Here is a 55,258-nt window from a genome sequence, read left to right as displayed (position 1 = left end):
CCGACCCACACGACCTTGGTCTTGATCTTCGGGTTGACCGACTGCGCGCCCAGCGTGAAGCTGTTGATGTTGCGCACCACCTCGGGGATCGGGATCGAGCCGACCACGCCCAGCGTGTTGGTCTTGGTCATGGACCCGGCGATCACGCCGGCCATGTACGCGCCCTCGTACGTGCGGCTGTCGTAGGTGCGCATGTTCTCGGCCGTCTTGTAGCCGGTGGCATGCTCGAACTTCACGTCCTTGTTGTCCGCGGCCACCTTGAGCATCGGCTCCATGTAGCCGAAGGTGGTGCCGAAGATCAGCTTGTTGCCCTGGCCCACCATGTCGCGCATCACGCGCTCGGCGTCGGCCGACTCGGGCACCTTCTCGACGAAGCTGGTCTCGACCTTGTCGCCGAATTCCTTCTCCACCGCCTTGCGGCCGTTGTCGTGGGCGAAGGTCCAGCCACCGTCGCCCACCGGCCCGACGTAGGCGAAGGCGATCTTGAGCTTCTGCGCGGCAGGCGCAGGCGCGGAGGCCGGGGCGGCCGCCGTGGGAGCGGGCGCCGGCGCCGGTGCGGGGGTCTCCTGCTTGCTGCAGGCGGCCAGGCCCGCCACCGCCGCGGCCAGGGCCGCGACCTGGAGCAGGGAGCGTTTCTTGAGGTCGGTCATTCCAGTTCCTCTGAGGGACGGTTGGGAGAAAGGGGGATTCTATGTTCCCGGGTAGAAAGGCTTGCCGAGCGAGGCCGGCATGTTGACGCGGATCCAGGCGGGATTGCGCGAGATCAGCGCCAGCACCACGATGGTGGCCAGGTAGGGCAGCATGTTCAGGAATTCGCTGGCCACCTCGACGCCGGTGCCCTGAAGGTGGAACTGCAGCATGGTCACGCCGCCGAAGAGATAGGCCCCCAGCAACACGCGGGCCGGCCGCCAGGTGGCGAAGGTGGTGAGCGCCAGCGCGATCCAGCCCTTGCCCGCCACCATGCCCTCGACCCACAGGGGCGTGTAGATCACGGAGATGTAGGCGCCCGCGAGGCCGCACAGGGCGCCGCCGGCCACCACCGCCAGCAGGCGGATGCGGCGCACCGGATAGCCCAGCGCGTGCGCCGCCTCGGGCGACTCGCCCACCGAGCGCAGCACCAGGCCGGAGCGCGAGCGGTACAGGAACCACACCAGCCAGCCCACGAGGCCGATGGCCAGGTACACCATGGGGTGCTGGCGGAACAGCGCGGAGCCCAGCACCGGGATGTCGCCCAGCAGCGGCAGCGAGAAGTGCGGCCGCTCGGGCAGTTTCTCCTGCACGTACCCGATGCCGGCGAAAGCGGAGAAGCCGGCGCCGAACAGGCTCAGGGCCAGGCCGGTGGCGTACTGGTTGGTGTTCATCCAGATCACCAGCAGGCCGAAGGCCGCGGCCAGCAGCGCGCCCGCGCCCATGCCCGCCAGGAAGCCGAGCCAGTCGCTGCCCGTATGCACCACGGTGGCGAAGCCGGCGATGGCGGCGCACAGCATCATGCCCTCGGCGCCGAGGTTGACGATGCCGGCCTTCTCGTTGATCAACAGGCCCAGGGCCGCGATGGCGAGCACGGTGCCCGCGTTGAGCATGGAGGCGAAGAGGAGTGCGTAGCTTTCCATGTCAGGCCTTCGCGGGGGCGGCAGACGGCATGAAGCGGATGCGGTAGACCATCAGCGTGTCGCAGGCCAGCAGGGCGAACAGCAGCAGCCCCTGGAACACGCCGGTGAGCGACTTGGGCAGGCCCAGGCGCGACTGCGCCAGTTCGCCGCCGATGTAGAACATGCTCATGAGGAGGGCCGAGAAGACCATGCCCACCGGGTGCAGGCGGCCGACGAAGGCCACGATGATCGCGGCGAAGCCGTAGCCCGCCGGCACGTAGGGCGTGAGCTGCCCGATCGGGCCGGCGACTTCCAGCGCGCCGGCGAGGCCGGCCGCGCCGCCGGAGACCAGCAGCGCCGTCCACAGCGCCTTGCGCGAGGAAAAGCCGGCGTAGCGCGCCGCGGCCGGCGCCAGCCCGCCCACCTGCTGGGCGAAGCCGGCGCGGGTGCGGAACAGGAACACCCACAGCGCCGCCACGCCGGCCAGCGCCAGCAGCACGCCGATGTTCACGCGCGAACCCTGCATCAGGCGCGGGACCTGCGTCACCGCCTCGAAGGTCTTGGTCTGCGGGAAGTTGTAGCCCTGCGGGTCCTTCCAGGGCCCGAAGACCAGGTAGTTCAGGGTCAGCGTCGCCACGTAGACCAGCATCAGGCTGACGAGGATCTCGTTGGCGTTGAAGCGGTCGCGCAGCACGCCGGTGATGGCCGCCCAGGCCATGCCGCCCAGCACGCCGGCAAGCAGGATCGCCACCACGATGAAGCGGCTGGTCTCCTTGCCGGCGAGCAGCGCGACCCCGCCCGCCACCACCGCGCCGAGCACGAACTGGCCTTCGGCGCCGATGTTCCAGACGTTGGAGCGGAAGCACACGGCCAGCCCCAGCGCGATGATCAGCAGCGGCGTGGCCTTGACCATCAGCTCGCCGAGGCGGTAGCCGGAGTTGACCGGCTCCCAGAAGAACACCTGCAGTCCCCGCACCGGATCCTTGCCCAACGCGACGAACAGCAGGGTGCCGAGCAGCACGGTGACGACCAGCGCCAGCACCGGCGACGCGAGGCTCCAGAAGCGCGAGGCTTCCGGCCTGGGCTCCAGCTTAAACATTGCTGCCTTTCTCCCTCTCTCTCTGGGAGAGGGTCGGGGTGAGGGCACCGGGCGCCGTCTCGCGCAAGGGATGCACCACCCACAACCCACTCATCCACTCACCGATCTGCGTCACCGTCGCCCGGGCCCGCTCCACGCTCGGCGACAGGCGGCCCTTCGCGATCACGTGCAGCCGGTCGCTGATCTCGAACAGCTCCTCCAGCTCCTCGCTCAGCACCAGCACCGCGCAGCCGGCGTCGCGCAGCGCCAGGATCTCCGCGCGGATCTGCGCCGACGCGCCCACGTCCACGCCCCAGGTCGGCTGCGACACGATCAGCAGCTTCGGGTTGGCGTCGATCTCGCGGCCGACGATGAACTTCTGCAGGTTGCCGCCCGACAGCGACTTCGCCGCCGCCCCGGGCCCGCCGGCCTTCACGTTGAATTTCTGGATGATGCCGGCCGCCTGCCGCCGCAGCGCCTTGACGTCGATCCAGCCGCTGCCCTTGATGCTGTCGCTGCGCGTGAGCAGCAGGTTCTGCGCGAGGCTCAGGCCGGGCACGGCGCCGCGCCCGAGGCGTTCCTCCGGCACGAAATGCAGGCCCAGCTGGCGCCGTTGCGAGGGCCCGAGGCGGCCGGCGTTCTGGCCCGCGACCTGGATCATCTCGCGGGCGGCACGCCGGTCCTCGCCCGAGAGCGCGAACAGCAGCTCGCGCTGGCCGTTGCCCGAGACGCCGGCGATGCCCACCACCTCGCCCGCGCGCACCTCGAAGGACACGTCGTCGAGGTCGTGGCCGAACTGGTCCTCGCGCGGCAGGGTCAGCCCCTGCACCTTGAGCACCACCTCGCCCGGCTGGCGTTCGTGGTGTTCCAGCTCCGGCGGCTCGGCCCCGATCATCAGGCGCGACAGCGTGGCATTGGTCTCGCGCCGCGGGTCCGCGTCGCCGGTCACCTTGCCCCCGCGCATCACGGTGCAGGCCGTGCACAGCTCGCGGATCTCGTGCAGCTTGTGCGAGATGTAGAGGATGCTGCAGCCTTCGGAGGCGAGCTGCCTGAGCACCACGAACAGCTTCTCCACCGCCTGCGGCGTCAGCACCGAGGTCGGCTCGTCGAGGATCAGCAGCTTGGGGTTGGTGAGCAGCGCGCGGATGATCTCCACCCGCTGCATCTCGCCCACCGAGAGCGTGTGCACCGGGCGGGCGGGGTCGACCTCCAGGCCGTACTCGCGCGCCTTGGCGGTGATGCTGTGCGTCACCTGGTGCAGGGTCAGGCTCTTGTCCAGGCCCAGCCACACGTTCTCCGCCACCGTCAGCGTGTCGAACAGGCTGAAGTGCTGGAACACCATGCTGATGCCCAGCGCCCGTGCCTCCTGCGGGTTGCGGATGTGGACCGGCTGGCCGTCGAACATCACGCTGCCCTCGTCCGGCTTGACGGCGCCGTAGATGATCTTCATCAGCGTGGACTTGCCGGCCCCGTTCTCGCCGAGGACGGCGTGCGTCTCGCCCGCCTGGACCGTCAGCGAGACGTCGCTGTTGGCCACCACCGAGGGATAGCGCTTCGTGATGTGCGCGAGCTGCAGTCGAGGGATGCTCACTCGTCTCGTCTCCACGTCATTGCGATTTCAGCCCCGCGGCGACCTGCCGCACGCGCTCGCGCAGCCAGCGGGCGGCGGCGGACTGGTGCGTCCGCTCGTGCCACAGCTGGTAGTACACGAGCCCGGGGAAGGCCACGGGGCACTCCAGGATCTGCACCGGCAGCCGCTCGCAAAAGCGCTCGCAGAACTGCCGCCCGGTGGTGAGCACGAGCAAGCTCGATGCCACCATGCCGGGGATCAATCCGAAATGGGCGCAGCGCGCGGTGATGTTGCGCGCCAGGCCCTGTTCTTCCAGGTATTCGTCGATGACGCCGCGCGCGCCGGGGTGGGTGGCCGTCGGCGCGATGTGTTCCGCCTCCAGCCAGCTCTCGGCCGTCCAGCCGCGGCGCACCGCGGGGTGGTCGCGCGAGACCATGCAGACGATCTGGTCGTCGAACAGCTGGCCCTGGTGCAGGTCCTGCGGCGGCTTCAGCCAGTTGCCCACCACCACGTCGATCTCGCCCTGCGCCAGCCGGTCGTGGTAGTCGGAGGCGGCGGACAGGGGATGGATCTCGATGCGGCTCGCCGGTGCCTGCGCCTTCACGGCCGCCACCACCGTCGGCAGGAACACCGGGTCGAGGTAGTCGGCGGCGGCCACGCGGAAGGTGTGCACCGCCGTCTGCGGGTCGAAGCCGCGGGCCTCGGAGAACAGCGTTTCGGCGGCCCGCAGGATGCTTGCACTCGGCTCGATCATGCGCAGCCCGGCATCGGTGGGCACCATCGCGGCGCCCGAACGCACCAGCAGGGGGTCGCCGGCCAGCTCCCGCAGCCTTTTCAGGGCGGCCGACACCGCCGGCTGGTGCATTCCCAGCCGGAGCGCCGCACGCGAGACACTGCGTTCCGTCAACACGGTGTGCAACACCCTGATCAAGTGGAGGTCTATCCTGTCGAAAAGCGCCTGGTCCCTCATACCTCTGCCTGCATCTCACGCATAAGAGGTCCCGTATGCGAATCCCGGTGCAGCCCGCGTAAGCTCCCAGCATGGGGGCAATGGGCCCATACTCAGCGCATCCATGGAATCCAGGACGATCCGATTCATCCGCCGGGGCGAACTCGTCAGCTTGACCAATGTAGCACCCGAGCGCACGCTGCTGGAGGTACTCCGCGAGGACCTTTCGGCCACCGGCACGAAGGAAGGCTGCGGCGAGGGGGACTGCGGCGCGTGCACCGTGGTCCTCGCCGAACCGCACCAGGGAACCCTCAAGTATCGCGCAATCAACGCCTGCATCCGGCTGGCCCACTCCATCGACGGCATGGCGCTCTGGACGGTCGAGGACCTGGCGGGCGCCGACGGCAGCCTGCACCCGGCCCAGGAGGCCCTGGTGCAGTCCCACGGATCCCAGTGCGGTTTCTGCACGCCGGGTTTCGTGATGAGCCTGTTCGGCATGTACCAGAACCACGTCTGCCGCGGCGAGCCCGTCACCCGCGAGCTGGCGCAGGAGGAACTGTCCGGCAACCTGTGCCGCTGCACGGGCTACCGGCCGATCCTCGACGCGGCCCAGGCCATGGCCGGACTGCCGCGGGTCCAGCAGGACGAGCAGGCCATCCTGCGCCAACTGGAAGAGCTGGCCCTGCGGCAGGAGCAGTCCGGCGCCCCGGGCGGCAGCTCGTACATGGCGCCGCGCGCCCTGCCCGAGCTGCTGCGGCTGCGCGCGGAACATCCTCGGGCGCAGGTCGTCGCCGGCTGCACGGACGTCGGCCTCTGGGTCACCAAGATGCACCAGCAGTTCGCGCAGGTGCTGGACCTGACGCAGGTGCGGGAATTGCGGCAGGTCGAGCACTATGACCACCACATCGCGATCGGCGCCGCCGTCAGCCTGACCGAAGCTTTCGTGGCGCTGGCGGAACAGCGGCCGCAGCTGAAACCCTTCTTCGACCGCTTCGCCGGCCTGCCGGTGCGCAATGCGGGCACCCTGGGCGGCAACGTGGCCAACGGCTCGCCCATCGGCGATTCGATGCCGCTGCTGATCGCGCTCGGGGCGCATGTCGTGCTGCTGGGCGTGCGCGGCTACCGCGAAATGCCGCTGGAGGACTTCTACACCGGCTACCGGCAGACCGTGCTGGCGCCGGACGAGGTGGTCGGCTGGATCAAGGTGCCCCGCCCCGTCGAGGGCGAATTCCTGCGAGCCTACAAGATCTCCAAGCGCTACGACGACGACATCTCCGCCGTCTGCCTGGTGGTGGCGGCGCGGCTGGTGGGCGGCGTGGTCACGCAGGTCGGCATCGGCGCCGGCGGGGTCGCCGCGACCCCGGTCCGCGCCCTGCAGGCCGAGGCCGTGCTGCGCGGCCAGCCCTGGACCGCGGACGCCGCGCAAGCCGCCGCCGCGGCGCTGCGCGAGGAGTTCCGGCCGATCAGCGACATGCGCGCCTCGGCCGCCTACCGCGCCGAGGTGCTCGGCAACCTGATGCAGCGCTTCTGGCTCGAGACGCAGGGCCACGAGCGCATCAACCTGGAGAGCTTCCGCCTCGAGGAAGTCGCCCTGCCATGAATGCGCCCGAGAAGTTCGTGGCCGGCACGGCGGCGCAGCCCGCCGTCGGCCAGCCGCGCATCCACGAAAGCGCCCGCGCGCACGTCGCCGGCGCGGCCACGTACGTCGACGACGTGCCGGAGGTGAAGGGCACGCTGCATGCGGCGCCCATCCTGTCGAAGGTGGCACGCGGCCGGCTGCTCTCGGTCGATCCCGCCGAGGCGCTGGCGATGGAGGGCGTGAGGGAGGTCGTGCTGGCCGCCGACATCCCCGCCGATCCGCTCTTCGCCACCTTCGCGCACGACGAGCCGATCTTCGCCCGCGACACGGTCGAATACGCCGGCCAGGTGGTCGGCGTCGTGGTGGCCGAGACCGTGATGCAGGCGCGCCGCGCCGCGCGCAGGGTGAAGCTGGAGATCGAGCCGCTGCCCGCGGTGCTGGACGTGCGCGAGGCGGTGAAGCAGCAGAGCTTCGTGCTGCCGCCCGTCACGGTGCGCCGCGGCGAGCCGGAACAGGGCCTCGCGCGCGCGCCGCACCGGCTGGCGGGCAGCCTGGAGGTCGGCGGGCAGGAGCACTTCTACCTCGAAGGCCAGGTCGGCTACGCGCTGCCGCTGGAGCAGGACCAGTGGTGGATCTACTCCAGCACGCAGCATCCCGCCGAAGTGCAGCACTGGGTCGCGCACGCGCTGGGGCTGGACGCCAGCGCGGTGCGGGTGGACTGCCGCCGCATGGGCGGCGGCTTCGGCGGCAAGGAGACGCAGGCCGGCCACATCGCCGTGTGGGCGGCGCTGGCCGCGCGCAAGACCCGGCGGCCGGTGAAGCTGCGCCTGGACCGCGACGACGACTTCCTGGTCACGGGCAAGCGCCATCCCTTCGCCTACGACTACGAGGTCGGCTTCGACGACGAGGGCCGCATCCTCGGCCTGAAGCTCGTGCTGGCCGCGAACTGCGGCTGGAGCGCGGACCTCAGCGGCCCGGTGGCCGACCGCGCCGTCTTCCACGTCGACAACGCCTATTTCCTCTCCGACGTGGAGATCGTCTCCTATCGCTGCCGGACCAACGTGCAGAGCCACACCGCCTTCCGCGGTTTCGGCGGGCCGCAGGGGATGATCGTGACCGAGGCGATGCTCGGCGACATCGCCCGCGCCCTGGGCAAGGACCCGCTGGACGTGCGCAAGACCAACCTCTACGGCATCGAGGACCGCAACCTCACCCACTACCGCATGCCGGTGGAGGACAACATCCTCCACCCGCTGATCGCACGGCTGGAGCAGGACGCGGCCTACCGGCGCCGGCGCGCCGAGATCGCGCAGTGGAACGCGGCCAACCCGGTGCTGCGGCGCGGCCTCGCCCTCACCCCGGTGAAGTTCGGCATCTCCTTCACCGCGACGTTTTTCAACCAGGCCGGCGCCCTGGTGCACGTGTACACCGACGGCAGCGTGCAGGTGAACCACGGCGGCACCGAGATGGGCCAGGGCCTGCACACGAAGGTCTGCCAGCTCGTGGCGGACGAACTGGGCGTGCCCTTCGAGCGGGTGCGCATCAGCTCCACCGACACCGCCAAGGTGCCCAATGCCAGCGCCACGGCCGCCTCCAGCGGCACCGACCTCAACGGACGCGCCGCGCAGTTCGCCGCCCGCCAGATCCGCGAGAGGCTGGCCGGGTACGTGGCGGAAAAGCAGGGCTGCCGGCCCGAGCAGGTGATCTTCGCCCACGGCCAGGTGAGCGGGCCGGAGGCGGTCATGAGCTGGGAACAGCTGGTCGACGATGCCTGGCGCTCGCGCGTGCAGCTGTGGAGCGACGGCTTCTACCGCACGCCGAAGATCCACTACGACAAGGCCACGCTGAGCGGGCGGCCGTTCTACTACTTCGCCTACGGCGCGGCCTGCACGGAGGTGGCGATCGATACCCTCACCGGCGAAAACCGGGTGCTGAAGGTGGACATCCTCCACGACGTGGGCCACTCGATCAACCCGGCGCTCGACATCGGCCAGATCGAGGGCGGCTTCATCCAGGGCATGGGCTGGCTCACCACCGAGCAGCTGGTGTGGACCGGGCAGGGCGAACTCGCCACCCACGCCCCGAGCACCTACAAGATCCCCGCCACCGGCGACGTGCCGGGGCATTTCCGCATCGCGCTGTGGCCCGAGCCGAACCGGGAGGACAACGTCGGCGGCAGCAAGGCCGTCGGCGAGCCGCCCTTCATGCTGGCGATCAGCGTATGGGAGGCCCTGCGGGACGCGGTCGCCGCGGCGCGCGGGGACGGCCGGGCGAAGCTGGACGCCCCGGCGACGGCGGAGAACGTGCTGAAGGCGCTGCGGGCCTGAAGAGCCGGGCCGGCGGCAGCGGGATTGTTCCGCTTCGCGCAACAAGCCATCCCGCGGCCGCCGCTTTAAGCGGGGTCCCTCCTCCCCTAGATTCGGAGAGTGGCCGCAAGCCCGCGGCCGTTGAAGGATTCCCCGCAATGCAACGCACCCCCGTCCTCTTCGTCTCCCACGGCGCGCCGACCTTCGCGCTGCAGCCGGGCCGGCTGGGCCCGCAACTGGTCGCGGCCGGCGAAGCGCTGCCCCGGCCGAAGGCCGTGCTGGTGGTGTCGCCGCACTGGATGACCCACGGCGTGCGCGTGGCCACCACCGCCGCGCCGGCCACGGTGCACGACTTCGGCGGCTTCGACCGCGCCCTCTACCGCATCCAGTACCCCGCGCCCGGCCATCCGGAGCTCGCCGAACGCACGATCGACGTGCTGCGCGCCGCCGGCTGGCACGCCGAGCGCGACGACCGGCAGGGCCTGGACCACGGCGCCTGGGTGCCGGTGCGCTTCCTCTATCCCGGGGCCGACGTGCCGGTGTTCCAGGTCTCGCTGCCCGCCACGCTGAGCCCGCAGCAGGCCTACGACTTCGGCCGGTCGCTGGCGCCGCTGCGCGACGAAGGCGTCCTGATCGTCGGCTCCGGCTCCATGACGCACAACCTGTACGAGTTCCGCATGGACGAGGGCGGCCGCGAAGCGGAGTACGCGCGCGAGTTCGCGGACTGGGTGCGGCAGGCAGTGGAGGCCCGCGACGATGCGCGCCTGGTCGACTCCCTGCGCGTCGCGCCGCACGCGCAGCGCGCCCACCCGACGCCGGAGCACTTCCTGCCGCTGCTGGTCGCGGCCGGCGCGGCGGCGGGCGACGCGGAAGTGGAGACCCTGGAGGGCGGCATCACCTACGGCGTGCTGTCCATGGACTCCTACCTGTTCGGCGCCCGGGTCGGCGCTCCTGCGGGAGCAGTGCATTGAGCGCCGGAGTCGTGATCCAGTCGCCCGCGCAGGCGGACCGGCTGATCCTGCTGTTCCACGGCGTCGGCGCGACGCCGCAGGACCTCGTGCCGCTGGGCGCGCGGCTGGCCCGCGAGTTCCCGCAGGCGGCCGTGGTGAGCGTGCCCGGGCCCGACCGCTCCGACTTCGGCAGCGGCTTCCAGTGGTTCTCGGTGGCCGGCGTGACCGAGCAGAACCGGCCGTCGCGCGTCGCCGCGACGCTGGAGCGCTTCGTGCAGGCCGTGGGCGAGTGGCAGCAGCGCACGGGCGTGCCGCCCGCGGGCACGACCCTCGTCGGCTTCTCGCAGGGCGCGATCATGGCGCTGGCCGCCGCCCTGGCGCCGCAGCCGCCGGCCGCGCGCGTGGTCTCCCTGTCGGGCCGCTTCGCCGAACTGCCCCGCACGGCGCCGCGAGGCGTGCGCCTGCACTTCCTCCACGGCACCGCCGACCCGGTGATCCCGGCGGCGCACGCGCAGCAGGCGGCGCAGCAACTCCAGTCGCTGGGCGCGGACGTGACGCTCGACCTGATCCCCGGCCTGCCGCACGGGATCGATGGCACCGCGGAAAACCTGCTGCTGCAGCGCCTGCGCCAGCCCTGAAGCGCGGGGTCAGCCGATGGTGACCACGCGCGCGTTCGGGAAGCGCGCGAACGGGTCGTAGCCGCGCAGGCCTTCGCGCAGCGTGGCCTCGTGTTTCTGCGCGATGCGGACGCGGTGGCGCGGATCCGCCTTCCACATCGCCTCGACCAGCGCATCCTCGAAGCGCAGCATCACCGGCGCCGCGTAGGGATGGCAGGCATTGGGCTCGTCCAGGATGGACCAGGAGATCACCACGCTGCCGTTGGGCGTCTGGGCTGCCAGCGAATGGGGCGGGAACAGGTGCCGGTAGGACTGCCAGAACACCGAACGCACGTGGTCCAGCGAGCCGACGCCGATCGGCGGGGGATGCGTGCTGCCGGAATCCGTCTCTCTCACGTCGTACTTGCCCGCGGCGCGGGAGGTGGTCCACCAGGAATTCTTCCCCGGCCGGTCGGGGACGACGAGGGGTGCGAATACAACCATGGCAGCCTCCGCGAGAGGCGCGAATGGTAGGAGCCGCAGAGGCAGCCGGTTGTAGGAGGGGACCCACAGCCCTGTCGGCATTGTCGTACAGGCGGAGAAAGGTGCCGCATCACAGCCCCAGGATCCACTCGGCCATCGCATCGGCCACCTGTTGCACCATTCCGGGTTGGCCCGCCAGGTAGTGGTTGCCACCCACGATGTCGACATTGCGGATGCGGCTGCCACCCGCCGCCAGCCAGGCCGCGCGGGTACTCGGGAAGGTGGACTGGTCGGCCGTGTAGGTGCAGAGCAGTGCCGGGACGGAGGTGCGGGCCAGGTTCGCCGGGCCGTCCGCCCGGCTGCGCGGCGACCACTGCGACAGCCACGCCGTCAGCGAAGTGATGCGCCCCATCTGGCTGGCCGCGAAATTGACGGCCCGCGCGCCCGTCGCGCCGGCGCCCCAGACGCTGCCCACCGCCCGGTCGTTCGGATCGAGGCTCAGGTCCAGGAAGCGCGGGTCGGCGTGCGTGCGGTGCACCACGAAGACTTCGTCGCGCGGGCTGCCGGGCGCGGACTGCTCCCGCAGCAGCCGCAGGCGCTGGCCCACCCACTGGTCGATGCGTTCGTAGCGGGCCTGCTGCGCGTTGCGGAACCGCTCCAGGAAGGCATGGCTGTAGGGCGGCCCGTTCCGCACGTCGTACAGGTCCAGGTCGGGGTCGCGCGAAAGGCCGTCGCGTTCGTCCGTCAGCGACGGGTCGAGCCAGTTGCGCATCAGCGCCGCGCGCCCTTCGTGGGCCGCGCACAGCGCCAGGCCCTGCACGGGCGGCAGGTCCTGCGGGGAGAGCCCGGCCGGGTCGCCGTCGGGCATGCATTCGATGTCCAGGTGCTCGGCCTGGGCCTGGTAGAAGGACGCGAGCGCCGCGCCGCCGGAATTGCCGACCAGCACCACCTTCTCGTAGCCGCGCTCGCGCAGGAAGCGGACTCCGGCGCCCAGGTCCTGGATCACGCGCTCCATCAGCAGCAGGGTGTCGTTGCCGGCATAGCGCGAATTGAGGCCCATGCAGGCCACGCCGCGGGCCGCCAGCGGGGCGATCAGGTAATGCCCCATGAAGTTGCTGGCGGGATGCATCACGATCGCCGCGGCGCGCCGGGGGCCCGCCGGCTGCATCCAGGCGCCGTAGATGCGTGGACGCAACAGCTGCAGCCCGGACTGGCTTTCCAGGGCCGCCCCGGGCTTGACGTCGATGACCGCGAGCTCGAGTTCGGCCATGGAGCCGATTGTAGGCAGCGCAACCATGCTGCACGACTATGATGGCGCCCGGGAGTCACATACGACCGGGAGGCGGGCAGGCGGTAGGCCCGGCCGAACCGGGCAACCAGCCAGAAGATGCCGAACATCGCAGCCGTCCTGAAGGACGAGATCGCCCGGATCGCGCGCAAGGAAGCGCGCGCCCAGACCGCCGAATTCAAGAAGGCTTCGGCGCAGTACCGCGCAAACATCGCGGCGTTGCGCCGGCGCATCGAGGAACTCGAGCGCCAGCTGAAGCGAAGCAGCAAGGCCGCCGCCAGCAAGGGATCCGAACCGGAGGACGACGACGATCCGTCGGTGTCCCGTCGTTTCAGCGCCACGCGCCTGGCCGCGCAGCGCCGCAAGCTGGGTCTCTCCGCCGCGGACTTCGCGGCGCTGATCGGCGTGTCCGGCCAGTCCGTCTACAAGTGGGAGCACGGCGAGGCGCGGCCCCGTGCCCGCCAGCTGGAGGCGATCGCCGCGCTGCGCGGCATCGGCAAGCGCGAGGCCGCGGCCCGCCTGGCCCAACTCCAGGACGGCGGCCAGTCCTAGGCCCGCAACCGCCCCCGGCTGACACGGGCGCGCCCGCGGGGCTGCGACGCTCCGCCGCATGGACATTTCGCGGCTCGCGCTGGCCCGCACCGAACTCGATTTCCTGCAGCGGCTGCTGCTCGACGTCCAGCGGCGGCTGGCGGCCGGCGGGCCGCTCGATGCCGCCGACCCGGAGCTCGTCGCCGCCCTGGAGCTGGCCCTCGCCTTCCTGCGGTGGGACGGCGAAATGCCCCCGGAGCTGGATGCGCAGGTGGGGCTGGGCGCGGCCGTGCAGCTGAAGCTCGGTGGCGACGGAATGTGCGCGTACCGCCAATGGCGCAGCGAACGGCGCCGCCGCCCGCCGGTGCCTACTCCCGGAACAAGCCCTCGATGAGCTCGCGCAGCCAGCGGTTGCCCGGGTCGCCCTCGAAGCGCCGGCTCCAGTGCAGCGATACGGTGAAGTCGCGCTGCGGGAACGGCGGCTCGACGATCGCATAACCGCCCTGGAAGCCGCGCGCGATGTTGCGCGGCAGGATCGCGGCCAGGTCGGTGGCGCGCACGATCGCCGGCAGCACCAGGAAATGCTCGGTCACCAGCCGCAGGCGGTCCTGCAGCTCCAGCTGCTGCACGATCCGCAGCGTCTCCGCGTGCGAGCGCACGGCCACGAATTCCAGCTCGCCCAGCGCCTTCAGCAGCGCCGCGCCGCCGCGGCGCCTGCGCGCGAAGGGATGGCCTTCACGCAGCAGCACCACGTAGCGGTCGTCCAGCAGGCGTGTCCGCTGGCTCTCCCGCACCATCGGCAGGAAGCCGAAGGCGAAGTCGATGCGGCCGGCATCCAGCGCCTCCATCACCTGCTCGCGCGGCAGCGGCCGGGTCTCCAGGCGCACCCCGGGCGCCCGCTCGCGCAGCGCCATCATCAGCTCCGGCAGGAAGCGGCCCTCGCCGATGTCGCTCATGTGCAGCTGGAAGGTGCGCACGGCCCGGGCGGGGTCGAAGCCCGCGCTCTCGCCCAGGGCCTGTTCCAGGGTGGCGAGCGCGTGCCGCACCGGGTCCGCCAGGCGCTGCGCCTTGGGCGTCGGCTCCACGCCGCCGGCCGTGCGCATGAACAGGGGATCCTGGACCAGCGTGCGCAGGCGGCTGAGCCCCTGGCTGGCGGCCGGCTGGGTCAGGTCCAGCAGCTCCGCCGCGCGGCTGACGTTGCGCGTGCGGTAGACCGCGTCGAACAGCCGCAGCAAGTTCAGGTCGATGTCCTTGATATGCATTGTTCTGATACCGCTTAGTCGCCTCATTTTATTGATTGATGATGCGGAAACCCCGACACTCCCCGCTGCCCCAGGAGTACCGGCCTTGGAAGTTTCATTCGGCAAGGAAATCGAGTCCCTGCGCCTCGGCGCGGGCGACACCTTTCACGGCGAGGGCATCCTCGCCATCACCAAGGCGCTGCTGCAATCCGGGGTGGCCTACGTCGGCGGCTACCAGGGCGCGCCGGTGTCGCACCTGCTCGACGTGATGGTGCAGGCCCGGCCCTACCTCGACGAACTCGGCGTGCACGTGGAGGCCTGCTCCAACGAGGCCTCGGCCGCGGCGATGCTGGGCGCCTCCATCCACTACCCGCTGCGCGGCGCGGTCACCTGGAAGTCCATCGTCGGCACCAACGTGGCCGCCGATGCGCTGTCCAACCTGTCCTCGCCCGGGGTCACCGGCGGCGCGCTGATCGTGGTCGGCGAGGACTACGGCGAGGGCGCTTCGGTGATCCAGGAGCGCACGCACGCCTTCGCGCTGAAGTCCAGCATGTGCCTGCTGGACCCGCGGCCCGATCTCGCCGTGATGGCGCGCATGGTGGAGGAAGGCTTCCGGCTCTCCGAAGCCTCCAACATGCCGGCCATCCTGGAGCTGCGCATCCGCGCCTGCCACGTGCGAGGCAGCTTCCCGGCGCGGGACAACGTCGCGCCGGGCATCTCCACGCGGGCGCTGCTGGAGAACCCCGCCGCCTTCGACTACATGCGCCTCGCGCACCCGCCGGTCACCTTCCGCCACGAGAAGCTCAAGGGCGAGCAGCGCATCCCGGCGGCGCGCAGCTACATCCTCGAAAACCAGCTGAACGAGCTGTTCGCGGGCCGGCACGAGGACCTCGGCATCCTCGTGCAGGGCGGGCTCTACAACGCGCTGGTGCGCAGCCTGCAGCAGCTGGGACTGGCCGACGCGTTCGGCGCGACCGAGATCCCGCTGCTGGTGCTGAACGTGACCTATCCGCTGGTGCCGGAACAGGTCGCGGACTTCTGCGCCGGCAAGCGCGCCGTGCTGGTGGTGGAGGAAGGCCAGCCCGAATTCATCGAGCAGGAGATCGCCACGCTGCTGCGCCGGCGCGACCTGCAGACCAAGCTGCACGGCAAGGACCTCCTGCCCGCGGCCGGCGAGTACACCGTGGAGGTCCTCTCCGCCGGGCTCGCGCGGTTCGCGGAAAGCCACCTGCCCGGGGCGGCCACGGAGGACACCCGCCGCTGGCTGGCCGCCAACGACGAACGCCGTCAGGCCGTCGCCGCCGCCCTGGACAAGCCCCTGCCCGCGCGCCCGCCGGGTTTCTGCATCGGCTGCCCCGAGCGGCCGGTGTTCTCGGCGCTCAAGCTGGCGCAGCAGCAGATCGGCAACGTGCACATCGCCGCCGACATCGGCTGCCACGCCTTCGGCACCTTCGAACCGTTCTCGATGGGCCACTCCATCCTGGGCTACGGCATGTCGCTGGCGAGCCGCGCCGGGGTCTCGCCGATGATGCAGCGGCGCACGCTGGCCATCATGGGCGACGGCGGCTTCTGGCACAACGGCCTGCTCACGGGGGTGCAGAGCGCGCTCTTCAACGGCGACGACGCGGTGCTGCTGATCTTCAAGAACGGCTACACCTCGGCGACCGGCACGCAGGAGATCCTCTCGACGCCCGGCGAGGACGCGAAATCGCAGGCCGCCGACAAGGGCCGCAGCCTGGCGCACACCAACCAGACGATCGAGGCCGCGCTGAAGGGCCTGGGCGTGCAGTGGCTGCGCACCGTGCACACCTACGAGGTGGAAACGATGCGCGCCACGCTCATCGAGGCCTTCACCAGCGGCTTCGAGGGCCTGAAGGTGATCGTGGCCGAGGGCGAATGCCAGCTCGAACGGCAGCGCCGGCTGAAACCCTGGCTGGCCAGCCTGCTGCAGAAGGGCGAACGCGTGGTGCGCGTGAAGTACGGCGTGGACGAGGACGTGTGCAATGGCGACCACGCCTGCATCCGTCTCTCCGGCTGCCCCACGCTGACGCTCAAGGACAACCCCGACCCGCTCAAGGTGGACCCGGTGGCCACCGTGATCGACGGCTGCGTCGGCTGCGGCCTGTGCGGCGCCAACGCGCACGCGGCCACGCTGTGCCCCAGTTTCTACCGTGCCGAGGTGGTGCAGAACCCCAGGTGGCACGAACGCCTGGTCCACTCCTTCCGCAGCGCGATCGTCCGCGCGCTCCAGCCCGCATGAAGTCCTCGCCCATGAGCGCCGCACGGCCGCCCGCAGGCGCGAACGCCCCCTCGGGGGGCAGCGCGCTACACGCAGTGAGCAAGCGTGGGGGCCCCATCTCCCTCCTGATCTGCGCCCTCGGCGGCGAAGGCGGCGGCGTGCTGACCGAATGGCTGGTCGAGACCGCGCGCCACGCGGGCTATCCCGCGCAGGCGACGTCCATTCCCGGCGTGGCGCAGCGCACCGGCGCGACCACCTACTACCTCGAGGTGTTCCCGGTGCCGCTGGCGCAGCTGGGAGACCGGCGGCCCGTGTTCAGCCTCACCCCGGTGCCGGGCACGCTGGACGCCCTGGTCTCCTCCGAGCTGCTGGAGACGGCGCGCCAGATCGGCAACGGCATGGCTTCGCCGGACCGCACCCTGGTGATCACGTCCTCCGCCCGCACGCTGACCACGCAGGAGCGCATGCAGCTCGGCGACGGCCGGGCCGAGCCGGCCGACCTGCTGAAGCTGCTCGGACGCTTCGCCCGCGCGCACCAGGTCTTCGACATGAACACGCTGGCACGGGAGGCCGGCACCGTCGTGAGCGCGGTGATGCTGGGCGCGATCGCCGGCAGCGGGCTGTTCCCGTTCCGGCGGGAAGATTACGAGGCCGTGGTGCAAGCCGGCGGCAAGTCGGCGGAGGCGAGCCTGCGTGGATTCGCCAGGGCGTACGAGCGGGTCGCCCAGGGCCGCACGCAGGCGGATTACCTGGCGCAGGTGCTGGCCCCCGCGGACGCACCGCAATCGCCGCGAGGGGCGCCGCCCGCGGCGGCCGATCCGTTTCCCGAGCCCGTGCGCGGGATGTTCGGGCTGGGGTACGCGCGTCTCGTGGACTACCAGGGCACGGCGTACGCCGAGCTCTACGCCGGCCGGCTGCGGCAGGTCCTCGCCGCGGAGCGCGAGGCCGACCCGCAGGGCGCGCACGGCTTCGCCGTCACGAAGGAGATGGCGCGCTGGCTCGCGCTGTGGATGGCCTTCGACGACATCGTGCGCGTGGCGGACCTCAAGAGCCGCGCCTCGCGCAGCGCCCGGGTGCAGCGCGAGGTCAAGCCCGGCGTCCACGACCTGCTGAAGGTCTACGATCACTTCAAGCCGGGCGTGCCGGAATTCGCCGCGCTGCTGCCCGCCCCGCTGGCGGGCAGGCTCACGGCCTGGGACCGCCGGCGCGTGGCGCGCGGCAAGGCCTCCTGGGCGCTGCCCCTGAAGGTCGCCACGCACAGCGTGCTGGGCATGGCCGCCCTGCGCACCCTCGCGCGCATGAAGTGGCTGCGCCCGCGCGGCAGCCGCTACGCCATCGAGCAGGCGATGATCGGGCAATGGCTCGAAGGCGTCGTGCAAGGCACGCGGCGCGCGTGGGAACTGGGCCACGAGATCGCCCTGTGCGGGCGGCTGATCAAGGGTTACGGCTCCACCAACGAACGCGGCAAGGAAAATCTCCTGCACGTGCTGGAGCACCTCGCCCGCGGCGGCGTGGCCCCCGAAGCGGCGCAGGCGATCCGCGCGGCGCGCGAAGCGGCGCTGGCCGACGATGCCGGCAAGGCGCTCGACGCCGCGCTGGTGCAGCACGGCGCACCGCCGCGGCCCGTGAAGGCCGTGCCGGTGCGCTGGGTGCGCAAGCCGCGCGGCCTCGCCGCGGACGACGAATCCCGCCTGAAGGCACCCTGAAGACCCACCGCCCCTCAAGGAAAACCACGATGGCGGCGCCGCGTGTTCGTTATACAAAGAAACGTTCTGGCGCAGACCAAGCAAGAGGAGAGATATCGATGCGGATCCGGTTCACCCTGACGGCCGTCGCCGCCGCCCTGACGCTGGCGGCAGGTGCCGCGCAGGCGCAGGAGAAGCCCGCCATGCTGAAGCTTTCGAGCTGGGTGCCCGCGCAGCATCCGCTCAACCCGAGCCTGCTCGCCTGGGCCGAAAGCCTCAAGAAGGCCACCAACAACACGCTCACCGCGACGCTGTTCCCGTCCGAGCAACTGGGCAAGGCCTTCGACCACTACGACATGGCGCGGGACGGCATCTCCGACTTCTCGTACGTGAACCCGGGCTACCAGCCGGGGCGCTTCCCGATCATCGCCGGCGCCTCGCTGCCCTTCCTGTTCGCCAACGCGAAGGGCGGCAGCGCCGCCATCGACGCCTGGTACCGCCAGTACGCGGCGCAGGAGATGAAGGACGTGAAGTTCTGCTTCGCCTTCGTGCACGATCCCGGCACCTTCCACGCCCGCAAGAAGATCCTGCTGCCCACCGACATCAAGGGCATGAAGATCCGCCCCGCCACCAGCACCATCGGCCAGATGGTCACCGCCCTCGGCGGCACCAACGTGCAGGCCTCCGCGCCCGAGTCGCGCGACATGCTGGAGCGCGGCGTGGCCGACGCCATCACCTTCCCCTGGGGCTCCATCCCGCTGTTCGGCATCGACAAGGTGGTGAGCTACCACATGGACGTGCCGCTGTACGTCACGCCCTTCGTCTGGGTGATGAACAAGGCCAAGTACGACAGCCTGTCGCTCACGCAGAAGAAGGCGGTGGACGACCACTGCACCACCGAGTGGGCCGAGCGCGTCGCCACGCCCTGGGCCGAGTTCGAGTTCGGCGGCCATGCGAAGCTGGCGCAGCCCGGCCACGAGGTCTACAAGCTCACGCCCGAGCAGTTGAAGGCCTGGCGCGACGCCACCGCGGGCGGCGAGGCGCAGTGGGCCGAGGCGGTGCGCAAGACGGGGCAGGACCCGAAGAAGGTGATGGAATCGCTCAAGGCCAGCCTGGCCAGGTACAAGGCCGCCCTCTGAGCGGATCACGGAGGACGGAGGACGGATGACCCCCGAGTCGTCTGGTCATTCGTCATTGCCCGGCCCATGAAAAAGAACTTCGCGGACCGTTTCATCAACGGCATCGAGTGGCTGGCCGCCATCTTCGTCGGCATCGTGGCCCTCAACATCTTCGTCAACGTGCTGCTGCGCAAGTTCTTCAGCACGTCGATTCCCGACTCGTACGACTTCGGCCGGATGCTGCTGGGCATCCTGATCTTCTGGGGCATCGCGGCCACCAGCTACCGCGGCGGCCACATCACGGTGGACCTGGTCTGGTCCGCCGTCGGCACCTCGCGCCGCCGCATGATCGACGTGTTCGCCACGCTGGTGCTGCTGTTCGTGGTGACCGTGCAGACCGCCATGCTGTTCGACAAGGTGCGCCTGACCTACATCGACCACGTCCTCACCTACGACCTCAACATCCCCACCTGGCCCTTCTACGCGGTGGCCTGGATCGGCGACGTCTGCGCCGTGATCCTGATCGCGATCCGCACCTGGCGGCTGGTGTTCAGGCCCGAGGCGCTGCACGACGAGCATTTCGAGCAGAAGGGGGGGGAATGAACACCGACCTGCTCGCCCTCGGCGGCTTCGTCGCCCTGTTCGTGCTGATGCTGCTGCGGGTGCCGGTGGGCATGGCCATGGGCCTGGTCGGGATCACCGGCTATGCCTGGATCGCCGGCGCCGGGCCGGCGCTGAAGCTGGTCGGCCAGACCTCCATGCGCACGGTCACCGACTACACCTTCGGCGTCATCCCCATGTTCATGCTGATGGGCGCCTTCGTCTCGGTGTCGGGCGTCAGCCGCGAGCTGTTCAAGGCGGCCAACTCCCTGATCGGCCACCTGCGCGGCGGCCTCGGCGTCGCCACGGTGCTGGCCTGCGGCGGCTTCGCCGCGATCTGCGGCTCCTCGGTGGCCACGGCGGCCACCTTCTCCAGCGTGGCCTATCCGGAGATGCGGCGCTTCGGCTATCCGCAGTCCTTCTCCACCGGCGTGATCGCGGCCGGCGGCACGCTCGGCGCGATGCTGCCCCCTTCGACCGTGCTGGCGGTCTACGCCATCCTGACGCAGCAGGACATCGGCAAGCTGTTCATGGCGGGCGTCATCCCCGGGCTGTTCGCCATGCTGCTGTACGTGCTGACGGTGATGGTGATCGTCCGGGTGCGCCCCGACTGGCTGCCGCGCGGCGAAGTGAAGCCCTGGGCCGAGCGCGCGGCCGACCTGAAGGACGTGTGGGCGCCCGTCGTGCTGTTCCTGTTCGTGATCGGCGGCCTCTACGGCGGCCTGTTCACGCCCACGGAAGCCGGCGGCGTGGGCGCCAGCGGCGCCTTCCTGCTGGGACTGGTGCGCGGCAAGCTCGATCGCGCGAAGATCAAGCACGCGCTGCTGTCCGCCACCCGCACGGCCGCGGCGGTGTTCACGGTGCTGATCGGGGCGCTGATGTTCGGCTACTTCCTGACCATCACGCAGACGCCGCAGAAGCTCACGGAGTTCCTCACCGGGCTGGGCATCGGCCGCTACGGCGTTCTGGCGCTGATCATGGTGATGTACCTCGTGCTCGGCTGCCTGATGGACGCCATGGCCATGATCATCCTCACCGTGCCCATCATCTTCCCGGTGATCATGCAGCTCGGGTTCGACCCCATCTGGTTCGGCGTGATCATCGTGATGACCGTGGAACTGGGGCTGATCCACCCGCCCGTGGGCATGAACGTGTTCGTGATCAAGAGCGTGGTGCCCGACGTGAGCTTCACCACGATCTTCCGCGGCGTGCTGCCTTTCGTCGCCACGGACATCTGCCGGCTGGTCATCCTGATCTCCTTCCCGATGATCGCCCTCTGGCTTCCCGGCAAAATGGGATAGGAGCCTGGGCGGCAGAGAAACGGGCCTGCGCCGGGGCCTGGGAGCCCGCCAGCCGAGGCGCAGTCGATCGCCGTGTACTTTTCGTACACTAGGAGACTGCAACGACGGATGGTGGGCTCCCAGGCCCCGGCCCGGAGGGTTGGGTCTGCAAGGGGGCGCATGCGTCGTTACGGGAACGGGTCAAGCCGGCCAGGCTTGACCCGTTCCCGCGCCTAGCCTTCACCCCCTTGCAGACCCAACGCAGGCCCGTTTCTCTGCCGCCCAGGCTCCACATGAAGGAAATCATCTACACGGTCCGGGTCGAATTCGGCGACTGCGACCCGGCGCGCATCGTCTGGTTCCCCAACTTCTTCCGCTGGATCGACGCCTCCTCGCGCAACTTCTTCGTCAAGTGCGGCGTTCCGCCCTGGCACGAGACCGAAGCCGCCACCGGCATGATCGGCACGCCGGTGGTGGACACGCACGCGCGCTTCGTCAAGACGGCGAGCTACGGGGATACGCTGCAGATCCACACCAGCATCGCGGAGTGGCGCGGCAAGAGCTTCGTGCAGCGGCACCGGGTGATGCGGGAGGACGACCTGATCATGGAATGCGACGAGGTGCGGATCTTCGCGGCGCACCGCGAGGACGACCCGACGACGATCCGCGCGGTGGCAATTCCGGAGGAGATCCGCAGGCTCTGCGAGTAGAGGCGGGCTTTACTTCTTGCCCAGGCCCATGCGGGCCGCGCCCTCGGTATAGAGCTTCGTCTTGCTCGCCATGAAGGAGTCCATCTCCTCCACGCCGACGTTCACCAGTTCGAAGCCCGCCGCGGCCGCCTTCTCCTTCATCTCCGCGTCGTTGTTCAACGCGCGCCACAGGTCGGAGATGCGCTTGCGCGCTTCCGGCGGCGTCGACTTCGGCATGCCGATGCCGCGGTAGGCGCCGTCCACCCAGTCCACGCCCAGTTCCTTGAAGGTGGGCACGTCGGGCATCAGCGGATGGCGCCTGTCCATCGCGACGGCGATCGGCCGCACGCCCTTGTCCTTGTTGGCGATCGCGAACGGCACATAGGTCATCGCGCCGTCGACCTGCCCGCCCAGGACGGAGGCCGCCAGGTCGCCCGTGCCCTTGAACGGCACGTACAGCGTCTGGATTCCGAAGGCAGCGTCGAGCCGTTCGTGGGCCGCGTGGTTGGCCGAGTACTGGCCCGAGCCCGCCAGGCTCAGCGCGCCGGGCTTGGCCTTGGCCGCCTGCACGAACTCCTGGAAATTCCGGATGGGGCTCTTCGCGCTCACCACCAGGATGTCGGGCGTGAAGTGGAACCAGAACACCGGCGTCACGTCCTGCGTCTTGTACTGCACGTCGCCCTGGATCGGCTGGAACACGATGTGCGGCAGGTTGACGCCGACGACGTTCAGGCCGTCGCCGGGCAGCTGGTTCATCTGCGTCCACATCAGCGCGCCGCCGGCCCCGGCCTTGTACTGGATGATCGCGTCGACGCTGGGGCACTTGCGGTGCAGCACGAGCTGCTGGTGCCGCGCGGACAGGTCCGACTCGCCCCCCGGCGGGAAGGCCTGCCAGTACTGGACGTTCTTCTCGGGGCAGGGCACGTTCTGCGCCAGCGCCACCGGCGCGAGCAGCGCGAGCGCGAGAGTCGAAAGTACGCGTCTCATCGGGAGTCTCCTTGTGTTCTGGTGGACTGCAGGCGGCCCTTTTGGCACGAAATCAGCGGTTCTTCAACCGGGCAATCACGGCCGCCGTGACCTCCGTCGTCTTCGCCTTGCCGCCGAGATCGCCGGTGTGCAGCTTCGGGTCGGCCGTGATCTCCTCGATCGCCTGCATCAGGCGCGCGGCCGCTTCCTTCTCGCCGAGGTGTTCCAGCAGCATCACGCAGCTCCAGAAGGTTCCGACCGGGTTGGCCAGCCCCTTGCCCATGATGTCGAAGGCCGAACCGTGGATGGGCTCGAACATGCTGGGATAGCGGCGCTCCGGGTCGACGTTGCCGGTGGGCGCGATGCCCAGGCTGCCCGCCAGCGCGGCAGCCAGGTCGCTCAGGATGTCCGCATGCAGGTTGGTGGCGACCAGCGTATCCAGCGAAGCCGGGCGGTTCACCATGCGGGCGGTGCAGGCGTCCACCAGTTCCTTGTCCCACCTGACGTCCGGGAACTCCTTGCTGACGGCGAGGGCGATCTCGTCCCACATCACCATGCCGTGGCGCTGCGCATTCGACTTGGTGACCACGGTGAGCAGCTTGCGCGGCCGCGACTGCGCCAGCCGGAAGGCGAAGCGCATGATGCGCTCGACGCCGGCGCGCGTGAGGATGCTCACGTCGGTGGCGACTTCGATCGGGTGTCCCTGGTGGGCGCGGCCGCCGACGCCGGCGTACTCGCCTTCGGAGTTCTCGCGCACGATCACCCAGTCCAGGTCCGCGGGCCCGCAGCGCTTCAGGGGCGCGTCGATGCCGGGCAGGATGCGCGTGGGCCGCACGTTGGCGTACTGGTCGAAGCCCTGGCAGATCTTCAGGCGCAGGCCCCACAGGGTGATGTGGTCGGGAATGTGCGGGTCGCCGGCGGAGCCGAACAGGATCGCGTCCATGCCGCGGATCTGCTCGAGGCCGTCGTCCGGCATCATCGTGCCGTGCGCGCGGTACCAGTCGCCGCCCCAGCCGAAGCTGGTGAACTGGAAATCGAAGCCCGCGCCGCCGCCGGCCAGGGCCTGCAGCACTTCCTGCCCGGCGGGGATGACTTCCTTGCCGATGCCGTCGCCGGGGATGCACGCGATCTTGTACGTCTTCATGGAATCTTCCTTTCAGGACGCACTGTAGTCCGCCGCCGGCGCAAGGAACGCGGAGGAAGGCAAACCATTGTGAACCCGGCGGCAACAATGGCCGGGCCGCCGGCGCGCTAGATGTGAAGTGTCAACAGGTTCTTTCGAGAAAGCGAAAGGCGGGACACGGGCGGCGCCAGGTTAATTCCGTGATGCGGGCGATGCCAGTTGTAGAAGTGGGTCCAGGCCGGCAGCGCGTGCCTGCGCTGCTCTGAGTTCTGGTAGGTCCGCCCGTAGGCCCATTCGCGTAAGGCCGACTGGATGAAGCGCTCGGCCTTGCCGTTGGTCTGGGGCCGGTAGGCTCGGGTGAATTTCTGGGTGATGCCCAATTCGAGGCAAGCCTCGGAGAACAGCGCCGAGTGGAACGACATGCCGTTGTCCGTGAGCACGCGCTGGATCGGCACGCCCCAGCTGTTGAACTGGCCCACGGCTGCGCGCAGGAAAGCCGCGGCGCTGTGCCGGCTTTCGTCTGGGTACACCGCAGTGAAAGCCGCCCGGCTGTGGTCATCAACGGCCACGAAGACGTAGTCCCAACCGATGTCACGCGCGCGCTGACGGCGGTCGCCAGTGATGCGGTGGCCGACCTTGTCGAAGCGCCCCAGCTTCTTGATGTCGATGTGCAGCAGCTCGCCGGGGTTCTCCCTCTCGTACCGCTGCACGGGTTCTTCGGGTCGCAGATCGCTCAGGCGTGATAGGCCGGCGCGGCGCAGCACGCGACTCACCGTAGCCTTGGACACGCCCATGTATGACGCAATGTGCGCTTGCAGCAACAGCTTTCGGCGCAGCTCCACGATGGCAAGGGCCACATGGGGCGCAATGGCGCGCGGTGACTTGTCGGGCCGGGAGGACTTGTCCAACAAACCCGCTGCTCCATCAGCGAGGTAGCGGCCCAGCCACTTGCGCGCGGTCACGCCACTAACACCCTGCTTGGCAGCCGCCTCCGAGGCGGACAAGCCGCCTTCGAGGATGTCTTGGACCATTTCCAGGCGACGAAGGTACGTCAATCGGGCATTCTTATGGGTGTTCATCCGGTTAGGAAAGTTGAGTTGACGGGGGGTTTGGCGATTCCCAGTCTCTCAAAACCTTTCCGGGTGGACACCCGCAAGAACCTATTGAACCTTCACAGCTAGAACGCCTTGTTCAGGTCGACGTCGAGGCCGCTCTTCTTCATCTCGCGCGCGAGCAGCAGCTTCCACAGTCCGCCGTCGTCCAGGCTCTGGTGCGGCAGGCCGGGCAGGCTGTCCTGGCCGCCCTCGCCCTGCAGGACGCAGAGGCGGGCGCGGCCGAGCGCGGCGAGCAGGAAGCCGATCTCGAGCAGGCGGTCGGCCTGCAGCACGAGGGCGTAGTCCGTCTGTCGCAACGCCTCCAGCGATTCGAGCGAAGAGGCGTCCGCGCGCGGTTGCTGGCTGATCACCGGCTCCAGGCCCAGATGCGCGACGAAGCTCGTGACCGCCTCGCCGGCTTCGTCGTCGCGGCAGACGATGGCGATGCGGCGGGTCCGCGCGCTGGGGGTCTTGTTCATCGGGGCGGATCCTGTGGGTGCGGGCGCCGCGGTGGGCGCCGGAATCGGTTGGGGTGCGGTGGTCGGCGCGGGCGTGGGCGCCGGGGCGGGTGCAGGAGTCGGGGCCGGAGTCGGCGCGGGCGTCGGGGCCGGAGTCGGCGCGGGCGTCGGGGCCGGAGTCGGCGCGGGCGTCGGGGCCGCAGTCGGTGCGGGCGTCGGGGCCGGAGTCGGCGCGGGCGTCGGGGCCGCAGTCGGTGCGGGCGTCGGGGCCGGCTTGGCCGAAGCCCGCGCCGGCGCCGGCAGCGGCGCGAAATTCGACGACAAGGGCGCGAAGTTCGAGGGCAGCGCCCCGAAGTTCGACAGCGACGGGTCGGCCATAGAGGGGTCCTCGTCGTCACCCGCGAGCCGCCGCTGCAGCAGCCTGCCGATGGCCGTCAGGCGCATCCCCGCCTGCACCACCGCCTTGCGGATCTCCTCGCGCATCTCGTCCGCCGTATAGCGGTCGCCGAAGGCCGACTCCAGCGCGGCATCCAGCGGGCCGATGGCGTACTGCTTGTACAGCGGCGAACCCATGCCCAAGGCATCCGCGATGGTCTTGTTCACGTTCTTCTGCAGCACCTCCAGCCGCGTGTCCCAGCGGTCCTGGATGCCCGAGACGTCGAACGTGCGCAGCTCGCGGATGCGCCTGCCGATGCGATCCAGCACCGCATCGATCTCCCCCTTCTCCCGCGGCCCGCCCGGCGGGGGCGCGTGCTTCCCATTGCCCATGCAGCTCCTCCTGCGACAGCGCTGCACTTTAGCAGCGTGGCGGGCAGGCAGGACGGCGCCTGTCCATGTCCAGCCCCGCCGGCGCGCTGGATCAGAGCACCAGCAGCGCGCGGAAATCGTTGACGTTGGTATGCGTCGGTCCGGTGACCACCAGGTCGCCGAGCGCACTGAAGTAGCCGTAGGCGTCGTTGCGCTGCAGGAACTGGTCCACCTTCATGCCCTGGGCGCGGCCGCGCTCCAGCGTGTCCGGGGCCACATAGGCGCCGGCGTTGTCCTCCACGCCGTCGATGCCGTCGGTGTCGGCGGCCAACGCCCACACCCCGGGCTGGCTCTGCAGCGCCTGCGCCAGCCCCAGGCAGAACTCGCCGGCCCGGCCGCCGCGGCCGCGCGGCGTCCCTTCGGGCTGCTTGCGCACGGTGACGGTCGTCTCGCCGCCGGAGAGGATCACGCAGGGCCGCGCGAAGGGCTGGCCGCGCCGGGCCACCGCGCGGGCGAGCGCCGCCTGCACTTTGCCGACCTCGCGCGACTCGCCTTCCATTTCGTCGCTCAGGATGTGCGCGTCCAGGCCGGCCGCGCGGGCCGCCGCGGCGGCCGCCTCCAGCGACTGCTGCGGCGTGGCGATCATGTGCACGGCGTGGCCGGCGAACACCGCGTCGCCCGGCTTGGGCGTCTCCAGCGCGCCCTGCTCCAGCAGGCTCATGATCGCGCCCGGCACCGGGATGCCGTAGCGCTGCAGGATGGCGACGGCGTCGGCGCAGCTGGAAGAGTCGGCCACCGTGGGACCGCTGGCGATCACGGAAGGATCGTCGCCGGGCACGTCGCTGATCGTGAGCGTGACCACCTTGGCGGGCGCGCAGGCGGCCGCCAGGCGGCCGCCCTTGATGCGCGACAGGTGCTTGCGCACGCAGTTCATTTCCACGATGTTGGCGCCGGATTCCAGCAGTTCGCGGTTGATGCGCTGCTTCTCCTCCAGCGACAGCCCCTCGGCCGGCAGCGTGAGCAGCGCCGAGCCGCCGCCGGAGATCAGGCACAGCACCAGGTCGTCCGGCGTGAGGCCCTGGGCCAGCGCCAGGATGCGTTCCGCGGCGCGCAGTCCGGCGGCGTCGGGCACCGGGTGCGCGGCCTCGACGACCTCGATGCGCTGCGGCAGCCCCGAGGGCCGCGGCGGCGTGTGCTGGTAGCGCGTGACGACCAGGCCGGACAGCGGTGCGTCCGTCGGCCACAAGGCCTCGACCGCCTGCGCCATGGCGCCGCCGGCCTTGCCGGCACCCAGCACGACGGTGCGGCCGCGCGGCGGCGGCGGCAGGAAGGCCGCCGTGTTGTGCAGCGGCAGGGCGCGGTGCACGGCGGCCCGGTAGAGGTGTTCGAGGAAGGCGCGGGGCTGCTGGCGGGGGTCGGGCGCTTGCATGGGGGTCTCCTGCGACCGATTGTGCGGGAAGCTTCAGTCCACCCTGGCGCCGGCGACGAACCAGCGGCCGATCAGCCCGCGTTCGTCCTCGGTGATGTGGGTCGCGTTGTTCAGGGGCATGGTCTTCGCGACCACCGCCTGCTGGTACACCGCCTGCGCGTGCTGCTTCAGCGCCTGGGGCGAGTCCAGGCGCACGTTCTTCATCTGGACCTGCTGGCCGTGGCACAGGTAGCAGCGCTGCTCCAGGACCTTCTGGACGGAGGCGTAGTCGGCCTGTCCCGCGGCCAGCCGGGCGGTTCCCGTCGCCTGCGGCGCCAGCCACGCCAGCGTGGCGACGATCACGGCGACGCCGGCGAGCGCGTAGCCTGCCGGATGCCTGTTGCGTCCCAGCTTCCAGCCGTGGCGCAGCACGAAGAACTGCCGGATCGCCGCGCCGGCGAACATCATCACGATCAGCACCAGCCAGTTGCGCGGATGGCCGTAGAGAAAGCCGTAGTGGTTGGACAGCATCGCGAACAGCACCGGCAGCGTGAAGTAGGTGTTGTGCACGCTGCGCTGCTTGCCGCGCTGGCCGTGGATGGGGTCGACCGGCTGGCCGGCCGCGATCGCCTGCACGACCTTCTTCTGCCCCGGGATGATCACGAAGAAGACGCTGGCGCTCATCGAGGTGGCGATCATCGCTCCCACCAGCAGGAAGGCCGCGCGCCCGGCGAACCAGTGGCAGGCCAGCCAGGCGGCGACGCACACCAGGGCCAGCACGAGCAGGCCCACCACCGCCTCCCCGTTGCGGCGCCCGGTGAAGACGCGGCAGATGGCGTCGTACAGGAGCCAGAACACCACCAGGAAGGCCAGCGCCACGGCGACCGCCGTGGCCGGCGACCAGTCCATCAGCGACTTGTCGACCAGGTAGGTGCCCGCGTTCCACAGGTAGGTGACGGTGAACAGGGCGAAGCCGGACATCCAGGTGGAATAGCTCTCCCAGAAGAACCAGTGCAGCTTCTCCGGTAGCCGCGGCGGCGCCACGGCGTATTTCACCGGGTGGTAGAAGCCGCCGCCGTGCACCGCCCACAGCTCGCCGGTGGCGCCTTCGGCGCGCAGCTTGTCGTCGGCCGGCACCGTGAGGCTGCTGTCGAGGAAGACGAAGTAGAAGGAGGAGCCGACCCAGGCGATCGCCGTGATCACGTGCACCCACCGCAGCAGCAGGTTGGCCCAGTCGAGAAGGTAGCTTTCCATGCTTCCTCAGGCGAAGGACCTGCTCACCACCGCGGGCGCTCTGAGCAGAATGGGGTCGCGCTTGGATGCATGCGCCGCTGCGACGGTGGACGCGAGTGTATACACTTTTGGCGCCTTCAGGAAAGCGGCCCCAGCAGCAACTGCGCCGCCACGGCGACGGCGATCACCTCCGGCTGCTTGCCCCGGATGGCCGGGATGCCGATCGGGCAGGTGACCTGCGCCAGCTCCTGCTTGCGGAAGCCCCGCTCCTCCAGCCGGTGGCGGAAGGTCGCCCACTTGGTCTTGCTGCCGATCAGGCCGACGTAGGAGAGGTCGGCGCGTTCGCGCAGCCGGCGCAGGCAGGCCGCGACGATGTCGAGGTCCTCGGCATGGCTGAAACTCATGATCAGCACGCGCGAATCCGGCGCGAGATCCGCCACGGCGGCCTGCACCGGGTCCGAATGCTCGCAGCGCACGTTGTCGGGCACCTGCGCGGGAAAGATCTCGTCGCGGCTGTCGATCCACGTGACGGCGAAGGGCAGCGTCCCCAGCACCTGGACCAGGGCCTTGCCGACGTGGCCGCCCCCGAACAGGGCCAGCGGCGCGTGGGCTGCGCGAAGTCGGCGGGCCAGGCCGGCCGCATCGGCCGCGCCGACCTTTTCATAGCGCAGGTGCACCACGCCACCGCAACATTGTCCGAGCGACGGGCCCAGCGCGACACGCTGCAGGGCCCCCTCTCCTGCCCCGGAGAGACGGCGGCGCGCCTCCTCGATGGCCTGGAGTTCCAGGTGTCCTCCGCCTATGCTTCCGACCACCGCGTCGGAGAACACGGCCATCCAGGCGCCCTCCTCGCGCGGCACGGAGCCTTCGGCGGCGTGGACGCTCACCAACACCGCGTCTTGCGCGGCCAACCGATTCGTGATTTCCTTCAGGGGCTGCATGCTTTACAAAGAATCGAATGGCAAGGAGCCGCAGGCTTTCGTAACCAAGGTCATCATTGACCGGCGCCGTTCCGTTGTAATTTCCACGTGCACGCCGCCGGCGTGCCTACTCCGTCGGGAGCCCCCATGAAGTATCAACCCGCCCTGCGTCCCCTGACTCCCGCGCTGCTCGGTGTCGCCGCCGTGCTCGCGTCCTGCACGTCGGCTCCCTTGACGGAGCAGCCCCGGCCAGCGCCCCAGTCGATGCCCAGGCAGTCCGCGCCCGCACCGCAGGTCGCGGGCACGCCGCCCATGGTGATCAAGACTTCGATGGCGACCAACCCCCGCGCCTACCGCCAGGATGCCGCCAGCCACATCTACGCGCAGAACAGCGACCGCATCTGGAAGGGCCGCCTGCCTCCCATGCTGTACGCGGTGGGCGTGCTGCAGGTGGAGGTGGATGCGCAGGGCAACGTGCGCCACCTGAACTGGATGCGGGCGCCGAACCACGCGCCGGAAGTGGTCGCCGAGATCGAGCGCACCGTGCGCAAGGCCGCACCCTTCCCCGCGCCGGCGCGCTTGGGCAAGGTGGTCTACACGGATACCTGGCTGTGGCACAAGAGCGGCCGCTTCCAGCTGGACACGCTGACCGAAGGGCAGGACTGAGTCCGCACGACATTCGTCGTTCCCGCGCAGGCGGGAATCCGGAGAAGCGGCCCGCGGGCCGCTTTGTTTTTGCCGGCCCGGGATGCCCGCCTGCGCGGGAAGGACGGGGGCGGGCGCGGCGCTCACGAGCCGCGGTAGGTGGCATAGCTCCACGGGCTCACCAGCAGGGGCACGTGGTAGTGCTGGTCGGCGTGCGCGATGCCGAAGTCCAGCGTCACGCGGTCCAGGAAGGGCGGGTCGGGCAAGGCGACGCCGCGGGAGCGGAAGTAGGCGGCGACGTCGAACACGAGCCGGTAGGTGCCCGTCTTCAGGCTGGCCGTGTCGAACAGCGGGCCGTCCGGGTTGCGCCCGTCGGCGTTCAGCACGAAGCGCTTGACCAGGGTGGGACCGGCGGCGTCGCCGGTCGCATGCAGCTCGGCAGCCATGCCGGCCGCGGGCGTGCCGTGCATCGTGTCGAGGACGTGGGTGCTCAGGCCCATGGCGGTCTCCGGTCCGGATTGTGGACTGCAGTGTATACACTTTGGCGCCGCGTCGCTATCATGCGCCGATGGACGCCTCGCCCACCCGCACGATCGTCGATGCCCTGACGCAGGCCATCGTCGAGCACCGGCTGCAGCCGGGCACCAAGCTGGCGGAGCAGAAGCTGGCGGACCATTTCGGCGTCTCGCGCACCCTGGTGCGGCAGGCGCTGTTCCAGCTGGTGCAGAAGCACCTGGTGCGCATGGAACCGGCCCGCGGCGCCTTCGTCGCCGCGCCCACGGTGGAGGAAGCGCGCCAGGTGTTCCAGGTCCGCCGCATCCTCGAGGCCGAGATGGTGCGCGAGTTCCTGCGCAAGGTCACGCCCGCCAAGATCCGCGCCCTGCGCGAGCACGTGGCGCAGGAAAAGGCCGCGGTCGACCGGCGCGACGCCGGGGAACGCTCGCAGCTGCTCGGCGACTTCCACGTGCGCCTGGCCGAACTCACCGACAACGCCGTGCTCACCCAGATCATTCGCGACCTCGTCTCGCGCAGCTCCCTCATCGCCCTGATGTACCAGCGCGAAGCCGCCGCGGCGCATTCGCAGGAAGAGCACGTGGAACTGGTGAAGGCGCTGGCGGCGAAGGAGGAGAAGCGCGCCGTCAGGCTGATGGACGAGCACCTCCAGCACGTGCAGGAGGGCCTCGCCTTCGACCGCCCCGTGCCCACCCACGACATCGCCCTGGCCCTCTCATGAACACCCTCTACGACAGCACCGCCCCCTATCCGCGCGACCTGGCCGGCTACGGCCGCAACCCGCCGCACGCGCAGTGGCCCGGCAAGGCCCGCGTCGCGGTGCAGTTCGTCCTCAACTACGAGGAAGGCGGCGAGAACTGCGTGCTGCACGGCGACGCCGGTTCGGAGCAGTTCCTGTCCGAGATGTTCAACCCGCCGGCCTTCCCCGAGCGGCACCTGAGCATGGAGGGCATCTACGAATACGGCGCGCGCGCGGGCGTCTGGCGCATCCTGCGCGAGTTCGAGAAGCGCGGCCTGCCCCTCACCGTGTTCGGCATCGGGATGGCGCTGGAGCGCGCCCCGGAGGTGACGCAGGCCTTCGTCGAACTCGGGCACGAGATCGCCTGCCACGGCTGGAAGTGGATCCACTACCAGAACGTGGACGAAGCGACCGAACGCGAACACATGCGCATCGCCATGGAGGCGATCCGCAAGCTCACGGGAGAACGGCCGCTGGGCTGGTACACCGGGCGCGACAGCCCCAACACGCGGCGGCTGGTGGCCGACTACGGCGGCTTCGAGTACGACAGCGACTACTACGGCGACGACCTGCCCTTCTGGATGAAGGTGCGCAAGACCGACGGCGCGACGCTGAACCACCTGGTCGTGCCCTACACCCTGGACTGCAACGACATGCGCTTCGCGCTGCCCCAGGGCTATTCGCACGCGGACCCGTTCTTCCAGTACCTGCGCGACACCTTCGATGCGCTGTACGCGGAAGGCGAGGAGGCACCGAAGATGATGAGCATCGGCATGCACTGCCGCCTGCTGGGGCGGCCCGGGCGCATCACGGCCCTGCAGCGCTTCCTGGACCACGTGGAACGGCACGAGCGCGTGTGGGTGTGCCGCCGGATCGACATCGCGCGTCACTGGAAGCAGGTCCATCCCTGCCAGGAGCCCTGACATGGCCCTCACGATCGAACAGCTCAACGCGGCGAGCGAAACCGAGGCGGCGCGCCTCCTGGACGGCCTCTACGAGCATTCGCCCTGGATCGCCCAGGCGGCGCTGGTCCAGCGGCCGTTCCGCTCCCTGGACCACCTGAAGCAGGCCATGGTGCAGGTCCTGCGCGAAGCGGGCGTCGACAGGCAGCTCGCCCTGATCCGCGCCCACCCGGAGCTCGCCGGCAAGGCCATGGTGGCCAAGACGCTCACCAGCGAATCCACCCACGAGCAGGGCAAGGCGGGCCTCACCGATTGCACGCCGGAGGAATTCGCGCGGATCCAGCAGCTCAATGCCGACTACAACGCGCGCTTCGGCTTTCCGTTCATCCTGGCCGTGCGCGGGCCGCGCGGCACCGGGCTCACGCGCCACGAGATCATCGAGACCTTCGCGCGCCGGCTGGAGAACCAGCCCGGGTTCGAGCGCGCCGAGGCGCTGCGCAACATCCACCGGGTCGTGGAACTGCGGCTGAACGACAAGTTCGGCGTCGAGCCCACGCTGGGCAACCAGGTCTGGGACTGGCAGGAGGCCCTGGCGCGGCACAGCGATCCCGGCTATGCCGAGAAGGGGCAACTCACCGTCACCTACCTCACGCCCGCGCACCGCGCCGCCGCCAGGCAGATCGAGGACCTGATGCGGGATTGCGGCTTCGACGAGGTGGAGACCGACGCGGTCGGCAACGTCGTCGGCCGCTACCACGGCGCAGCGCCGGAGGCCCGCTTCGTGCTCACCGGTTCGCACTACGACACCGTGCGCAACGGCGGCAAGTACGACGGCCGCCTGGGCATCTTCACGCCGATCGCCTGCGTGCGCGAACTGGCGCGCGCCGGCCGCCGCCTGCCCTTCGGGATCGAAGTGGTCGGCTTCGCCGAGGAAGAAGGGCAGCGCTACAAGGCGACCTTCCTCGGCTCCGGCGCCCTCATCGGGCACTTCGATCCCCGCTGGCTGGAGCAGAAGGACGCGGACGGCGTGACCATGGCCGACGCGATGCGCAGCGCGGGACTCCCCGCGGAGCTGCGGGCCATCGCGGCGCTGCGGCGCGACCCGGCGCGCTACCTGGGGTTCGTGGAGGTGCACATCGAGCAGGGGCCGGTGCTCAACGAACTGGACCTGCCGCTCGGCGTCGTCACCTCGATCAACGGCGGTGTGCGCTACCAGTGCGAGGTCACCGGCATCGCGAGCCACGCGGGCACCACGCCCATGGATCGCCGGCGCGACGCCGCCGTGGCGGTGGCGGAACTGGCCCTCTACGTGGAGCAGCGCGCGGCCCGCGACGGCGACTCGGTGGGCACCATCGGCATCCTGCAGGTGCCCAACGGCTCGATCAACGTGGTGCCGGGGCGCTGCCTGTTCACGCTGGACCTGCGCGCCCCCCGCGATGCGCAGCGCGACGCCCTGGTCGCCGACGTGCTCGCGCAGCTGGAGGCGATCTGCGAGCGCCGCGGGCTGCACCACGCCGTCGAGGAGACGATGCGTGCCGCCGCCGCCCCGAGCGCACCGCAATGGCAGGCCCGCTGGGAGCGCGCGGTGCAGTCCCTGGGCCTGCCTGCGTACCTGATGCCCAGCGGCGCCGGCCACGACGCGATGAAGCTGCACGAAGTCATGCCGCAGGCGATGCTGTTCGTGCGCGGCCAGAACTCCGGCATCAGCCACAACCCCCTCGAATCCACCACCAGCGACGACATGCAGCTCGGCGTGCTGGCCTTCCGGCACCTGCTGGAGCAACTCGCGGAAGAAACGAAATGAACGACTACGAACGCCTCGACGCCTGGGTCGACGCCCACTTCGACGAGGAAGTGCGCTTCCTGCAGGAACTGGTGCGCGTCCCCACCGACACCCCGCCCGGCAACAACGCCCCGCACGCGGAGCTCGCGGCCGGATTGCTGGCCAGGTTCGGCCTGGCGCCGGAGAAGCATCCGGTGCCGCAGGCCGAAGTGGAGGCGCAGGGGCTCGGCTCGATCACCAACCTGATCGTCCGCAGGCGCTACGGCGACGGCCCCACGGTGGCCCTGAACGCGCACGGGGACGTGGTGCCGCCGGGCGAGGGCTGGACTCGCGATCCCTACGGCGGCGAGATCGCGGACGGCCGCATCTACGGCCGCGCGGCCGCGGTGAGCAAGAGCGACTTCGCGACCTACACCTTCGCGGTGCGCGCGCTGGAGGCCCTGCAGGCGCCCCTGAAGGGAAGCGTGGAACTGCACTTCACCTACGACGAGGAGGTCGGCGGTGAACTCGGGCCGCGCTGGCTGCTCGCCAAGGGGCTGACCCGGCCCGACCTGCTGCTGGCCGCCGGCTTCAGCTACCAGGTCGTGACGGCCCACAACGGTTGCCTGCAGCTGGAAGTGACCGTGAACGGGAAGATGGCCCACGCGGCCATTCCCGAGAGCGGGGTCGACGCGCTGCAGGCCACGATGAAGATCCTGGAGGCCCTGTACGCGCTCAATGCGCAGTACAAGCAGCAGCGCTCGGCCGTGCCCGGCATCTCCCACCCGACCCTCAACGTGGGCCGCATCGACGGCGGCACCAACACCAACGTCGTGCCCGGCAGGGTCGTGTTCAAGCTCGACCGCCGCATGATCCCGGAGGAGAACCCGCAGGAAGTCGAAGCCGCGGTGCGCCAGGTGATCGCCGACGCCGCTGCCCGCTGCCCCGGAATCCAGGTCGACATCAGGCGCCTGGTGCTGGCGAATTCGATGCAGCCCTCGGCCGGCCAGCAGCCCCTGGTGGAGATGCTGCAGAAGCACGGCAAGGCGCTGTTCGGCATCGACATCCCCGCGACGGGCACGCCGCTCTATACCGACATGCGCCTCTACGGCGAAGCGGGCGTCCCCGGGGTGATGTACGGCGCCGGGCCGCGCACTGTGCTCGAATCCAACGCCAAGCGGCCGGACGAGAACCTGCTGCTGGAGGACCTGCGGCGCGCCACCAAGGTGGTCGCGCGCACGCTCCTCGACCTGCTACGGCGCGCTTGAGCGCGCGGGCGCGCCGCGCGAGCAGCACCAGCCGATGGCGGCCAGCGGCGTCGCCAGCGCGACCCAGGCCCAGACGTCGCCCCAGCCTTCGGAGAACAGGGCGCTGACGAGGCCGGTCGTCGTGAACACGGCCAGCACCAGCGGCCAGAACCAGACGCGGCGAAGTTGTTCGTTCATGGGGAAGCCTCCGTGAAGGCCAGCGCGGACCCGTCCGGCGCCGGGCGCGGCTCGCGGCGCCGCAGCCAGAGGTAGAGCCCGCTGGCCAGCACCACGATCGTGACGAGGTCCAGCAGGGTCCACAGGATCTTCATCGGCCATCCGGCGTAGTCGCCGAAGTGCAGCGGCTGCGAGAGCTGCAGGGCCGTGAGGTACCACGGCCGCTGCGGCACGGCGCTGACTTCAGCCGTGCGCGCGTCGACCAGCACGGCTTCGCGCAGGCGCCCGGTCAGCGGCGTGCTGCCGTGCAGGTAGAACGCGAAGTGATGCGGCGTCGCGAAGGAAGTCCCGGGAAAGGCGATGAAGGACACGCTCGTCCCCGGCACGCGCGAGCGCGCCGCCTCCAGCGCGCGCTGCACCGGGGCCCAGTCCGGCACCGGCACCGGCGTGTCGCCCTGGTACTTCGCCAGCAGGGGCTGCAGTTCGTGCTCGCGCCAGTAGTCCTGCGCCAGGTCGATCAGCGTGTTGGCGACGCCGGTGGCGCCCACCACCAGGGCCCAGGCGAGGCTCGCGATGCCGAGCAGGTTGTGCAGGTCCAGCCACAGCACGCGGCGCGAGCGGTCCTTGCGGACCGCGCCGAAGGGCAGCTTGCGCATGAAGGGCGCGTAGAGCACCACGCCCGACACGATGGAAACCAGCAGCAGCAGCCCCATGGAACCGAGGAACAGCTTGCCGGCGAGCCCCGCGAACAGGTCCACGTGCAGCCGCTCCATCAGCCACATGAAACCCTGGTCGATGCCCGCGCTGGGCAGCACGCCGCCGGTGCGCGCATCCACGACCACCTGGCGGAAGTCGGCGGTGGGCGCGGGCGTGGGCGTCATCGTGACGAACCAGGCCTCGTCGCTGCCGTCGTCCTGCGAGGCGAACTGCACGAAGCGGTCCGGATACACCCGGCGCGCGACGCCCAGTGCCTCGTCCAGCGGGATGCGGCGCGTCACCCCTGGCATGGGCGGGGGCGTGACGCGCGTGCCGACCCATTCGCCGATCTCGTCGTGGAAGATCAGCGGCAGCCCCGTGAGGCACAGCAGCAGCATGAACACCGTGCAGGCCAGGCTGCTCCACTTGTGCAGCCAGGACCAGGTGCGGATGGTGCGCGCGCTCAGGGGCATGCGGCCGCTCAGAAGTCGACGCTGGCGCTCAGGGTGAAGGTGCGCGGTGCGCCGACCACCAGGTAACCCGCACCCGGGAAGCCGCCGACCGAGGACCAGTAGTTGCGGTCGGTCACGTTGTCGACGCGGCCGCGCAGCGTGACGATGCGCCCGGACACGTCCATCAGGTAGCGCGCGCCGAGATCGAGGCGGGTCCAGCCGGGGACCTTGAGCGTGTTCTCCGCGTCGGCGAAGCGGCTGCCCGTGTAGGTCACGCGGGCATCGAAGGTGAGTCCGCGGGCCGCCGGCACGTCCCATTCGGCGTCCAGGGAGGCCTGGAACTCCGGCACGCCGATCACCCGCTTGCCCTGGGTGGAGCCCAGGCCCGTCTCGAGTTGCTCGGTGTCCAGCCAGGTCGCACCGCCCAGCAGGCGCACGCCACGCGCCGGCGCGCCGAAGACGGTGGCCTCCAGGCCCTGGTGCCTGTCCTTGCCGCCCGCCGCGCCCACGCCCGAAACCGTGTCGATGGTGAAGCGCGGCTTGGTGATGCTGAACGCCGCCACGCCGGCGCCGAAGTCGCCCCCGTCGTACTTGAGGCCGATCTCCCCCTGCTTCGCCGTGCCGGGCGGGAGGGCAGCGCCCCCGTTCGCGGTGGAGCGCGCGGTGCCCGTGCTGTCGATGAACGTGAAGGGGACCGTCTCGCCGTGCGTCAGGCCTTCCATGTAGTTGGCATAGAGCGAGAGTTGCCTGCTCGCGCGCCACACCGCGCCGACGGCGGGGCTGGTCCGGCTCTCGTCGGTGCGGGTGCCGAAGCTCGTGAGATCCACCTGCTGGTGACGCGCGCCCAGCGTGAGCAGGAGGCGATCCTCGAACAGGGCCAGCGTGTCGCCCAGCGCGTAGCTGGTGAGCCGCGTCGTGCCCGTGTTCGCGAGCGGCGGCAACGGGGCTAGCGGCGGGGCGGCGAAGAAGCTGGGGTTGGAGAGGTTGGTGAACAGCAGGTTGGCGAAGTTGAAGTTGAAGCTGGTGTCGATCTTGCCGCTGAAGCGGCCCGCGGCGGCGACGACTTCATGGCCGACGCTGCCGGTGCGGCCTTTCCAGCGCAGGCCCGCCTCGCCGGTGTTGACCTGGTCTTCGCGCAGGTTGTCGAAGCGGAACTGGTTGCCGGCGCCGGTGCTGCTGTTGGTCACCGTGAGGTTGGCCAGCGAATTCGCCTCTTCGCTGCTGCGGTGGCCGTAGGCGGCCCAGGCGGTCAGCGCGGGAGAGAGGTCCCATTCGCCGCGGAAGGTGCCGAACAGGTCGCGCTCGTTCGAGAAGGTCCAGGGTTGGGCGAAATTGGTGGAGCCCTCGGGCGGCGCGGGAACGCTGGTCACGTCCGCGCCGGCGAGCGTGACGTTGGGACGCGTGCGCTTCAGCCGGTTCTCCTGGTAGCCGACGTCGCCCGACAGGCGCACGTCGCGGCTGCGCCAGTCCAGGCCCACCGAGGCGAGACCCAGCGTGCCCTTCTCGTCGTCCACGCTGGTGCCGCCGTCACGGTACGCCGCGTTGACTCGGATGCCCGTGGCGCCGTCCGGGCCGAAGCGGCGCGCGATGTCCGCCGCGACCTGGCCGTAGCCGCCGCTGCCGGTGCCCACGGTCACGCGGTTCAAGGGCTCGTTCGGCGCGCGCTTGGGCAGCAGGTTGATCGCACCGCCGACGCCGCCGCCGCCCGGGTTGGCCCCGGTGAGGAAGGCCGAGGCCCCGCGCAGCACCTCGACTCGCTCGAACAATTCGGTGGCGATGTACTGGCGCGGCAGCAGGCTGTACAGGCCGTTGTAGGCGACGTCGTCGGAATTCAGGATGAAGCCGCGGATGAAGTACGACTCCTGGAAGTTGCCGAATCCACGCGCCACCCGCACCGACGGGTCGTTCAGCAGCACCTCGCCCACGCTGCGCGCCTGCCGGTCCTGGATGAACTCGTTGGTGTAGCTGGTGATGGAGAACGGCGTCTCCATGTTGTCGCGCGTGCCGAGGATGCCGGCGCGGCCGCCGCGCGCCACCTGGCCGCCGGCATAGGGCTGCGACAGGCCCTGCGCCGAGGCGTCGGCGCTGGAGTTGACGATCACGGTGGAGAGGGTCTTCTCCGGAGCCTGCGCCTGCTGGGCCTGGAGGGCCGTGGCCGACAGCAGCAGGGCGACGGCAACGGCGACGGGAGTGGGCTTTTGCAACGACATCGTTCGAGTTCTTGGTAAGGTTGTTGTTGAGCTGGGCCGATCGCATTGTAATGCGAATAGTTCGCATTATGATTCGCTCACGTGACAGCCCAACGCGCCGCCCGCCGAACGCCATGCAAGAAAACCACCGCACCTCCTCCTCGCCCGCCTTCTGGCTCCGGCTGCTCGCCGCCCTGCTCTTCGCCTGCGCCTGGCATCCGCTGGCCTTCGCTCAGGGCGCCGGGGACAAGGCCCAGACCGTGATCCACATGCTGGACTACGTCAGCGTCGACTACCCCGAGGCGGTGAAGGACGGCAAGGTCGCCGACGCGGGCGAGTACCAGGAGCAGCGCGAGTTCGTGGCCCGCTCGCTGGCGCTGATCGGCGAGCTGCCCGCGCACGCGGAGCAGCCGGCGCTGCTGGCCAGGACGCGCGAACTGCTGGCCCGGGTGGATGCCAAGGCCCCCGGCGAACAGGTGGCGGCGCAGGCGCGCACCGTCATGGCGGACCTGGTGCGCATCTACAAGCTCACGACCGCGCCCCGGCAGGCGCCCGACCTGCGCAAGGCGCAGGCCTTGTTCCAGGCGCAGTGCACGGCCTGCCACGGCGCCACCGGACGCGGCGACGGGCCCGCGGCCAAGGGCATGGATCCGGCGCCGAGCAACTTCCACGACGACGCGCGCATGCAGCAGCGCAGCGTTTACGGCCTGTACAACACCATCACGCTGGGCGTGGCGGGCACGCCGATGCGCCCCTTCACCGAGCTGTCCGAGTCGGACCGCTGGGCCCTCGCCTTCCTCGCCGCCGGCCTGCGCGCGCCGCAGGACACCCTGCGCGAGGGCGAAGCCCTGTGGCGCGGAGGCAAGGGCAAGGAGCAGCTCGGAACCCTGCGCATGCTGGTGACGCAGTCGCCCGGCGAGGTCCGCCAGCAGGGCGGCGCGGCGCTCGATGCGGTGCGCGCCTGGCTCACGGCGCATCCAGACGCGCTCGACGCCGGCCGCCCCGCGCCGCTGGACTTCACCCGCGCGAAGCTGCGCGAATCGCTCGCCGCCTACGAGCGGGGCGATGCCGCGGGCGCCCGCCAGCTCGCCATCTCCGCCTACCTCGAAGGCTTCGAGCTGATCGAGGCCAGCCTGGACAACCTCGACGCGCCGCTGCGCACCGAGACCGAGCGCGAGATGATGGCCTTGCGTTCGGCCATCGATTCCGCGCCGCCGGCAGAGGCGATCGCCGCCCAGATAGCGAAGATCGAAGCCCTGCTGGAGCGCGCCGCCGAGCGCCTGTCGGGCGACGCCATGTCCCCCGGGGCGGCCTTCGCGAGTTCGCTGCTGATCCTGCTGCGCGAGGGCCTGGAAGCGATTCTCGTGCTGGCCGCGATCATCGCCTTCGTGCGCAAGACCGGGCGCCACGATGCGCTGCCCTACATCCACGCGGGCTGGATCGGCGCGGTCCTGCTCGGCGCGGTCACCTGGGTGGTCGCGAGCTACCTGTGGGAAATCAGCGGCGCCAACCGCGAGCTGACCGAGGGCATCTCGGCGCTGCTCGCCGCCGCGATGCTGCTGTACGTCGGCTTCTGGCTGCACAAGCGCTCCTACGCGCAGGCCTGGCAGGCCTTCATCCGCGAACACGTGACGGCGGCGCTCGGCAAGCAGACGCTCTGGGCGATGGCCGGCATCTCCTTCCTCGCGGTGTACCGCGAGCTGTTCGAGATCGTGCTGTTCTACCAGACGCTGTGGGCGCAGGCCGGCCCCGAAGGCCACGGCCCGGTGCTAGCGGGCATTGCCGCTGCCATGGCGCTGCTCGCGGCGCTGGCCTGGGTCATCCTGAAATACAGCGTCCGCCTGCCGATCGGCCCCTTCTTCACCGCGACCTCGGGCCTGCTGGTGCTGATGGCCGTGGTCTTCGTCGGCAACGGCGTCGCGGCGTTGCAGGAAGCCGGCGTGCTGCAGTCCACTCCCGCGGCCTTCGTCTCGGTGCCCATCCTTGGCATCCACCCGAATGCCCAGGGTCTCCTGGCGCAGGCCGCGGTGATCGTGCTGATCGCCCTCGCCGTGCTGGCGAGCCGGCGCGCCGCGGCGAGCGGAGGCCGCGCGAGCGCCCATTGACGCCGCTCAAACTTGTGGTTGCGCGCTCCCCGCGCCGAGGGTTCTCCATACCGGGACCGGCACGCCGCTTGCATACAGTCTTGCGGACAACCGGAGGAGTCCCCCGATGCACAAGGAAATCGATTTCGTCGACGAGCGACTGCCCACGGGCAAGCTCGCCGCGCTGGGCCTGCAGCACGTCCTGGTGATGTACGCCGGCGCGGTGGCGGTGCCGCTGATCGTCGGCCGCGCGCTGAAGCTGCCGCCCGAACAGGTGGCGATGCTGATCTCCGCGGACCTGTTCTGCTGCGGCCTGGTGACGCTGATCCAGTCGCTGGGCGCCACGCAGTGGTTCGGCATCCGCCTGCCCGTGATGATGGGCGTGACCTTCGCCGCGGTGGCGCCGATGGTCGCCATCGCCAACGCGAACCCCGGCACGGCCGGCGCGCAGTTGATCTTCGGCGCCATCATCGCGGCCGGCCTGATCTCGGTGTTGCTCGCGCCGATGGTCAGCCGCATGCTGAGATTCTTCCCGCCGGTGGTGACCGGGACCATCATCGCGGTGATCGGCATCAGCCTGATGCGCATCGGCATCAACTGGATCTTCGGCAACCCCTTCGGGCCGACGGCGCCGAGCGTCGTGAACCCCGAGCACGCGCAATGGCTGTCGCAGGCCTCCGCCGCCGCGGGCGCGCCCGGCTCGCCGCTGCCGGCCGCGCCGAAGGGCCTGGCGCTGCTGCCCAGCGTCCCCAACCCGAAGTACGCGGACCTGACGGGCGTCGGCATCGCGGGGCTGGTGCTGGTTTCCATCCTCCTGATCGCGAAGTACGGGCGCGGCTTCGCGGCGAACATCTCGGTGCTGCTCGGCATCGCGATCGGCGGCGTGGCCGCGGCCGCGATGGGCCTGATGACCTTCGAGAAGGTCGGCAAGGCCGCATGGCTCGACTTGGTGCTGCCGTTCCAGTTCGGTGCACCGCGCTTCGACCCGATGCTGATCCTGACCATGACCATCGTGATGATCGTGGTGATGATCGAGTCCACCGGCATGTTCCTGGCGCTCGGGGAAATGACCGGCCGCAAGGTCGACGCGCGGGCCCTGGCGCGCGGGCTGCGCACCGACGGTCTGGGCACGCTGCTGGGCGGCATCTTCAACACCTTCCCGTACACCAGTTTCTCGCAGAACGTGGGCCTGGTGGCGGTGACCGGCGTGCGCAGCCGCTTCGTGTGCGTCGCCGGCGGCGTGATCCTGCTGGTGCTGGGCCTGCTGCCCAAGATGGCGGCCCTGGTCGAATCGCTGCCGACGGTGGTGCTGGGCGGCGCCGGCCTCGTGATGTTCGGAATGGTGACGGCCACCGGCATCCGCATCCTGGGCGGCGTGGACTTCAAGGGCAACCGCCACAACGCCCTGATCGTCGCCATCGCCATCGGCGTCGGCATGATCCCGCTCATCGCGCCCAACTTCAAGCAATGGATGCCGCACGGCATCCATCCCCTGATCGATTCCGGCATCCTGCTGTCCTCGCTCGCCGCGGTGGCGCTGAACCTGTTCTTCAACGGGGCGCGCGAGGACCAGGCCGCCGTGATCGTGGCGGCGCGGCAGGCGGAAGCGCACTGAGCTAAGGGCGTTTGCGGGCCGTCTTCGCCGGCGCCCGCGGCTGCGCCGCGGCCTTGATCGGGATGACGATGCCGGCGCCCTTGCGCCCGCGGCTCGCCGGCGGACCCACGATGTCCGCCAGCGTCGCGCCGTCCAGTTCGCGGAAATAGGCGGCCAGCGCCGAGTCGAGCAGGCGCTTCATCCGGCAGTTCGCCGTGAGCGTGCACGTGTTGGTTTCCTGCTCGAAGCACTCGACCAGGCGGAAGTCGGTCTCCGCCGCCCGCACCACGTTGCCCATGACGATTTCGGAGGGCGGCTTCAGCAGCCGGACGCCACCGCCCCGCCCGCGCGTCGTCTCGAGGATGCCCTGCCTGGCAAGATCGTTCACGACCTTCATCAGGTGGTTCTTGGACACGCCGTACGTGTCCGCCATCTCGGCGATCGTGACCAGCCGCTCAGGGTTGGCGGCACAGTACATCAGTACGCGCAGGGTGTAATCCGTGTAGTCCGCGAGGCGCATGACGCCATCGTATTGCGCCGGAAGCGGCGGCGCTATAACATGCATGCAATCTACATCTATTCAGTGGGGCATTCTGGCAGCCTGCCTCTGCCGTGACTTCCCGAAGCCTGAACCCCGACCAGGCTTTGGAAATCGGGTCACAGGCCCAGGGCGAGCTGCGCGGCTTCGGACATGCGGGAGCGATCCCAGGGCGGATCGAAGACCATGGTGACCTTCACCTCGCCGGCACCCTCGAGCGCCAGCACCTTGTCGGCGACCTCCTCGGCCAGCACATCCCCCATTCCGCAACCGGGTGCGGTGAGGGTCATGTCGATCTCGATGCGGGCGCGGCCGTCCTCCAGCTCGCCGAGCTCGCAGCGATAGACCAGGCCCAGCTCCACGATGTCGACCGGGATCTCGGGGTCGTAGCAGGTTGCGAGCGTGCGCCAGACGCGCGCGCCCAGGTCCAGCCCGGGCTCGTCGGCGAAATCGGGCTGCTGCGGCACCGGCTGGCCGATGGCATCGGCATCGCTGCCCTTTAGCCGCACCAGCTGGCCGTGCAGCAGCAGCGTGAAGTGCGACCCGAGCGCCTGCGTCACCTGCGCGATGTCGCCCGGGTCCAGCTCCACGGGCGTGCCGTCCGGGATGCACTCCACCGTGACCGCCCGCCGCAGGATCACCGATTCGCGTTTCACCCTCATGGCGTCGTCTCCGCCGCCGCGCCTTCCTCCTGGCGCAGCGCGTGCATCAGCGCATGCCACCCGAGCAGCGCGCACTTGATCCGGCTCGGATAGCGCCGCACGCCGGCCAGGCTCACCAGCTTGCCCAGCGAAGCCGCCTCCGGCTCCAGCTGTCCCGTCAGCACCGCGCGGAAGCGCTGCTGCAGGTCGCACACCGCGGCTTCGTCCTGGCCCAGGACCGCCTCGGTCATCATCGAGGCCGAGGCGATGCAGATGGCGCAGCCCTGGCCGCTGAAGCGGATGTCGCGCACCTGGTGGTCCTCCACCCGCAATTGCACCCGGACCTGGTCGCCGCATTGCGGGTTGCGCCCCTGCGCCTCCTGCGTCGCGGCTTCCAGCACCCCGAAGTGGCGCGGCGCGCGCTTGTGTTCGACCACCACCTCCTGGTACAGGTCCTCGTCGACGGTACTCATCTCAGCATCTCCAGTGCCGGCGCCACCGCGTCCACCAGCCGTTCGACCTCCTCGTGGGAGTTGTAGATGGCGAAGGAAGCGCGAGTGGTGGGCCCCACCCCCAGGCAGTCCAGCAGCGGCTGCGCGCAGTGGTGGCCGGTGCGCACGGCAATGCCGCGCGCATCGAGCAGGGTGCCGAGGTCGTGCGGGTGCACTCCGTCGGCGGTGAAGGAAACGATGGCAGAGTCCACGGACGCGGGCGACAGCACGGACACGCCCGGCAGTGCGGACAGGCCCGCGACGGCGTGCGACCGCAGGGCGCGCACGTGCGCGTCGATCCGGGCGCGGCCGACCTCGTCGATGAAGTCCGCGGCAGCCGCCAGCCCCACGGCGCCCGCCACGTTGGGCGTGCCGCCTTCCAGCCGCGCGGGCAGCTCGGCGAAGCTCGCCTGCGTCTCGGTCACGGATTCCACCATGTCGCCGCCCAGCCGCAGCGGTGCGAGCCGTTCCAGCGCCGTCCGCCGCCCCGCCAGCACGCCGATGCCCATGGGACCGTACATCTTGTGGCCGGAGAAGGCCATGAAGTCGCAGGCCAGGTGCGCGAGCGCGGGCACCTCGTGCGCCATGGCCTGCGCTGCGTCCAGCACCGTGAGCGCCCCGGCCTCCTCCGCCAGCGCGAGCAGCGCCTCGTAAGGAGGCCTCTCGCCGGTGGCGTTGGCGCAGGCGGTCACCGCGAAGACGCGGGTGCGCGGCCCGAGCAGCCGTGCCAGGTCGTCCGCATGCAACCGGCCCTCGCGATCCGGCCGCAGGAACAGCAGGCGCGCGCCGCAGCGCCGCGCGGCCGCCTGCCAGGGCACCAGGTTGGCATGGTGCTCGAGGACGCTGACCACGATCTCGTCGCCGGGCCGAAGCAGGGGCGCCCCGATGCCGGCATCGGACAGCCCGTGCGCGACCAGGTTGAGCGATTCCGTCGTGCCCGAGGTGAAGACGATTTCGTGCCGTGCGTCCGCACCGACGAAGGCCTCGAGCCGCGCCCGCGCCTGCTCGTAGGCCGCGGTGGCGCGTTCGCTGAGCGTGTGCACGCCGCGATGGATGTTCGCGCGGCTGCGCTCCTCGAAGGCCTGCATCGCGTCCAGCACCTCCCGCGGCATGTGCGTGCTGGCGGCATTGTCGAGGTACGCGAGCGGCTCGCCGTGCACGCGCTGCGCGAGGCCGGGAAAGCGGCCCGCCAGCGTGCCGGGATGGAGCATGTCACCCATGGAAGTCCTCCTGTGCAGGCGCTGCGGCGCCGAGATGGCTGGCGACCGCCGCGGCGAGATCGGCCTCGACCCGCAGGTGCCCTGGGAGTGCCGTGTCGGCCATGGTCCGCGCCAGCACCGCCTGCGCGAGGCCGGTCAGGATCAGCGCCCTGGCGGTGACCTCGTCGAGGCCGCGCTGGCGCGCCAGGAACAGGGCCTCTTCCGGCACGGCGCCCCAGGTGGCGCCATGCGCGGCCTGCACCTGGTCGTGGTGGATCTCCAGGTGCGGCCGCAGCACCAGCTTGGGTTGGCCGCCCGTGGGGATGCCCGCCAGCCGCTGGCGCGTCTGCGCATCGTCGCACCCCGGCGCGATGTGCGTCCGGGCGTTGGCCACCAGGCGCGCCGCGCCGCGCGCCAGCGCCAGCACCTCGAAGCCGCTGCGCGTGCGGGGGGCCGCGTGGTGGGCGAGCATTTGCAGGTCGAGCACGGAATCGGTCCCCAGCACCACCGCGCCGGCCTGCGCCTCGGCGCCCGGTCCCTGTAGTTCGAACACGTTGCGCTGCAGGTGGTAGCCGCAGCCCGCCGCCAGCAGGAACTGGGCATAGCGCGCGTCGCGCTCGGCCCGGAGGTGGACCTGGTGGGCCCTCTGCTCGCCGGCCCCGGGCCGCACGATGCGCAGGTGCTGCAGGCTCGCGCCGGCGCCCAGGCGCACGTGCACCTGCAGGTTCTGCACGAGCCCCGGCGCGGCCGCCGGCGCGTGCGCTTCGAGCAGCACGCAGCGGGCGCCCGGGTGCACGTCCAGGACCAGGAGCGGCGCCTCCACCGGCAGCGAAGGCTGGTGCGCGAGGTGCAGCCAGGTCGTCTCGGCGCCCGCCGCAATCTCCAGCCGCAGGCCGCGCTGCAGCAGTGCGCGGTGCGCCCAGGCGAACGGTGCGGCCTCGTCGTCGGCTGGCGGCGCCAGGTCCGCCAGCAACTGCTGCCGCTGGCGGGCATCCCGGGCGTCCAGCAATCGCACCTGCAAGTTGCCGGACGTCCCTCCGGGCAGCGAGTCGAAAGTCCAGCCGCCCCGCATGTCACCCGCATCCGCGAGCTCGCCGCCGCCCAGCCAGGCAGAGACGCCCGGCGGCGGCAGATGACGGAAGGACTCCACTCCCGGCGCGATCCAGCCGTGGGTGAGCAGGTGCTCCCGTGCCAGCAGCGCTTCGTCGCAGGCCATGTCCATGATCACGCCACCGCCGCTTCGGCAGTCCGCGCGTAGCCGGTGCGGGCGATGGCGCGGGCCAGCGCGAGGTCGCCGCTTTCGGCGATGCGGCCCTGCTCCAGCCGCAGCACGGCGTCCGGCGCCAGCGACTCGATCATCTGCTGGTAATGCGAGATCACGAGAAAGCCCGTGCCTTGCGCGCGCAGGCTCGCGACCAGGTCGAGGACCGCACGCACGCCGTCGACGTCCATGCCGGAGTCGATCTCGTCCAGGATGGCGAGGCGCGGCCGCAGCAGCGCCAGCTGCAGCAACTCGTTGCGCTTGCGCTCGCCGCCGGAGAAGCCGTCGTTGACCGGCCGGTTGAGCATCGCATCGGGCAGGCCCACGCGCGCCGCCGTCTGGCGCGCCGCGCCGAGGAAGTCGAACGCATCGAGCGGCGCTTCGCCGCGCGCTTCGCGCACCGCATTCACCGCCGTGCGCACGAACAGGTTGTTCTTCACGCCGGGAATGTCGGGAGGAGCCTGGAAGGACAGGAACAGCCCCGCCCGGGCCCGCTGTTCCACGCCCATCGCCAGCAGGTCCTCGCCGGCCAGGCGCGCGCTGCCACCCGTCACGCGGTAACGCGGGTGTCCGGCGAGCGCGAGGCCCAGCGAGCTCTTGCCGCTGCCGTTCGCGCCCATCAGCACGACCACGGCGCCGGCCGCGACCTGCAGCGAAACGGACTGCAGCACGGTGTGCTCGCCCACGGCCACGCGCAGGTCGCGCACTTCCAGCAGGCTTGTCGAAGTGTTCATCGGGGTGTGATCCTTGGTGTTGCGATGCAGGGCCATGTCGTTTTAGCCGACGGCCCCTTCCAGCGAGACGGCCAGCAGCGAACGCGCTTCCAGCGCGAACTCCATCGGCAGTTCCTCCAGCACCGCCTGGCAGAAGCCGCCGACGATCAGGGCCGTGGCTTCCTCCGCCGCCAGGCCGCGCTGCTGGCAATAGAACAGGCGCTCTTCGGAGATGCGGGTCGTGGTGGCCTCGTGCTCCACGACCGCGTCGTCCCGGCCCGCCTCCACGTACGGAAAGGTGTGGGCGCCGCAGTGCGGCCCGATCAGCAGCGAGTCGCACTGCGTGTGGTTGTGCGCGCCGGCCGCGGTCGGCGCGACCCGCACCAGTCCGCGGTAGCTGTTCTGCGCATGGCCGGCGCTGATGCCCTTGGAGACGATCCGGCTGCGCGTGCCGCGGCCGATATGGATCATCTTGGTGCCGGTGTCGGCCTGCTGGAAGTGATTGGACACGGCGATCGAGTGGAACTCTCCGACCGATTCGTCGCCGCGCAGCACCACGCTGGGGTACTTCCAGGTGATGGCCGAACCGGTCTCGACCTGGGTCCAGGCAATGCGGGAGCGCCGGCCCGCGCAAAGGCCGCGCTTGGTCACGAAGTTGTAGATGCCACCGCGCCCACGCTCGTCGCCCGGATACCAGTTCTGCACCGTCGAATACTTGATCTGCGCTTCCTCGTGCGCCACGAGTTCCACGACGGCCGCATGCAGCTGGTGCTCGTCGCGCTGCGGCGCGGTGCAGCCCTCGAGGTAGCTCACCTGACTGCCGGGCTCGGCGATGATCAGCGTGCGCTCGAACTGACCGGTGTTGCGCGCGTTGATGCGGAAATAGGACGACAGCTCCATCGGGCAGCGCACGCCCTCGGGCACGTAGACGAAGGATCCGTCCGAGAACACCGCCGAGTTCAGCGCGGCGTAGAAGTTGTCGCCGGGCGGCACCACGCTGCCCAGGTAGCGCTCGATGATCTCCGGATGGTGCTCCACCGCGTGCGAGAAGGAGCAGAAGATCACGCCGGCTTGGGCCAGCTGCTCGCGGAAGGTGGTCCCCACCGAGACGCTGTCGAACACCGCGTCGACGGCCACGCCGGCCAGCCGCGCGCGCTCGTGCAGCGGCACGTTCAGTTTCTCGTAGGTCTCCAGCAGCTTCGGATCGACCTCCTCCAGGCTTTTCGGACCGTCCTTCAGCGACTTGGGCGCCGAGTAGTAGGACAGACCCTGGAAGTCCGGCGTTTCCATGCGCAGCTGGCCCCAGGTGGGCGGCGACAGGGTGAGCCAGCGTTCGAACGCGGCGAGGCGCCAGCGCAGCAGGAACTCCGGTTCGCGCTTGCGCCGCGAGATCTCGCGGATGGTGTGTTCATCGAGCCCGGGCGGCAGCGCGTCGGACTCGATGTCCGTCACGAAGCCGTGGCGGTACGCCGTGGTGAGGACCTGTTCCAGCGGCTGCGGGGCGGCGACGTCAGCCATGGAGGGATTCCTCGTGCTGCACGGCGATCACTTCGGGGTCGTCGGCATGCTCCAGGAGGAGCCGCCGGACGCGCTCCTGCCAGAGCGAGCCGAACAGGGCCAGCTCCTCCGCGCTCGCGATTCCCCCTACGCAGCGCGGCATCAGTTGGCGCAGGCGCGGATCGCCCGCGACCCGGTCGATGCGCGCCGACACGCCGACGCTCGCGCCCGAGTCGAGCCGGGTGACCCGCAGCTGCGGCTCCATCGCCACGCCGAAGGCGAGCAGGCGCCTCCGACCGAAGCGACCGGCGATGCCCTGGAATCCGCCGTCACCGGCAGCACCGGTGAGGAAGCCCGCAACATTGCCGATGACGCCAGTTACGCCCTCCTCCAGCGGCTCGCGCAGCTCCACCCGCAGTTCGCCACGCCGGGGCGCGGTGTCCGGATACAGCGCGGCCAGCGCGGCGCGCGTCATGAGGAAGGCCGAGGCCACCGTGGGACAGGAATGTCCCGCCAGCTTGACCGCGTCGGCGTAGCCGTACTCGATGAAGCCGTCGCCGGCGCCGAGGAAGCTCGCCAGCGGGTCGTGCACCCGGATCGTGGGCGCTTCACGGAAGAACGACGGAAAGGAGGAGTTGGGTTCCTGGGTCATCGCGGTCTCGACCTCGTCTCCGTGGTCCGGAGGTTAAAGATGCATTTTATGTGCATCTATTCTAGGCACGCTTCACGCGAGCCGGGGAGTGACCCTGACGCGAGTGACGTTGTTCAGGCGCGCGGCGGCAGCAGCGATGCCAGCAGCGCCAGCAGCAGCGCCGCGAGGAAGTTGTGTGCGAGCGCCAGCACCAGCGGTGCCACCTCGCCCGCCAGCAGCCATCCGATGCCGACCTGCAGCACCGCCAGCAAGCCGATGGCGGCTCCTGCGCGCAGACCGGCGCGCCACGCCGCGACACCCAGCGCGAGCAAGGCCGCGCCCACCGCGACACCGGCCATGCGGTGCAGTCCGCACAGCGCCGATTCGCCGCATCCGTGCGCCACATGCTCTCCGCTCCCCATGGCCCCCAGCCCTGCCTGCAGCAGACCCAGCCCCAGCGCGACGATGAGCCAGGGCCGCAGACCCCGTGTTCCCATGGCGGGCGCCGGACCCGGACTCGCAGCCTGCACCAGGCGCACGCTGAGCGCGAACATGGCGAAGCCTCCCAGCAGGTTGCCCAGGATGACCGGCGGCCAGCGCGAATCGCCGGCCATGCGCCCGAGCACGGCGAGAAAGAGTGCGACCCCCAGCAGCGCCAGTGCCAGCCGGCCCTGGCTGCGCAGCACCGGCTGCTGCGCGAGCGTCTTGAACAACAGCGCGACGATCAGCAGCATGGCCGCCGATGTGGTGACGCGGTGCGCGATGCGCGCCGCTACCACGGCGTCGCCATCGAGGGCCGCCACCGCCTCGGTCGGCATCGTCGCCCGCTGCACGTAGCACTGCGGCCAGGGCGCGCATCCCAGGCCGATGCGCGCCATCCGGATGTAGGCGCTCAGGCTCGTGATGGCGAGCATCAGCACCGCGCAGGCGACAGCGATCCTGCGCACCGTGGAAAGCCTCGCGGCTCCTGTGGACATGCGGCGCATCGTAGGGGCGTGCGGCGCGCGCGCCACGCAGGGTTCTCCCTGCGGGCGCGCGCCGAAGCAACCACTCCTTGCTTCAGATCAATATCCGACCAGAAGCGTCGGAAAAACATTCACCCAGAAACACACGAGAGGAGACAAGACATGGACCACGATGAAACGGGTGACGTCCCCTTCATGCAGCAGCTGCTGGACAACCCCTTCCTGCTGCTGTTCCTGGGCGTGCTGATCCCGATGGTCGTCTACACGCTCTGGGGCGTGATCGACATCCTGACCATCCCGGTCGCGAAGTAGGAGGCCCCCATGAGCGCCATCCTGCCGCCGGCCGACCGGCTCTGGTGGAAGCATCCGCTGGACCGCGTCGAGGGAACCTGGATCGCCATCGCCTTCGCGTGGTGCATGGTGATGTTCATCATGATGATCTACTGGCATGCCTACGGGCGCCAGAACCTCTCCACCGAGACCTACAAGACCACGCCGGAGAAGTTCTCGGCGAAGACGCAGGCGATGGTGGACAAGTACACCGTGCGCACCGAGACGGACCAGAAGATCCCGGTGGTCGCGCCGCCGGCGGACGTCGACGTCTACCTGATCGCGCGCCTGTGGTCCTGGTGGCCGATGCTGGAGCTGGAAAAGGGCAAGACCTACCGGCTGCATCTCACGGCCATGGACTACAACCACGGCTTCTCGCTGCAGCCCGCCAACATCAACATCCAGGTGGTGCCGGGCTACGAACACGTCGTGAAGGTCACGCCCAACCAGTCGGGCACCTTCTCCATCGTCTGCAACGAATACTGCGGGATCAACCATCACACGATGGTGGGCCGCATCTACGTGAAGTAGGAGCCCCACGATGTCCGCCGTCCTGCCCGCCCCGCCCGCTTCGCCCGGGGCCGTCACCACCTACCGCACCTGCCCGCGCAGCGGCCTGCAGTTCGAGGCCCGCGCCGAGCGCCTGATGATCGTCAACGCCGTCACGGCGGTGGTCGCCCTGCTCGTGGGCGGCCTGCTGGCCATCGGCGTCGTGCTCACGCGCTGGCCCGCCATCCACTGGCTCGCCGCCGACACCTTCTACATGGTGCTCACCGCCCACGGCATCGACATGCTGATCTTCTGGATCATCTTCTTCGAGATGGCGGTGCTGTACTTCTGTTCGTCGACCCTGCTGCGCTGCCGGCTCGCCACGCCCAACATGGCATGGCTCGCCTTCGCGCTGATGCTGATCGGCGCCGTCACGAACAACGTGGCGGTGTTCCAGGGCGGCTCCAGCGTGATGATGACGTCCTACGTGCCGATGATGGCGTCGCCCGCCTTCTACCTCGGCCTGATCCTGTTCGCCGTCGGCGCGCTGATCGGCTGCTTCGTCTTCTTCGGCACGCTGGTGGTCGCGAAGCGCGAACGCACCTACGAAGGCTCGGTGCCGCTGGTGACCTTCGGTGCCATCACCGCCGCGATCATCGCGGTGTTCACCATCGCCTCCGGCGCGATCATCCTGATCCCGACCTTCCTGATGTCCGTCGGGCTGGTGAAGGAGGTCGACCCGTTGATGTACCGCACGATCTGGTGGGCCTTCGGGCACTCCTCGCAGCAGATCAACGTGTCGGCGCACATCTCGATCTGGTACGCGGTGGCGGCGATCGCTTTCGGCGCCAAGCCGATGTCCGAGCGGGTGAGCCGCGGCGCCTTCCTGCTGTACATCCTGTTCCTGCAGCTGGCGAGCGCGCACCACCTGCTGGCCGACCCGGGCATGTCCACCGGCTGGAAGGTGGTCAACACCAGCTACTTCATGTACTTCGCGGTGCTGGCGTCGATGATCCATGGCCTCACGATTCCCGGCGCGATCGAGGTGGCGCAGCGCCAGAAGGGCTACACCCGGGGCCTGTTCGAGTGGCTGCGCAAGGCGCCCTGGGGCGACCCGGTGTTCTCCGGCGTGGCGATCGCGCTGGTGGGCTTCGGCTTCCTGGGCGGCATCTCGGGCGTGATGATGGGCACCGAGCAGCTGAACATGCTGATCCACAACACGATCTACGTGCCGGGCCACTTCCACGCCACGGTCGTCGTGGGCACCACGCTGTCCTTCATGGCGCTCACCTACTTCCTGATCCCGGTGCTGTTCAAGCGCGAGATCTTCCTGCCGAAACTTGCGAAGCTGCAGCCCTGGCTGTTCGGCCTGTCGATGTACTTCTTCTGCCTGGTGATGATGGGCGCCGGCACGCTGGGCGTCTCGCGCCGCCACTGGGACATGGCCTTCCAGGGCGCGGCACTCGCCTACGAGTGGCCGGGCGCGGCCTACCTGATGATGGGCCTGGTCGGCATCGCCGGCGTGGCGGCCATCGCGGGCGGCGGCATCTACATCCTGGTGACGGTGGGCTCGCTGCTGTTCGGCAAGAAGCTCGAAGGCGGCGCGGCGGTCGGCGCGGCGACGCCGGTGCCGCGCGCCGCGCCCACGGTGGTGGCGCAGACCTACGGTTCCGCGGGTTTCGCGGCTCCGGGCACCTTCATGCTCGCGATGCTGTTCCTGCTGGCCTTCGTGCTGTACTACTTCATCAACTGGAAGTACCTCGGCCAGCTCTGGGGCCTGAGCTGAGCGGAGGCGGCCCATGACCACCACCGCCCTCCTCGCCAGGCCGCGCGGACTGCTGCTGGCGCGCGAAGTGCTGTCGCTGTTCAAGCTGCGCATCGGCGTGCTGATCATGGTCACCGCGCTGGTGGGCCTGGCCGTCACGCCGGGTGCGCGGCTCGATGGCGTCCAGGTGCTGGTGCTCGCGCTGTCGGTGCTCGTCGCCTCCGCCAGCGCGGGGGCGTTCAACCACTACGCGGAGCACGAGTCGGACCGGAGGATGGCGCGCACGCGCCGGCGGCCCTTCGCCACCGGCGCGCTGCCGCACCACCCGGCGTGGCTGCTGCTGTTCGCGCTGCTGCTGGCCGGCGCCGTGGGCGCGGCCTGGGCCTGCCTCAACGCCGCGGCGGCCGCCTACGTGTTCCTCGGCGCGTTCTTCTACGGCGTGGTCTACACCTTGTGGCTGAAGCGCCGCACGCACTGGAACATCGTGATCGGCGGCCTGGCCGGCAGCTTCGCGGTGCTGGCCGGCGCGGCCGCGGCCGACCCGCTGCCCGGCCCGCAGGGCTGGCTGCTGGCACTGGTGCTGTTCCTCTGGACCCCGCCGCACTTCTGGAGCCTCGCGATCGCCAACCGCAGCGACTACCAGCAGGCGGGGGTGCCCATGCTGCCGGTCGTGGTGGGCGACGCGCGGGCGGCGCGCATCGTGTTCGGCAGCACGCTCGCCCTGGTCGCGGCCTCGCTGCTGCCGCTCGCCTGCGGAGCCGGCTGGATCTACGGGCTCGGCGCGGCGGGCGGCGGCGCCTGGTTCCTGCGCCAGGCCGGGCGGCTGGCGCGCAGCCCCGGCCGGTCCTCCGCGCTGGGCTGCTTCTTCGCCTCGCTGGTGCAGCTGAGTGCCCTGCTGCTCGCCGCCACGGCGGACGCCCTGCTGCGATAGCAAGCCCATGCGAACACGGCACCGCATCTGCTGGCGTGCCGCCCTCCGCCGGGCGGCCGCGGCGCTGCTGCTGGCGCCGTCGTTCGCCGCGGCGCAGGAGCTTCCGGTGCTCGATCGCACCGAAGCCCTGCGCGCCAGCCAGGCGGCGCTCGGGCGCACGGTGGCCGACTTCGACCTGCTCGATCGCGAGGGCCGGCCCGTGCGCCTGGCCGCCTTCCACGGCCGGCCGCTGCTGGTGAGCTTCGTCTACACCGGCTGTTTCCAGGCCTGCCCCGCCGCCACGCGCGCGCTCGACGAATCGGTGCGGGCGCTGGAAGCACGCTTCGGCGAGCGCCAGTTCCAGGTGCTCAGCATCGGATTCAACCAGCCGGCCGACTCGCCGCAGGCGCTCAAGGCCTTCGCGGCGCAGCACCGCATCGTGCGGGCCAACTGGGACTTCCTCAGCGCGCCCGCCGCCGTCGTGGAACGCCTCACGCGCGAGTTCGGCTTCCTGTACGCCGCCACGCCGGCCGGCTTCGACCACGTGCTGCAGGTCACGCTGGTGGATGCGCAGGGCCGCATCGTGCGCCAGGTCTACGGGGACCAGCCGGCGGTGGACACGCTCGGCGAGGCCCTGAAGGACCTGATCGCGCGCCAGCCGCTGCCGCCGCAGGGCGCGATCACGGAGCTCGTGGACCGCATCCGCATCCTCTGCACCGTGTACGACCCGAAGACGGGCACCTACCGGGTCGACTACAGCCTGGCCCTGGAGATCGCCGGCGGCTTGACCTTCATCCTTTCCGTGGCGCTGTACATGCTCAACGAGTGGCGGGTGCGGCGCCGGGAGCGCCGCCGTGCGTCACTGCCTGCGCGCGCTTGAGCACGCCTTCGACGGCGCGTTCGGCGCCGCCGGCAACCCGCTCAAGCAGCTGGGCGCGCTGGCCTTCCTGTTGCTCTGGCTGCTCGCGGTCTCCGGCATCGTGCTGTATGCGCTGCTGGAAACGTCGGCCGAAGGCGCCTTCCGGTCCATCAGCGCGCTCTCGCGCGAGCCCTTCAGCGCCGGCAGCGCCCTGCGCGGGATGCACCGCTACGCGGCCGACGCCTTCGT

General features: G+C 70.3%; 53 protein-coding genes (2 of these 53 cut by a window edge). 25 read left to right on the top strand and 28 right to left on the bottom strand.

Annotation, left to right across the window (positions count from 1 at the left end):
- The 5 genes in view from JJ685_RS23115 to JJ685_RS23095 are tightly spaced (at most 39 nt apart) and all read right to left on the bottom strand, a layout consistent with a single transcriptional unit that may run on beyond the window.
- Positions 1-650, bottom strand: partial view of a BMP family ABC transporter substrate-binding protein gene (locus tag JJ685_RS23115; RefSeq protein WP_201676717.1) — the 5' portion only. It extends 520 nt beyond the left edge of the window; only the first 650 of its 1,170 coding nucleotides appear in the window; the start codon lies at positions 648-650; the stop codon falls past the left edge of the window.
- 39 nt (positions 651-689) lie between these two features.
- The gene (locus JJ685_RS23110) at positions 690-1,610 is read right to left on the bottom strand and encodes an ABC transporter permease (RefSeq protein WP_201676716.1); all 921 of its coding nucleotides are present in this window, start codon (positions 1,608-1,610) and stop codon (positions 690-692) included.
- A gap of 1 nt (position 1,611) precedes the next feature.
- Positions 1,612-2,688 carry an ABC transporter permease gene (locus JJ685_RS23105; protein WP_201676715.1) on the bottom strand — a complete coding sequence of 359 codons (1,077 nt, stop codon included), beginning with the start codon at positions 2,686-2,688 and terminating at the stop codon, positions 1,612-1,614.
- Complete coding sequence (locus tag JJ685_RS23100; protein WP_201676714.1) at positions 2,681-4,258, bottom strand: ABC transporter ATP-binding protein; 1,578 nt, start codon at positions 4,256-4,258, stop codon at positions 2,681-2,683. The genes JJ685_RS23105 and JJ685_RS23100 overlap by 8 nt, the downstream gene beginning before the upstream one ends.
- A gap of 16 nt (positions 4,259-4,274) precedes the next feature.
- Positions 4,275-5,207: a LysR family transcriptional regulator gene (locus JJ685_RS23095; protein WP_201676713.1), complete on the bottom strand. Its 933-nt coding sequence runs from the start codon at positions 5,205-5,207 to the stop codon at positions 4,275-4,277.
- A gap of 103 nt (positions 5,208-5,310) precedes the next feature.
- Here JJ685_RS23095 and xdhA point away from each other — a divergent pair, with 103 nt between their 5' ends.
- From xdhA to ypfH, 4 genes are all read left to right on the top strand, one after another.
- Positions 5,311-6,786 (top strand): xanthine dehydrogenase small subunit, encoded by a 1,476-nt coding sequence (gene xdhA, locus JJ685_RS23090; protein WP_201676712.1) that lies wholly within the window; start codon positions 5,311-5,313, stop codon positions 6,784-6,786.
- Positions 6,783-9,092: a xanthine dehydrogenase molybdopterin binding subunit gene (xdhB, locus tag JJ685_RS23085; protein ID WP_201676711.1), complete on the top strand. Its 2,310-nt coding sequence runs from the start codon at positions 6,783-6,785 to the stop codon at positions 9,090-9,092. The genes xdhA and xdhB overlap by 4 nt, the downstream gene beginning before the upstream one ends.
- Before the next feature lie 137 nt (positions 9,093-9,229).
- The gene (locus JJ685_RS23080) at positions 9,230-10,042 is read left to right on the top strand and encodes a dioxygenase family protein (RefSeq protein WP_201676710.1); all 813 of its coding nucleotides are present in this window, start codon (positions 9,230-9,232) and stop codon (positions 10,040-10,042) included.
- Positions 10,039-10,659 carry an esterase gene (ypfH, locus tag JJ685_RS23075; RefSeq protein WP_201676709.1) on the top strand — a complete coding sequence of 207 codons (621 nt, stop codon included), beginning with the start codon at positions 10,039-10,041 and terminating at the stop codon, positions 10,657-10,659. Before JJ685_RS23080 ends, ypfH begins: the two co-directional genes overlap by 4 nt.
- Before the next feature lie 9 nt (positions 10,660-10,668).
- Here the strand turns inward: ypfH and JJ685_RS23070 are convergent, their stop codons facing one another.
- On the bottom strand, positions 10,669-11,121 hold the full coding sequence (locus JJ685_RS23070; protein WP_201676708.1) for a hypothetical protein: 453 nt from the start codon (positions 11,119-11,121) through the stop codon (positions 10,669-10,671).
- Positions 11,122-11,230: 109 nt separating this feature from the next.
- On the bottom strand, positions 11,231-12,370 hold the full coding sequence (locus tag JJ685_RS23065) for an alpha/beta hydrolase (protein WP_201676707.1): 1,140 nt from the start codon (positions 12,368-12,370) through the stop codon (positions 11,231-11,233).
- A 117-nt stretch (positions 12,371-12,487) separates the two neighbouring features.
- On the opposite strand from JJ685_RS23065, the gene JJ685_RS23060 reads away from it, so the two are divergent.
- On the top strand, positions 12,488-12,940 hold the full coding sequence (locus JJ685_RS23060; protein ID WP_201676706.1) for a helix-turn-helix domain-containing protein: 453 nt from the start codon (positions 12,488-12,490) through the stop codon (positions 12,938-12,940).
- 58 nt (positions 12,941-12,998) lie between these two features.
- Positions 12,999-13,313 carry a hypothetical protein gene (locus JJ685_RS23055; protein WP_201676705.1) on the top strand — a complete coding sequence of 105 codons (315 nt, stop codon included), beginning with the start codon at positions 12,999-13,001 and terminating at the stop codon, positions 13,311-13,313.
- On the opposite strand, the gene JJ685_RS23050 is transcribed toward JJ685_RS23055, so the two are convergent.
- Entirely contained in the window at positions 13,288-14,181 is an 894-nt protein-coding gene (locus tag JJ685_RS23050) for a LysR family transcriptional regulator (RefSeq protein ID WP_201676704.1), read from the bottom strand. The two genes, JJ685_RS23055 and JJ685_RS23050, sit on opposite strands and share 26 nt — an antisense overlap.
- Positions 14,182-14,266: 85 nt before the next feature.
- Here JJ685_RS23050 and JJ685_RS23045 point away from each other — a divergent pair, with 85 nt between their 5' ends.
- The 6 genes from JJ685_RS23045 (at position 14,267) to JJ685_RS23020 (ending at position 21,792) form a co-directional block, all read left to right on the top strand.
- Entirely contained in the window at positions 14,267-16,420 is a 2,154-nt protein-coding gene (locus JJ685_RS23045; RefSeq protein ID WP_201676703.1) for a thiamine pyrophosphate-dependent enzyme, read from the top strand.
- Between the two features lie 74 nt (positions 16,421-16,494).
- The gene (locus JJ685_RS23040; RefSeq protein WP_330901826.1) at positions 16,495-18,105 is read left to right on the top strand and encodes an indolepyruvate oxidoreductase subunit beta family protein; all 1,611 of its coding nucleotides are present in this window, start codon (positions 16,495-16,497) and stop codon (positions 18,103-18,105) included.
- A gap of 98 nt (positions 18,106-18,203) precedes the next feature.
- Complete coding sequence (locus JJ685_RS23035) at positions 18,204-19,223, top strand: TRAP transporter substrate-binding protein (protein WP_201676701.1); 1,020 nt, start codon at positions 18,204-18,206, stop codon at positions 19,221-19,223.
- A gap of 66 nt (positions 19,224-19,289) precedes the next feature.
- A complete protein-coding gene (locus tag JJ685_RS23030; protein WP_201676700.1) occupies positions 19,290-19,805 on the top strand; it encodes a TRAP transporter small permease in 516 nt (171 codons plus the stop codon).
- On the top strand, positions 19,802-21,103 hold the full coding sequence (locus tag JJ685_RS23025; RefSeq protein WP_201676699.1) for a TRAP transporter large permease: 1,302 nt from the start codon (positions 19,802-19,804) through the stop codon (positions 21,101-21,103). Before JJ685_RS23030 ends, JJ685_RS23025 begins: the two co-directional genes overlap by 4 nt.
- 272 nt (positions 21,104-21,375) lie before the next feature.
- Positions 21,376-21,792 carry an acyl-CoA thioesterase gene (locus JJ685_RS23020; RefSeq protein WP_201676698.1) on the top strand — a complete coding sequence of 139 codons (417 nt, stop codon included), beginning with the start codon at positions 21,376-21,378 and terminating at the stop codon, positions 21,790-21,792.
- Positions 21,793-21,801: 9 nt separating this feature from the next.
- Here the strand turns inward: JJ685_RS23020 and JJ685_RS23015 are convergent, their stop codons facing one another.
- The 7 genes from JJ685_RS23015 to xdhC all read right to left on the bottom strand — a co-directional run bounded on the left by JJ685_RS23015 (position 21,802) and on the right by xdhC (position 29,741).
- Complete coding sequence (locus JJ685_RS23015; protein ID WP_201676697.1) at positions 21,802-22,758, bottom strand: tripartite tricarboxylate transporter substrate binding protein; 957 nt, start codon at positions 22,756-22,758, stop codon at positions 21,802-21,804.
- A 52-nt stretch (positions 22,759-22,810) separates the two neighbouring features.
- Positions 22,811-23,881, bottom strand: a complete 1,071-nt coding sequence (locus JJ685_RS23010; protein ID WP_201676696.1) for a tartrate dehydrogenase — start codon at positions 23,879-23,881, stop codon at positions 22,811-22,813.
- A gap of 107 nt (positions 23,882-23,988) precedes the next feature.
- The gene (locus JJ685_RS23005; RefSeq protein WP_201676695.1) at positions 23,989-24,939 is read right to left on the bottom strand and encodes an IS481 family transposase; all 951 of its coding nucleotides are present in this window, start codon (positions 24,937-24,939) and stop codon (positions 23,989-23,991) included.
- 98 nt (positions 24,940-25,037) lie between these two features.
- A complete protein-coding gene (locus JJ685_RS23000) occupies positions 25,038-26,180 on the bottom strand; it encodes a hypothetical protein (protein WP_201676694.1) in 1,143 nt (380 codons plus the stop codon).
- A gap of 91 nt (positions 26,181-26,271) precedes the next feature.
- Entirely contained in the window at positions 26,272-27,588 is a 1,317-nt protein-coding gene (locus JJ685_RS22995) for a glycerate kinase type-2 family protein (protein ID WP_201676693.1), read from the bottom strand.
- 33 nt (positions 27,589-27,621) lie between these two features.
- The gene (locus JJ685_RS22990) at positions 27,622-28,821 is read right to left on the bottom strand and encodes a urate hydroxylase PuuD (protein WP_201676692.1); all 1,200 of its coding nucleotides are present in this window, start codon (positions 28,819-28,821) and stop codon (positions 27,622-27,624) included.
- Between the two features lie 116 nt (positions 28,822-28,937).
- On the bottom strand, positions 28,938-29,741 hold the full coding sequence (gene xdhC / locus JJ685_RS22985) for a xanthine dehydrogenase accessory protein XdhC (protein ID WP_201676691.1): 804 nt from the start codon (positions 29,739-29,741) through the stop codon (positions 28,938-28,940).
- A gap of 126 nt (positions 29,742-29,867) precedes the next feature.
- Here xdhC and JJ685_RS22980 point away from each other — a divergent pair, with 126 nt between their 5' ends.
- A complete protein-coding gene (locus JJ685_RS22980; protein WP_201676690.1) occupies positions 29,868-30,386 on the top strand; it encodes a hypothetical protein in 519 nt (172 codons plus the stop codon).
- Positions 30,387-30,508: 122 nt separating this feature from the next.
- Here the strand turns inward: JJ685_RS22980 and uraH are convergent, their stop codons facing one another.
- Positions 30,509-30,865: a hydroxyisourate hydrolase gene (gene uraH / locus JJ685_RS22975; RefSeq protein WP_201676689.1), complete on the bottom strand. Its 357-nt coding sequence runs from the start codon at positions 30,863-30,865 to the stop codon at positions 30,509-30,511.
- Between the two features lie 68 nt (positions 30,866-30,933).
- On the opposite strand from uraH, the gene JJ685_RS22970 reads away from it, so the two are divergent.
- From JJ685_RS22970 to JJ685_RS22955, 4 genes are read left to right on the top strand one after another with little or no spacing between them, the layout of a single operon-like run.
- The gene (locus tag JJ685_RS22970) at positions 30,934-31,599 is read left to right on the top strand and encodes a GntR family transcriptional regulator (RefSeq protein WP_201676688.1); all 666 of its coding nucleotides are present in this window, start codon (positions 30,934-30,936) and stop codon (positions 31,597-31,599) included.
- A complete protein-coding gene (puuE, locus tag JJ685_RS22965) occupies positions 31,596-32,540 on the top strand; it encodes an allantoinase PuuE (protein ID WP_201676687.1) in 945 nt (314 codons plus the stop codon). The genes JJ685_RS22970 and puuE overlap by 4 nt, the downstream gene beginning before the upstream one ends.
- A 1-nt stretch (position 32,541) precedes the next feature.
- Positions 32,542-34,323 (top strand): 2-oxo-4-hydroxy-4-carboxy-5-ureidoimidazoline decarboxylase, encoded by a 1,782-nt coding sequence (uraD, locus tag JJ685_RS22960; protein ID WP_201676686.1) that lies wholly within the window; start codon positions 32,542-32,544, stop codon positions 34,321-34,323.
- Positions 34,320-35,549 (top strand): M20 family metallopeptidase, encoded by a 1,230-nt coding sequence (locus JJ685_RS22955; RefSeq protein ID WP_201676685.1) that lies wholly within the window; start codon positions 34,320-34,322, stop codon positions 35,547-35,549. The genes uraD and JJ685_RS22955 overlap by 4 nt, the downstream gene beginning before the upstream one ends.
- On the opposite strand, the gene JJ685_RS22950 is transcribed toward JJ685_RS22955, so the two are convergent.
- From JJ685_RS22950 to JJ685_RS22940, 3 genes are read right to left on the bottom strand one after another with little or no spacing between them, the layout of a single operon-like run.
- The gene (locus JJ685_RS22950) at positions 35,535-35,726 is read right to left on the bottom strand and encodes a hypothetical protein (RefSeq protein WP_201676684.1); all 192 of its coding nucleotides are present in this window, start codon (positions 35,724-35,726) and stop codon (positions 35,535-35,537) included. The genes JJ685_RS22955 and JJ685_RS22950 overlap by 15 nt on opposite strands.
- Positions 35,723-36,868: a PepSY-associated TM helix domain-containing protein gene (locus tag JJ685_RS22945; protein ID WP_201676948.1), complete on the bottom strand. Its 1,146-nt coding sequence runs from the start codon at positions 36,866-36,868 to the stop codon at positions 35,723-35,725. The genes JJ685_RS22950 and JJ685_RS22945 overlap by 4 nt, the downstream gene beginning before the upstream one ends.
- A 14-nt stretch (positions 36,869-36,882) precedes the next feature.
- On the bottom strand, positions 36,883-39,063 hold the full coding sequence (locus tag JJ685_RS22940; protein WP_201676683.1) for a TonB-dependent receptor: 2,181 nt from the start codon (positions 39,061-39,063) through the stop codon (positions 36,883-36,885).
- Positions 39,064-39,176: 113 nt separating this feature from the next.
- On the opposite strand from JJ685_RS22940, the gene JJ685_RS22935 reads away from it, so the two are divergent.
- Both JJ685_RS22935 and JJ685_RS22930 read left to right on the top strand, forming a co-directional pair.
- Positions 39,177-41,147 (top strand): cytochrome c/FTR1 family iron permease, encoded by a 1,971-nt coding sequence (locus JJ685_RS22935; RefSeq protein ID WP_201676682.1) that lies wholly within the window; start codon positions 39,177-39,179, stop codon positions 41,145-41,147.
- A 106-nt stretch (positions 41,148-41,253) separates the two neighbouring features.
- The gene (locus tag JJ685_RS22930) at positions 41,254-42,741 is read left to right on the top strand and encodes a nucleobase:cation symporter-2 family protein (RefSeq protein WP_201676681.1); all 1,488 of its coding nucleotides are present in this window, start codon (positions 41,254-41,256) and stop codon (positions 42,739-42,741) included.
- A gap of 1 nt (position 42,742) precedes the next feature.
- Here JJ685_RS22930 and JJ685_RS22925 read toward each other — a convergent pair whose 3' ends face one another.
- The 9 genes from JJ685_RS22925 to JJ685_RS22885 form a co-directional block, all read right to left on the bottom strand.
- Positions 42,743-43,240, bottom strand: coding sequence for an RrF2 family transcriptional regulator (locus JJ685_RS22925; protein WP_201676680.1), 498 nt, complete (start codon positions 43,238-43,240; stop codon positions 42,743-42,745).
- A 137-nt stretch (positions 43,241-43,377) separates the two neighbouring features.
- Positions 43,378-43,920, bottom strand: a complete 543-nt coding sequence (gene sufT, locus JJ685_RS22920; RefSeq protein WP_201676679.1) for a putative Fe-S cluster assembly protein SufT — start codon at positions 43,918-43,920, stop codon at positions 43,378-43,380.
- Positions 43,917-44,372 carry a Fe-S cluster assembly sulfur transfer protein SufU gene (sufU, locus tag JJ685_RS22915; RefSeq protein WP_201676678.1) on the bottom strand — a complete coding sequence of 152 codons (456 nt, stop codon included), beginning with the start codon at positions 44,370-44,372 and terminating at the stop codon, positions 43,917-43,919. The genes sufT and sufU overlap by 4 nt, the downstream gene beginning before the upstream one ends.
- Positions 44,369-45,610 (bottom strand): aminotransferase class V-fold PLP-dependent enzyme, encoded by a 1,242-nt coding sequence (locus JJ685_RS22910; RefSeq protein WP_201676677.1) that lies wholly within the window; start codon positions 45,608-45,610, stop codon positions 44,369-44,371. The genes sufU and JJ685_RS22910 overlap by 4 nt, the downstream gene beginning before the upstream one ends.
- Positions 45,603-46,811 carry a SufD family Fe-S cluster assembly protein gene (locus JJ685_RS22905; RefSeq protein ID WP_201676676.1) on the bottom strand — a complete coding sequence of 403 codons (1,209 nt, stop codon included), beginning with the start codon at positions 46,809-46,811 and terminating at the stop codon, positions 45,603-45,605. Before JJ685_RS22905 ends, JJ685_RS22910 begins: the two co-directional genes overlap by 8 nt.
- A gap of 2 nt (positions 46,812-46,813) precedes the next feature.
- A complete protein-coding gene (gene sufC, locus JJ685_RS22900; protein WP_201676675.1) occupies positions 46,814-47,584 on the bottom strand; it encodes a Fe-S cluster assembly ATPase SufC in 771 nt (256 codons plus the stop codon).
- A gap of 42 nt (positions 47,585-47,626) precedes the next feature.
- Positions 47,627-49,081: a Fe-S cluster assembly protein SufB gene (gene sufB, locus JJ685_RS22895; RefSeq protein ID WP_201676674.1), complete on the bottom strand. Its 1,455-nt coding sequence runs from the start codon at positions 49,079-49,081 to the stop codon at positions 47,627-47,629.
- Positions 49,074-49,712 (bottom strand): hypothetical protein, encoded by a 639-nt coding sequence (locus tag JJ685_RS22890; protein ID WP_201676673.1) that lies wholly within the window; start codon positions 49,710-49,712, stop codon positions 49,074-49,076. The genes sufB and JJ685_RS22890 overlap by 8 nt, the downstream gene beginning before the upstream one ends.
- A 113-nt stretch (positions 49,713-49,825) precedes the next feature.
- Positions 49,826-50,668 (bottom strand): COX15/CtaA family protein, encoded by an 843-nt coding sequence (locus JJ685_RS22885; RefSeq protein ID WP_236599219.1) that lies wholly within the window; start codon positions 50,666-50,668, stop codon positions 49,826-49,828.
- Between the two features lie 150 nt (positions 50,669-50,818).
- Here JJ685_RS22885 and JJ685_RS22880 point away from each other — a divergent pair, with 150 nt between their 5' ends.
- The 6 genes in view from JJ685_RS22880 to JJ685_RS22855 are tightly spaced (at most 13 nt apart) and all read left to right on the top strand, a layout consistent with a single transcriptional unit that may run on beyond the window.
- Positions 50,819-50,968: a hypothetical protein gene (locus JJ685_RS22880; protein ID WP_201676672.1), complete on the top strand. Its 150-nt coding sequence runs from the start codon at positions 50,819-50,821 to the stop codon at positions 50,966-50,968.
- A gap of 9 nt (positions 50,969-50,977) precedes the next feature.
- Positions 50,978-51,517, top strand: coding sequence for a cupredoxin domain-containing protein (locus JJ685_RS22875; RefSeq protein WP_201676671.1), 540 nt, complete (start codon positions 50,978-50,980; stop codon positions 51,515-51,517).
- Positions 51,518-51,527: 10 nt separating this feature from the next.
- Entirely contained in the window at positions 51,528-53,261 is a 1,734-nt protein-coding gene (locus JJ685_RS22870) for a cbb3-type cytochrome c oxidase subunit I (protein WP_201676670.1), read from the top strand.
- A gap of 13 nt (positions 53,262-53,274) precedes the next feature.
- Positions 53,275-54,171, top strand: a complete 897-nt coding sequence (gene cyoE, locus JJ685_RS22865; protein ID WP_201676669.1) for a heme o synthase — start codon at positions 53,275-53,277, stop codon at positions 54,169-54,171.
- 7 nt (positions 54,172-54,178) lie between these two features.
- Positions 54,179-55,030, top strand: a complete 852-nt coding sequence (locus JJ685_RS22860) for an SCO family protein (protein ID WP_201676668.1) — start codon at positions 54,179-54,181, stop codon at positions 55,028-55,030.
- Positions 55,005-55,258, top strand: partial view of a hydrogenase iron-sulfur subunit gene (locus JJ685_RS22855; protein WP_201676667.1) — the start only. It continues 1,198 nt past the right edge of the window; only the first 254 of its 1,452 coding nucleotides appear in the window; its start codon is at positions 55,005-55,007; its stop codon lies beyond the right edge, outside the window. The genes JJ685_RS22860 and JJ685_RS22855 overlap by 26 nt, the downstream gene beginning before the upstream one ends.

The sequence above is a fragment of the Ramlibacter monticola genome (assembly GCF_016722785.1).
GTDB lineage: Bacteria > Pseudomonadota > Gammaproteobacteria > Burkholderiales > Burkholderiaceae_C > Ramlibacter > Ramlibacter monticola.
Note: the sequence above shows the minus strand (reverse complement) of the source record. Positions and strands in the feature narration are given on the sequence as shown.

Coding starts and splice junctions, on each gene's coding strand:
- JJ685_RS23110 (WP_201676716.1), bottom strand. CDS start 1,610: ATGGAAAGCTACGCACTCCTCTTCGCCTCCATGCTCAACGCGGGCACC.
- JJ685_RS23105 (WP_201676715.1), bottom strand. CDS start 2,688: ATGTTTAAGCTGGAGCCCAGGCCGGAAGCCTCGCGCTTCTGGAGCCTC.
- JJ685_RS23095 (WP_201676713.1), bottom strand. CDS start 5,207: ATGAGGGACCAGGCGCTTTTCGACAGGATAGACCTCCACTTGATCAGG.
- xdhA (WP_201676712.1), top strand. CDS start 5,311: ATGGAATCCAGGACGATCCGATTCATCCGCCGGGGCGAACTCGTCAGC.
- xdhB (WP_201676711.1), top strand. CDS start 6,783: ATGAATGCGCCCGAGAAGTTCGTGGCCGGCACGGCGGCGCAGCCCGCC.
- JJ685_RS23080 (WP_201676710.1), top strand. CDS start 9,230: ATGCAACGCACCCCCGTCCTCTTCGTCTCCCACGGCGCGCCGACCTTC.
- JJ685_RS23070 (WP_201676708.1), bottom strand. CDS start 11,121: ATGGTTGTATTCGCACCCCTCGTCGTCCCCGACCGGCCGGGGAAGAAT.
- JJ685_RS23065 (WP_201676707.1), bottom strand. CDS start 12,370: ATGGCCGAACTCGAGCTCGCGGTCATCGACGTCAAGCCCGGGGCGGCC.
- JJ685_RS23060 (WP_201676706.1), top strand. CDS start 12,488: ATGCCGAACATCGCAGCCGTCCTGAAGGACGAGATCGCCCGGATCGCG.
- JJ685_RS23055 (WP_201676705.1), top strand. CDS start 12,999: ATGGACATTTCGCGGCTCGCGCTGGCCCGCACCGAACTCGATTTCCTG.
- JJ685_RS23050 (WP_201676704.1), bottom strand. CDS start 14,181: ATGCATATCAAGGACATCGACCTGAACTTGCTGCGGCTGTTCGACGCG.
- JJ685_RS23035 (WP_201676701.1), top strand. CDS start 18,204: ATGCGGATCCGGTTCACCCTGACGGCCGTCGCCGCCGCCCTGACGCTG.
- JJ685_RS23030 (WP_201676700.1), top strand. CDS start 19,290: ATGAAAAAGAACTTCGCGGACCGTTTCATCAACGGCATCGAGTGGCTG.
- JJ685_RS23025 (WP_201676699.1), top strand. CDS start 19,802: ATGAACACCGACCTGCTCGCCCTCGGCGGCTTCGTCGCCCTGTTCGTG.
- JJ685_RS23020 (WP_201676698.1), top strand. CDS start 21,376: ATGAAGGAAATCATCTACACGGTCCGGGTCGAATTCGGCGACTGCGAC.
- JJ685_RS23015 (WP_201676697.1), bottom strand. CDS start 22,758: ATGAGACGCGTACTTTCGACTCTCGCGCTCGCGCTGCTCGCGCCGGTG.
- JJ685_RS23010 (WP_201676696.1), bottom strand. CDS start 23,881: ATGAAGACGTACAAGATCGCGTGCATCCCCGGCGACGGCATCGGCAAG.
- JJ685_RS23005 (WP_201676695.1), bottom strand. CDS start 24,939: ATGAACACCCATAAGAATGCCCGATTGACGTACCTTCGTCGCCTGGAA.
- JJ685_RS23000 (WP_201676694.1), bottom strand. CDS start 26,180: ATGGGCAATGGGAAGCACGCGCCCCCGCCGGGCGGGCCGCGGGAGAAG.
- JJ685_RS22995 (WP_201676693.1), bottom strand. CDS start 27,588: ATGCAAGCGCCCGACCCCCGCCAGCAGCCCCGCGCCTTCCTCGAACAC.
- JJ685_RS22990 (WP_201676692.1), bottom strand. CDS start 28,821: ATGGAAAGCTACCTTCTCGACTGGGCCAACCTGCTGCTGCGGTGGGTG.
- xdhC (WP_201676691.1), bottom strand. CDS start 29,741: ATGCAGCCCCTGAAGGAAATCACGAATCGGTTGGCCGCGCAAGACGCG.
- JJ685_RS22980 (WP_201676690.1), top strand. CDS start 29,868: ATGAAGTATCAACCCGCCCTGCGTCCCCTGACTCCCGCGCTGCTCGGT.
- uraH (WP_201676689.1), bottom strand. CDS start 30,865: ATGGGCCTGAGCACCCACGTCCTCGACACGATGCACGGCACGCCCGCG.
- JJ685_RS22970 (WP_201676688.1), top strand. CDS start 30,934: ATGGACGCCTCGCCCACCCGCACGATCGTCGATGCCCTGACGCAGGCC.
- puuE (WP_201676687.1), top strand. CDS start 31,596: ATGAACACCCTCTACGACAGCACCGCCCCCTATCCGCGCGACCTGGCC.
- uraD (WP_201676686.1), top strand. CDS start 32,542: ATGGCCCTCACGATCGAACAGCTCAACGCGGCGAGCGAAACCGAGGCG.
- JJ685_RS22955 (WP_201676685.1), top strand. CDS start 34,320: ATGAACGACTACGAACGCCTCGACGCCTGGGTCGACGCCCACTTCGAC.
- JJ685_RS22950 (WP_201676684.1), bottom strand. CDS start 35,726: ATGAACGAACAACTTCGCCGCGTCTGGTTCTGGCCGCTGGTGCTGGCC.
- JJ685_RS22940 (WP_201676683.1), bottom strand. CDS start 39,063: ATGTCGTTGCAAAAGCCCACTCCCGTCGCCGTTGCCGTCGCCCTGCTG.
- JJ685_RS22935 (WP_201676682.1), top strand. CDS start 39,177: ATGCAAGAAAACCACCGCACCTCCTCCTCGCCCGCCTTCTGGCTCCGG.
- JJ685_RS22930 (WP_201676681.1), top strand. CDS start 41,254: ATGCACAAGGAAATCGATTTCGTCGACGAGCGACTGCCCACGGGCAAG.
- JJ685_RS22925 (WP_201676680.1), bottom strand. CDS start 43,240: ATGCGCCTCGCGGACTACACGGATTACACCCTGCGCGTACTGATGTAC.
- sufT (WP_201676679.1), bottom strand. CDS start 43,920: ATGAGGGTGAAACGCGAATCGGTGATCCTGCGGCGGGCGGTCACGGTG.
- sufU (WP_201676678.1), bottom strand. CDS start 44,372: ATGAGTACCGTCGACGAGGACCTGTACCAGGAGGTGGTGGTCGAACAC.
- JJ685_RS22910 (WP_201676677.1), bottom strand. CDS start 45,610: ATGGGTGACATGCTCCATCCCGGCACGCTGGCGGGCCGCTTTCCCGGC.
- JJ685_RS22905 (WP_201676676.1), bottom strand. CDS start 46,811: ATGGACATGGCCTGCGACGAAGCGCTGCTGGCACGGGAGCACCTGCTC.
- sufC (WP_201676675.1), bottom strand. CDS start 47,584: ATGAACACTTCGACAAGCCTGCTGGAAGTGCGCGACCTGCGCGTGGCC.
- sufB (WP_201676674.1), bottom strand. CDS start 49,081: ATGGCTGACGTCGCCGCCCCGCAGCCGCTGGAACAGGTCCTCACCACG.
- JJ685_RS22890 (WP_201676673.1), bottom strand. CDS start 49,712: ATGACCCAGGAACCCAACTCCTCCTTTCCGTCGTTCTTCCGTGAAGCG.
- JJ685_RS22885 (WP_236599219.1), bottom strand. CDS start 50,668: ATGTCCACAGGAGCCGCGAGGCTTTCCACGGTGCGCAGGATCGCTGTC.
- JJ685_RS22880 (WP_201676672.1), top strand. CDS start 50,819: ATGGACCACGATGAAACGGGTGACGTCCCCTTCATGCAGCAGCTGCTG.
- JJ685_RS22875 (WP_201676671.1), top strand. CDS start 50,978: ATGAGCGCCATCCTGCCGCCGGCCGACCGGCTCTGGTGGAAGCATCCG.
- JJ685_RS22870 (WP_201676670.1), top strand. CDS start 51,528: ATGTCCGCCGTCCTGCCCGCCCCGCCCGCTTCGCCCGGGGCCGTCACC.
- cyoE (WP_201676669.1), top strand. CDS start 53,275: ATGACCACCACCGCCCTCCTCGCCAGGCCGCGCGGACTGCTGCTGGCG.
- JJ685_RS22860 (WP_201676668.1), top strand. CDS start 54,179: ATGCGAACACGGCACCGCATCTGCTGGCGTGCCGCCCTCCGCCGGGCG.